Source organism: Ruminococcus albus 7 = DSM 20455, from assembly GCF_000179635.2.
Lineage (GTDB): Bacteria > Bacillota > Clostridia > Oscillospirales > Ruminococcaceae > Hominimerdicola > Hominimerdicola alba.
Window position 1 is genome coordinate 1,746,440 of the sequence record NC_014833.1, and the last position, 57,671, is coordinate 1,804,110.

Below are 57,671 nucleotides of genomic sequence, written 5' to 3' on the forward strand. Positions count from 1 at the left end.
ATAATATCAAGGATCGTATGATAAAATACGGATTCTGCTGGACCCGTTATTATTTATACGATCATTGTAAGTTTTGTATTTACAGGATAATATGCTGTAAATAACAGGAAAAAATGGAGTGGTTGTTCGGCAACTCGTACAGCATGGATCGGGAAGGTCTGCCGCTTTTTGGCAGACATTTTCTTTTGTGTTGTTTTTGTTAAAACTCCGTAAAAAGCATTGACAATCCAAATGTAATATTATATAATAATTACATATAACAAATTCGGGGAAACTATCCCCGTAAAGATGAAGGATATTATAGCAGTAAGAAACATTCTTTTGACAATTAATACGGAGGGTATATTTATGGCATTTGAGATAGAAAACGGTGTTCTTGTCGGCTATACTGAAGAAGAAGGCATATCGGATATCGTTGTGCCTGACGGCGTTACTGAGATAGGTGAGGCTGCCTTCGGAGGGTGCAGTACACTCAGACATGTTACTCTGCCCGAAGGACTTCAGATCATTGGTGATTATGCATTTGGCTGCTGCCGCCACCTCAGGACTGTTAATATCCCAGACACTGTCAGGATGATCGGAGCAACTGCTTTTTTCAGCGATAAAAAAATGCATCCTGTGCCAATACCCGATAGTGTTGCTGTCATAGGCGAACACGCGTTTACGGATACGGCTGTGCTCGCAGGCAAAAAGAGGTATGCTGTATATGCATATCAGCTTCTTGCCGATAAGGATATGTTCTTTGAACGTGCGATAATGGAGTCTGAGACCAGCGGAGAGGTTGAGTTTGCGGCGCAGAAAATGGCACATCATCTGATGGGTACAGGTGTAGTAGGTGATACAGTAAACAAGCTTGCTCTTGACGGTCACAGACCAAAGGAGCTTACAGATGATGAGTATGACTATAATGTTGCATCTATCCATGCTTCAAATGAAGCTTACAAGATATGGCTTATAGATGAAGAGAAGTGTGCTGACTATACTTCCGATACACTGAAGAGAATGTTCGATGAGAACATGGATCATTTTATAAGACACTACTGTCACAAGTTTGTTATTGATTCCAGAAAGTGACACTTTCAACAACTTTAAGACTTTTAAAGACACTTCTGCTTTTGTGCGGAAGTGTCTTTTTGCTGAAAATTTTTGAGCCGCACTTGCATTTATTGCCATACCATGGTATAATATATGAGTATATATAAATTTCAGAGAGGTGTAATCAATGATAGAATTAAAAGAATACAGAGGTCATATCCGCAACTGGCGTCAGCTTTGCGAAGAACTCGGCATTGACAGCAGTCTGCCCCGAGCAGAAAGAGAAAAGGCTATCATAGTCAAGGCTTGCGAAAAGTGGGGCACTGCTGTGGCAGACCATCTTTATGGTATGTTCGCGTTTGCTGTTGAGAATGACGGCGAGATATTCTGCGTGCGTGACCATTTCGGCACAAAGCCTTTTTATTACTACGAGACCGCAGACGGCAGACTCCTTTACGGCACAACTATCCGCCGCATAATAGAGCAGGAAGGCTTTGTAAAGGAGCTTAATGAGAAAATGCTCCAGATATATATGACACTCACCTATGTTGCAGGCGAGGACACTTTCTTCAAAGGCGTAAAGAAGCTCATGCCCGGACATTATCTTGTACATAAAAACGGACAGACAAAGATAACCCGCTACTGGCACCCCGAGTTCCATCCCGATGAGAGCAAGTCTCTTGAAGACTGGGCAGATGAGATACACACAACGATCAAGAATATCTTCCCCGAGGTAAAGGAAGATAACGAAACTGCCGAGAGCTTCCTTTCGGGCGGCGTAGATTCTTCCTACGTGCTGGCTATGTCCGATGCTCAGGTGACAGATTCCTGCGGCTACGATGATGAGCGTTTCGATGAGAGCGGACTTGCAAAGCAGACAGCAGATATCCTCGGCAGAAAGAACAACCGCTGCAAGATCACTCCCGAGCAATATTTCGATATCGTTCCCTACGTTATGTACAATATGGAGCAGCCCCTGGGTGACGCTTCTGCGATAGTATTCGCAATTGCCTGCAAGGCAACTGCCGAGCATACAAAGCTCTGCTATTCGGGCGAGGGTGCAGATGAATTCTTCGGCGGATACAATATGTACCGCAACGCCGAAAGATACGGCGATAACCTCAAGACCTTCTACGTTGGCAATACCAATATCATGAAGGAGGAGGAAAAGCAGCGCATACTCAAGCACTACGACCCGAATTATCTTCCCATCGACCTTGTGAAGTATATCTACGACGAGACCGAGGGTCTTGACCCGCTTTCAAAAATGTCCGATGTTGATATACAGATCTGGCTGGAGGGCGACATCTACCTCAACGTTGACAAGATGAGCGAAGCCGCAGGTCTGGAGATAAGAATGCCCCTGACCGACAGGAGAGTATTCGATATCGCGTCACGTATGCCCTCACGCTTCAAGGTTAACGAGGAACAGAACAAGGTTGCATTCCGTACCGCAGCATCAAAGGTACTGCCCGATGAGATAGCATTTCGCAAGAAGCTGGGCTTCATCGTGCCTATCCGTATATGGCTGGCTGACGAGCGCTACAATGCCGATGTCAGGGCGAAGTTCAACAGCGATATGGCAGCTAAGTTCTTTGACCTCGATGAGATCAACGCTATATTTGCAGATTACATCGGCGGAAATTCCGATAACTGGCGTAAGATCTGGACAATCTACACATTCCTTGTATGGTATGAGGAGTATTTCGTAAAAAGATAAATGTAAATAGTTTGTAAACGGAGTATTATTAAATGCTCCGTTTACTTGTTTTTCTCGGAAATAAAGCCGTTTCAGCATTCTGAGATCTCTCAAAAAAAATCTGAAAAAAGTGCTTGACAAATCGGTGCTGATATGCTATAATAATTAAGTCGTCGGGGTGTGGCGCAGGTGGTAGCGCGCTACCTTGGGGTGGTAGAGGCCGTGGGTTCAAGTCCCGTCACTCCGACCAGACTAAAAAACAGACCGCTCATTTTGGGCGGTCTTGTTATATCGAGGTGTGGCTCAGTTTGGTAGAGCGCTACGTTCGGGACGTAGAAGTCGCGTGTTCAAATCACGTCACCTCGATTCAACTACTTTAATATAAACGATTCGTCGGGGTGTGGCGCAGGTGGTAGCGCGCTACCTTGGGGTGGTAGAGGCCGTGGGTTCAAGTCCCGTCACTCCGACCAGTTAAAGACCGTCCATAGTGGGCGGTCTTTTTGTATATGGATCAATTCAGTATCACAAAGGGGTAATTCTTTGATAAACAGGAGAAATAAAGATGATATTAAATAATAACTATTCGTACAGACCCGATGAAGAAAGATTAAGTAAAATTGAAAAAATATGGGGTGTTAGATTACCTGAGGAAATCCGTATATTATTAATGGAGAATAATGGTGGCGTTCCTGATAAAAGAAACTTTCAGTGTGGCACAAGAACACGTATGATCGTGAGATTCCTCTGTATAAAAGAAAAGGGTACTGATGAGGATTATTCTTGGTATGATATTAATGTAGTTCTTACACAATTGGAAGAAAGAATAATATCTGATCCCGATTTAGTAGGATATGAGATCATTCCAATTGCTGAGCTGTTTGCTGGCGATTATTTATGCCTTGATTATAGAGAATCTGATACTCCTACTGTATGTGTATGGCTTCACGAAGAGTCTGAGGAATGGAATCCTGTGACTGAAAAAGTCTCAGATAGTTTTTCAGAATTTATGGATATGCTTTTTGAATAAGCATAAAACATGAAAGAAAATTGACTATGAACAAAAATAACCTAATATTTAAATCCCTCACTTGACAAAACCTGTTTTTCTGTTATAATATACCCATATAACTCAGCAAAAACCTGTCCACAGGAGGTCACTATGAAAATAATCTGCAAAAAATGTCTGCTGGCTGATATCGACCGCGATGCTTATACCGAAAAACTCATGGAGTATATCGCCGCCGTTCCCGAGGATAAGCGCGTGGACGAGGAAGAATATCAGCGTCGCTTGTCACTGTGCAAACAGTGCGAACAGCTTTCAAACGGTATGTGCGCTGTCTGCGGCTGTTATGTGGAACTCCGTGCGCTGAAACCCGAACAAAGCTGTCCCGGTGAAGGCAAATACTGGTAAATAAATATTTTTTTTACTGTTCTCTGTTTTTGCGGAGAGCAGTTTTTTATTGACGCGAACATTTCTTTTTAGTACAGAAAAATGTACTGCATTTCATTTTTTATAAAAATCTGTTGTAATCTGAAAATAAATATGTTATAATCAATACATGGATAATTCGTGAACGAATAAGGAGGAGCACCCCTATGGAACAGAACTTCATAAAACCACCCGTGGAGATCAGATATGCCGACCAGCTGAAAGTACTGCGGGAAAACGATAATGGCAAAAAGCCCGAAAACTGGCTGCTTTCACCGAAGGCAGTCCGCACTTTCATACTCGGCGGTGAGGTGGATTCCCCCGAGGGCAAAGTAAAGATACCCCGAAAGTTCTACGGCAACGACGCACTCGTTGAAAGATGCATTATCACCCTTGCGGGCAGCCGCGGACTTATGCTTGTGGGCGAACCGGGCACAGCAAAGACCATGCTTTCCGAGCTTCTGTCAGCCGCCTGCTGTGGTGTCAGCACCAACACAGTTCAGGGTACGGCGGGCACCACCGAGGATATGATAAAATACAGCTGGAACTATGCCCTGCTGCTTGCAAAGGGTCCCTGCCGTGAAGCCCTCGTCCCCTCGCCCCTGCTTGTTGGAATGGAGAAAGGCATATTCGCCCGCTTTGAGGAGATAACCCGTACTCCTGCCGAGATACAGGACAGCCTTATATCCGTGATGAGTGACCAGATACTCAATATACCCGAATTGGGTGATGAGGGTCTTGTTCAGGCAAAACGCGGCTTCAATATAATCGGCACCGCCAACACCCGCGATAAGGGCGTAAACGAGATGTCGGGCGCTCTTAAAAGACGTTTCAACTTTGAGACCGTTGAACCTGTCAGCGATGTAAGTCTTGAAAAGGAGATAATAATCCGTGAAGCCGAAAACATGGCTAAGGCAGGTCATATCGATTGCCCGATAGATACCGATGTGGCAGAACTTCTGGCAGTAACTTACCACGAACTCCGCGAGGGCAAAACAGCCGAGGGCACCGTGGTTGAAAAGCCTGCCGCTGTCATGAGTACCGCGGAAGCTGTATCCGTCTATTATCAGACTATCAGCCACGCATGGTATTACGGCGACGGCACAGCGGATATGGGCATACTGACAGAGAATCTTCTCGGCGCGGTGTGCAAGGAGAACAAGGACGACCTTGAAAAGCTGAAAGCATATTTCAGAACAGCAGTCAAGGAGAAAGCGAAAAAGGTGGGCGGCGTATGGACGGAATATTCAAAGACAGCCTCTTTGCTGAGATAACTGGTGAAGCAGGTGAACTTCTAAAATACGATACTTCACGCAGACTTCTGTTCTTTCCCGTAAGGCATCACAGCCCTGTTTGTTCTTATCAGCTTCTTCGTGCGATAGAGGAATTTTCACCCACAGCGGTACTGGTGGAAGGTCCCGAAAATGCCAATGACCTAATACCCGTGCTGACCGATGAACGCACCGAACTTCCTGCGGCATTTTACTACTTTTACAAGGATAAGAAAAAGCTGGTCAGCGAAGATGCCGAGGATTACAAGTGCTACTATCCATTCCTCTATTCCTCACCAGAATTCAACGCACTGGCAGCCGCTGCGGCAAAGGGTATCACAGCCGCATTCATCGACCTGCCTTACAGCGAGATACTCATACACACCGCAAAGGGCAAGGGTCTGCGCAAAGATACTGAAAAGCACAGCTATACCGATGACACCCGCCTTATACGGTCACAGTTCTACAAAAGGCTCTGTGAGAAAACAGGCATACGCAATTTTGAAGAATTTTGGGAGAAGAATTTTGAGATAGAGGGTCTTAAACTCACACCCGCCGAATTCTGCAAAAATATGCACACCTACTGCGTGCTGACACGCTCTCAGGAAAAGGATGCCGAGCTTGAAGCAGAGGGCACTCTCGCCCGCGAAAGGCATATGGCTCTGCGTATAAAAGAAGCCCTTGACAAGGGCGAAAAAGTTCTTGTGGTAACAGGAGGACTTCACAGCCTCGGGCTTGCGAAGCTGATGCATAATGGTAATTTCAAGGCTGAAAAGCTACACAAGATGACACCTGATATTCAGGGCTCTTTCCCCACGGCTTATTCCTACGAAGCTGCAGATGCACTCCACGGCTACGCATCGGGCATGAGATGTCCTGCTTTCTATGACAGCATAATGAAGCGCATCGTAAACGGCGCAGATACGGCGAATGTCTATAATGATGCCACCCTTGAACTGCTTATAAAGACAGCCAAGGAAAGTTCCAAAAAGGATATCCCCATATCAATAGCCGATATCACTTCCGCAGAGACCGTTATGTCAGGTCTTGCCGCTCTCAGGAACGTGAGCCAGTGCGGTCTTTCGGAACTTGCCGACGGTATCACCTCGGCGTTCATCAAGGGTGAAAAGACCATATCATCCGCAATGCCCCTTGATATAATGAAACGCCTTGCAACAGGGGATAGTATCGGCCGTATCGGCGATAAGACCCATGTACCGCCCCTTGTGGCAGACTTTGAAAAACAGTGTGATATTTTCAAACTGAAATACGCCAGCGTTATTCCGCAGGAGGCTGATGTACCTCTGTTCCTCGGTGAAAGAGGTCTTGCCCTCAGCCGATTACTGCACAGGCTGACTTATCTTGATACAGGCTTTGCTACCCTAACAAAAGGTCCCGACCTGAAACGCGGCAGGGACAGGAGCCGTGTGCGCGAGCTATGGAAATACCGCCGCACACCGCAGGTGGACGCTTCTCTCATCGACCATACCACCGACGGTTTCACCATTGAAGAAGCCTGCACCAATCTTGCGGCACGAGCCCTCAACGAGAACCGCCGCTGTCAGGACGCGGCACAGACCGCAATAGACTGCTTCCTCATGGGTATACCCCTCACCGACCATCAGAAAGAACTGATCGATGATATAGTTTCCGAAGACGGCGATTTCTTTTCTATCGGTGAGGGTCTGCGCTGTTTCGCCAGACTCTGCGATCTGCAAAAGCTGTACGAATTTGAGGACAGTTCTTCTTTTGCCTGCCTTGAAAAATGTATGTCAAGACTTATCCCGGCACTGCCTACAATGGCGAATTCTCCCGAAGATAAAGCAGGTGACGTGGTGGATATCATGCGCCTGATGTACAGCCTGACTGGCAGTATGCTTGAAAGCTGGCGGGGTACTTTTGAAGAAGCACTCCTTACTCTTGCTGGATCAAAGGACAAGACCCCCGAGATATACGGCGCGGCTATGGGTCTGCTTTATTCCCTCGACCCTACCCGCAGATATGCCGCAGAAGAAGCCATGCGCGGATTCCTGCAAGGCCCCGAAAAGGTGCGTATGCAGGGGGCAGACTACCTTAAAGGTCTGTTCTGCACCGCAGGTGATATCGTTCTTGCTGATGATTCGTTCCTATATATGACGGACGACCTGATAACAGGCTTTGATAGGGAAGACTACCTTGAGATACTGCCCTCAATGCGTCTTGCTTTCTCCCATTTCACACCCTCGGAGATACAGTCGATCGCAAAGGCGGTAGCGTGTATACATGGTGTTAAGGATAACGATATAATGTACGGCGATATCATAGACGAAGGCTTGTCCGAATTCGGAAGAAAGCTGGACAGTCTGATAATAGCAAAACTGAACGGAGGTGAGGGGCAGTGACGGAAGAAGAACGCAAAGAATTATCGGTGAACCGCTGGCGTCTGATACTGGGAAGTCAGTCCGACAGAGATCTGGAATTTTCGGGCAGTGCCTCCGAACTTCATGCACTTGCCGATATGGAAGACCTCCTTGATTACCTCTACAGCCGTTCTTCGGGTGACGATGTCCGCGACGAGGGCGGAAGATCCGGGGGCAGGGGAGATTCTAATCTCAGCGCCGCCAAGTGGATAACCAAAGTCCGTGAGCTTTTCCCGAACAAGACAGCAGACGTACTTGAAAAGCACGCCCTTGACGAATTCCACCTGACCGAACTTCTCACCGATAAAGAAGTACTTGAAAAGATGACCCCGAATATGGATCTTCTGAAGACCATAATGCAGCTGCGCCACCTGATGAAAGGCGAGGTGCTGGAGACCGCAAAGCGCATAGCCGCCAGGGTGGCAGATGAACTCCGCGAAAAGCTGGAAAACAGCGTCAGACAGTCCATACTCGGCAGGATAGACCGCAACAGCTCCAGCCCTGTGCATACGGCGAGAAATCTCGATATCAAAAAGACCATACGCCGCAACCTGAAAAACTACGACAGCGAGAGCGGACAGCTGATGCTGAAAGAGATATATTTCTCAAACCGCGTAAAGCGTTACAATAATAAGACCGTTATTATCGCAGTTGATGAAAGCGGTTCGATGGTGGGGTCGGTGATATACAGCGCTGTAATGGCGCAGATAATCTCAAAACTGCCATTTGCCGAAGTCAAGCTTGTGATATTCGATACCAATATAGTCGATCTCACAGGGCAGGCAGAAGAACCTGCCGAAGTCCTTATGAGCGTACAGCTCGGGGGCGGTACTGATATAGGCAAGGCGATGTGTTACTGTGAACAGCTTATATCCTCACCCTCACAGACAGTTGTGATATGCGTCACAGACCTCTACGAGGGAGGAGCCGTCAACAGGCTGATGAACGTCAGCAGGAATATCATCACAAGCGGCGCAAAGCTAAGCTACCTCACCGCACTTGATGAAGATGCCAAAGCCGCATTTGACAGAAATCTCGGTCAGCAGCTGGCAGATATAGGCGCATTCGTGGGCGCACTTACCCCCGACCAGCTTGGGGATTACATAGGCAGGATATTCAGCGGGGGGTGAGCACTTGACAGATGCAGTTAAAGAAATACGAAAACTCATAGCCTCTGCTGATGAGGATACTCTTATCGCACTGGCTAACAAAGGCACATACAAGCGTGCCTGCAAAGATGCCGAAGGCGCACCTTCCGATTTTACCGAGACCGATGAGGGCATTGTTTTAGACTTTGGCGGCGAGACCGTCACGATAAAAGCACCCCTTGATAAAAGCATCTGCACCTGCCCGTCACGGGCGATATGCAGACATATCGTCGGAGCTCTTGTGGTGATGAAAGGGGTTATCCCCGCCGATGAAGCACCCGCCCCCGAACCTGTTCAGGAAACTCCCGCGGCTGAAAACAAAGCGGAGGACACTCCCGCTGTACCCGCAGAGATACCCGCACCCGAGCCGGAAGAAACCGAACCGGAAACCATTTATCTCTCGGAAAAGGACAGGGCTAAAGTGCGTGCCTGTGCAGAATTGTGCAGAGGTCTTCTCGCTGAGATAATAGCAGAGGGACTTGTGCGCACCCCTGCGGATATGCCTGCAAGGATAGAAGCCGCCGCCGTGAAGTGCCACAGCGTAAAAGCCGCCGCAGCAGAAAAGATCATGCGTGAGATAGGCGGCAGGCTCTCGGACCATATCGAGCGCCGTGCAGCATTTGACCTTGATAAATTTACTGAAAGGCTGTTAAAATGCGATGAGCTTCTCCGCGAACTTGAAGAAAAAGATCTTACCGAAGACGACCTCGGTGAGTTCAAAAGAAAGTATACCACCCTTGACGGCGATCTTTCTCTTATCCCCGTAGGTGCCCGTGATGTTGATATCGGAGATTACGTGGGTGAGATATTCTACTTTCTCGATGAGAACAGAACATCGGGCAGAAACTTCCTGACCGTATCCGACCTCAGACCCGTGTTCTATGAAAGCGGAAAAAAACGCCGCAGAGCCCCCGCTGTATGCCCGTGGGATCTTGCTGTGCCGCTGAGATCTTTCATGAAGAATTCTCTCGTTCTCCACAACGCGAAAATAAGCGATGATAAATTATCCACATCGTCCGAAACAAGGGTAGTGAGCCAGTCAAAGGTCAGCCTTAATTCTCCTGTGGTATACGACCTTATAAAGGACGATTTCAGGGAGATAGCCATAGCCCTTGATACAGCGGGCGACCTTGAGACCGACAGGCTTTTCTTTGTAAGACCCACCGCCTGCCTTAGTCAGCGCTATGATAAGTACGACCAGCAGTTCATCATGGAGATAGAAGATGTCAACGGCTGTCATATAAACATAAAGGCGAAATTCCGCGCAGAGACCAAGGCTTTCATTGATACCCTTGAAAGGATAGGCAAGCGTATGCTGGCAGATAAGGACACCTGCTTCACTCTGCTTGCGGTGGCAAATATTGATGATGGCGAGCTGACACTTTTTCCCATTGAGATATACGATTTCATCGTACCCTTTGAATGCAGCGGCTATACTCTACCCGAAAAATATGAGGACGCAGCAGCCTATGCAGGCTACGCCGAAACTTTGCTTGACCTGTTTTCAAAACTCAGGGAGACGATGAGTTCAGTCGTCCACTGCGGACTTCGCTCCGAGATACGCGATGATGAAAAGCTGGTAAAATATGCAGGAAACTGCGGCATGAAAGGTCTTGCTGAACTGGCAGAAAAAGTGATCGATACCGCATCATCATTCCGTCACAGCACGGGCGGTGATGCCCGTGAAATGCTGGAGAGCATGGAAAAGCTCTCGGCATACATCAGAACAGGTGAACAAAAACTTCAGACCATCAGCGCACTGTCGCAGATGCAGCCTGGTGATATTCGTGAATTATACCCATAAACGAAAGGAGTAATCAAAATGATATACGGTGATGTTTCTGAAAGCATGGCAAAGCTCGGCAAACTGCTGACGGGCATAGGAATGATATACACCAACGAGGATATATTCGTAAAATATATGGATATGGACTCGCCCCGTGATGACAGCCTGCTGAAAGAAGTAAAAATGACTTCCGCCTACGGCAAGTCGAAAAGCAATTTAATTGATTTTGAAAAGACAGTAAAAACCACCATTTTACGCCCGCGTGACCCCGAACTGATCAGCAGGTTCGTATGCTTTCTGTGGGCAGCCTTCGGCGCAAGCTGCACTTCGGACATGATGGTGATAGTCAACGACTACGAATGTGAAAAATTCTACGATGTCCTTTATGAAAATCTTACTCCGTGGCTGGGCGAAAAAACGGCAAAGCTGTATGCTGAGGCTGGTTCAGCTATGATCGGTGTCGTTACAACGAGCGATCAGGAATTTATATATGACAAATACTCCGCAGGCGAACTGGCAGCTTTGGCAGATATTATCCTTGAAACCAATAGCTGGGCTGCAAGTATACTGTACTCAATGGCACTTGATAAAGCAGATGAGAAAAAGGATGCTGTCATCATAAATAAGATAGTCGATCACGCGGTATCACTTAATATACCAAAGCCAAGCCGCTATTACGATAACTGGGACTACACCTTGCTGCTGGCTGAGTGTTTGAGATACACAGACAAAGTCAAGGATAAATTCACGGAAAGATGTAAGACCGATATGTCAAAGACACCTGAAATCGTCCTGCGCAATAAGTGTTACAAAGCTCTTGATTCCTTCGATAAAGAAAGTACAGCACGCAAGAACGGCTATGTAAAATTTCTGGTAGATCAATACTGTGAAGATGAAGCGCTTCTGCCTCACCTTGAGTATATGGCTAAGGAACACACCGAAGTGTACACCTATTATATGACAAAAGAGACCGATGTAAGCGCAATAAAGTATATGGGTGATATACTCAAAAAGCTGGGTCTGCCCTGTCCCGATATTGACGCCGCTATCCTTGAAAAGGCGCTCAACATCGTAAGCAATACCCACCTAGATGATGCAACCGATATCATCGAATATGTCAAGGGCAGCAAGCCCATAGAGGAAGTTCTTGATAAAATGGTGGATGCACCGATGAACAGTAGAATGAGTGTTAATTTTGATTATTATCACGAGATAGGTGCGGATAAATTCTTCTGCCGTTTCTTTGCGGCAGAGATGACAATAAACGGAGGATACAGCAAGACATGGCTGGTGAGAGATGCAACAGGTCTTGATTTCGGCAAACACCCAAAAGAGGGCGTTGAGTGCCTTGTTACAGCAGGTCTGCCAATGAATGTTATACTCAGCTGTACCGCCGATTACATCGATAATCTCTACGACAGCAAAAATGATACCATCCTAAAAACAGCCGATGCGGCCGGAAAGTACAAAGACCTTCTGCTGAAAGCCGAGCTTTCAAAGCTTTCCGCTACTGCAAGACAGATAGGCGTTATGGCATACGGCACTGACCCCGATACATTCAAGGAAAAGATATTTGCTTCTACCGACGACAGCAGTAAGGCAGTTAAAACAGCTCTAGCCAAGATACTCGGCAGCAAGCCCGAATGGAAAGATGATATCATCGCTCTTCTTTCAAAGAAAAAAGCTTCTTCCCGTGAGATAGCACTTGCAGCCATTGAAAGACAGGGAAGTGCCGAGTATAAGGAAGTTCTGGAAGCGGCTTTTGAAAGCGAAAAATCCGCTAAGATAAAGGATAAGATAGCTGTACTGATAGGTGCGGCAGTATCTTCCGACGGTGCATCAGCGGCAGCACCCCTTTCAGCTGTCGATATGGTGGAAGAACTTACCAAGGGCGGAAAGGCTAAGAAAGTCGCATGGGCATTTGAGGGCAGTAACTACACCGTCCACAATACAGAGGGCGTTGAAGTTGAACAGAAGTACCTTGAAGCATTGATACTGTGCTACGCGAATATGAGCGAACTTGGTGTAAGCACAGCTGCCAAAAACCTAGCGGAGAACCTGAACACCCGTGAACTCAACACCTTTGTGCAGAATGTTTTCGGCAAATGGGTTGACCTGGGCGCACAGGCTAAGACCAAGTATGTGCTGTATTTTGCTGCTATCCACGGCGGTGAGGCTATGGTGGATATCCTTATGCAGTACATCAAGCAGTGTGGTGAAAATTCAAGAGGTGCGATAGCCTCTGAAGCTGTACGCGCAATGGCACTCAGCGGAAGCACCACCGCACTCATGAATGTTGACGGTATGTCACGCAAGTTCAAAAACAAGATGGTGCGTTCTGCAGCCGCTGATGCACTCAGCAACGCCGCAAAGGAACTGGGTCTTACCACCGAGGAACTTGCGGACAAGATAGTGCCCGACCTCGGCTTTGATGAGAATATGTGCCGCGAGTTCGATTTCGGTCCCCGTCAGTTCAAGGTGTACCTCGGAACAGGTAATACCCTTGAGATATTCTGCGGAGATAAGCAGGTGAAGAATCTGCCCAAGCCCGGTGCTAATGATGATGCCGAGAAAGCTGCCGCCGCATCAGCAGACTTCAAGGAGATGAAGAAGCAGCTGAAAACAGTTGCTACAAACCAGAAATCCCGCCTTGAAAGCGTACTTATGAACGACAGAAAGTGGACGGTCGAAGGTTGGAAGGCTTTGTTTGTTAAGAACGCGGTTATGCACGGATTCGCAACAGGTCTTATATGGGGACTTTACGATGCCGATGGCAAGCTGACGCAGTCTTTCCGTTACACAGAGGAGGGAAGCTTCAACACAGTTGATGACGATGAAACAGAACTTCCTGCAGAGGGTTCCATAGGTCTTGTTCACCCTCTTGAACTCACCAAAGAAGATATAGACGCATGGAAAGAACAGCTCTCCGATTATGAGATAGAGCAGCCTTTCCCTCAGCTGGACAGAAAGGTATACACCATGACCGACGAGGAAAGAGAGTCCACCGAAATACTACGCTTTGAGAATATCGAACTCAACAGTCTGTCCCTCATAGGCAAGCTGACAAAGACAGGCTGGTATAAGGGCTACGCAGAGGATGCAGGATTCTTCAACTACTTCTGGCGAGAGGATATCAGCAGCCGCGAGAACCTCCCAGACGGTACGACAGTTAGCAAGGGCGTTCATGCCGAACTGGAATTCTCTGGAGCAAGTATCGTAAATTACGATTTCGAGGGTGAAGATGTCACCGTCGGAAAGCTTGAACTCCACCGTCCCGGTGCTGACCACTACCGTTCAACTCCAATCAGGGTCGGTGAGGTAGGCGACAGATACTTCAGCGAGCTTATAATGCAGCTTACAGCCGTTCTCGGTGAAAAGGAATAATACTCAGTCCGACAACTTATGTATGTTGTCGGACTATTTGCATATAATTTACTAAACGTTCATAAATGAAAACGTTTGCGATGTTGACAAATCAACTTGTTTGTGGTATACTTCATCTCGTTAGGTTGATTAATCAACTTATTTATATCTTTTAACAGAAAGGGGCGATAGATTGGAAAGATCGCTATTGGAACAACTGGCAGCACTGATGATACAGAAATCTCATTCGTTTGCAAGGATATATAGCTGTATCCCTGCATCAAAGGAACTCAATATCTCATCGGCAGTATGTCTTGGTATCATAAACGGTATCGAAGGCGGATGCTCGGCAACTGAACTGAAAGAGATGTCCTGCTACGATAAGGCTTTGATTTCCAGAATGCTGACGGATATGCAGAATGACGGATATATAATCCGTAATCCCGAAGATAAGGATAAGCAGAGAGGAATGCGGTATATCCCCAGTGAAAAAGGCAGGATCCTCGGTGATATGCTTTCAGCCGAATTCCTGAAAATATCTTCTGAGGTATCTGCGAATATTCCGAAGGAGGATCTCGTAAAATTCTATGAAGTCAGCTGTAAACTGATAAGCAATCTCGGTGAATACGCCAGAAATCTTGAAAGTGTTAGATTAGAGAAGGGAAAGTAATTTATGTTAAGTTTGAATAACATAACCAAGGACTACGTCGTAGGCGATACTACCGTGCAGGCGCTGCGTGGTGTAAGTATCGATTTCCGTGAGAGCGAGTTCGTTTCGATACTCGGACAGTCGGGCTGCGGAAAAACAACTCTGCTGAACATTATCGGCGGACTTGACAGGTATACCAGTGGTGACCTTAACATCAACGGAAAGTCCACAAAGGATTTTAAGGATGCTGACTGGGACAGCTACCGCAATCATTCAATAGGCTTTGTATTTCAGAGCTACAACCTTATACCACACCAGACGGTGCTTGCCAATGTTGAGCTTGCACTCACTCTTTCAGGTGTACCTAAGTCAGAAAGAAGAAAGCGTGCTGTTGAAGCACTCCAGCAGGTGGGTCTGGGCGATCAGCTGAACAAAAAGCCAAACCAGATGTCAGGCGGACAGATGCAGCGTGTGGCTATTGCACGAGCACTGGTAAATGATCCTGATATACTCCTGGCAGATGAGCCCACAGGTGCTCTTGATACGGAAACAAGCGTACAGATAATGGAGATACTTAAAAAGATCTCCAAAAATAAGCTTATAATAATGGTCACCCATAACCCCGAGCTTGCCGAGCAATATTCATCACGTATAATAAAGCTGCTTGACGGTAAGGTAATAGATGACTCCGATCCGTACAATGCTATGGCTGTAAAGGAAGAAAAGTCTGCGGCTGAGAAAAAGAAAGAGCGCAAGAAGCTGAAGACATCCATGAGTTTCCTGACAGCGCTGAGCCTCAGCCGGAACAACCTGCTCACCAAAAAGGCAAGAACTCTGCTGACCTCCTTTGCAGGCTCCATAGGTATTATAGGTATCGCACTTATACTTTCGATATCCAACGGTGTACAGATATATATCGACCAGGTGCAGTCGGATACACTTTCGACCTACCCACTGACCATCGAGCAGACCACTGCAAGCATAGGTGAGATAATGAACATGATGGCGGAGGACAAAGAGGCATCCCGCGATCATGATATGGATAAAGTCTACTCCCAGAACCAGATGGCGCGAATGATAAATACCATGATGCAGGAGACCAAGGTCAACAATCTTGAAAAGTTCAAGACATTCCTTGATAATAATGATGAGATCAAGAAGCTTACCAGCGATATAAAGTACGGTTACGCTACTACCCTCAACGTGTTCAAGGCTGATACATCCGATGGCGCATATCAGGTAAACCCATCTCAGGTGCTTATGGATATGGGTTATCTCAGCGAAACACAGATGATGGGTATGTCTATGGGCAGCTCAATGGGCGGCATGGATGTTTGGACAGAAATGATCGACAACGATGAACTGCTCAAGTCCCAATATGATATCATCGCAGGACGTATGCCTGAGAAGTACAGCGAAGCTGTGCTGATAGTTGATAAGCACAACGAGATAAATGACTATATCCTTTACTCGCTTGGTCTGCTGGACTCAACTGAACTGAACGGTATCGTCAGAAGAGCCATAACCGGCGAGGAAGTAAAGCTGAGCAACGAACAGCACAGCTATACCTATGATGAACTTCTGAAATTGAAATTCAAGGTAGTTCCCACTACTGATTTCTACCGCAAGAAAGACGGTGTGTGGGAGGATATGAAGAACGACTACGATTATATGACAGATGTAGTCAATAATGGTCTTGAGGTAAACATTGTCGGAATTATAAGACCTAACGAGGATGCAGCAGCTACCTCCCTCAACGGCGGTATCGCCTATAAGCATGAGCTTATGGAGTATCTTGTCAATGAAGTCAAGAACAGTGATATCATCAAGGAGCAGCAGGCAAATCCAGATATCGACGTTTTTACAGGTCTGAAATTCAAGACAGATGATACTGAGCCTGATGAGGATAAAAACAGCGATCAGGAGCCTACCCCTGCTGAAACTGTTGAAAAGACTCAGGATAACGACAGCGGAGCACCTCAGCTGACAGAAGAGCAGAAGGCTGCACTTATGGCAGGTCAGAAGCCCGAAGGCATGACCGACGAAGAATTCGCAGCGCTGATGTCACAGATGTCTTCCGAGGTACCCGCAGCTTCTGAACAGCAGCCCAAGCTTACCGACGAACAGCTCGCCGCACTTATGGCAGGACAGATCCCCGAGGGTATGACCGAGGAGGAGGTAGCCGCATATATGGCACAGGGCGGTGATCAGCAGCAGGTACAAGACCTAACAAATATGGGCATGGATGCTATGTCAGGTCTTGATATGGGTGCTCTTATGAACGGCGGAGGAGATCTTATGAAAGGTCTTACTGACGCACAGAAGGAATTTCTTGCAAGCCTTTCCGAAGAACAGCTTGCTATGATGCAGGGAATGATATCAGAAACTACTCAGCAGAACCTTGATCAGCTGGCTAACAGCGGCAAGTACTCTAATACTACCTATGATGCGAATCTGGTGGTACTCGGCTATGCAACACTGGAAAATCCCAGCAGTATAAACATCTATCCAAAGGATTTTGCTTCTAAAGAGCGCATAATCGATCTTATAGATGATTACAACGATCAGGCTGAGGACGCTGACAAGATAGAGTATACCGATATAGTTGGTGTTATGATGTCCTCGGTTACCTCAATAATCAATGCTATAAGCTATGTGCTGATAGCGTTTGTTGCGATATCACTTATAGTATCATCTATAATGATAGGCATCATCACCTATATCTCCGTACTTGAAAGAACGAAGGAGATCGGTATACTGCGTTCGATCGGTGCTTCCAAGCGCGATATCTCCCGTGTATTCAATGCTGAAACAGTCATTGTCGGATTTATCGCAGGTGCGCTGGGTGTAGGTATCTCTTATCTGCTCACCATACCGATAAATATGATAATCGCACACCTTACAACTGTTCCTATGAGAGCTTCAATACCTTATGCAGCAGCCATTATACTTGTTGTTATAAGCGTACTGCTCACATTGATAGCAGGTCTGTTCCCGTCACGTATCGCGGCGAAGAAAGATCCTGTCATCGCACTCAGAACAGAGTAAGCCTTCAGAATAAAACTATCATATAAAAGTAAAGGTTGCGTGACCGTAAAAACGGCTGCGCAGCTTTTCTTATCCTGCTTGTAAAAAACCATCGCCTGAGCATATTTATCTGCAGCTCAGGCGATGGTTTTCACAATTTTCAAGTAGGTATAAACATAACTTTTTTAGCACCTGCCAACAAAACAGCGGGATAGCATTATGAAGCTGCCCGCTGTTTTAAATGACAGATCTTGCTAATGGGGTTATGGGGAAATCAAAAATAGTATAATGTTATTTGCTGAATTTACTGATACCATCCGGCTCCTTTGGTTGATGATACCAGAATATGCAGGCTTTCTTGCTGTTTGATACGCCAAGTGATAAAGCTAGTGTTGCCAGTGCCGAACCGGAACTTACCATGATCTTTTTCCAAATTTTCATGTTCTTTCACTCCTTCTGAAATTATATATCTATCCTCATATCACGCGATCATGAGGATCACCGACGTATTTTATATCAACCTGATTTCAGCGAATCTTTGTTTTTCTTTTTTTATTTTTGGAGCTTTCGGCAATCATAGCTGCAGCAACGGTGAATACTCCCGATGCCGCATAAAAGCAGAGCCTCACGTTCACTGTTATTGTAACTATGCAGAACAGTGTCCATATCCCTGCCCATATCACCGAACTGTTTCTCAGCTTTCTGCACTTTTCAGCACTCAGTGGTTTGTTGGGATGCTCGACCGGTGAAAGCAGAATGATAATGATGTTTGACAGTATAAGCATGAGCATTGAATCGATCATCATTGAAGCTTCAGGAATATATTTAACTGTAAATACGAATATCAGCATAACAGTCATCAGCAGAATTGAACATCTCAGATGAGTATCCGCGTGATAACCTCCTGCGTTTACTCTTAGTGTCATGAATGAAGCCAGATTTATCAGACATGGCAGGAATGATCTTGTGAGCAACGCTATCGTTAATGATATGATCAGATTAAGTACAGTCGAAAGCAGAAGTTCCATGCCGTATGAATAAACATCCTCGTCCTCTGCCTTGATTATATTATTGTCAATAAAAAAACACGCTGATCTTTTTGCAAGCCTGGAGATCATTTATTTTCACCGCCTGACATAAGTATAGCGTGTTTGATAAAATTTTTCAATTCCTTTTGCATGAAGTGTGTCCTTTAGTGCGTGAAGTGACATGGCGTTAATACTTTATTATTATGTCCACACAGAAGATTTCACATTCGCATTTGAATTTTATGATACCGTTCAATTCCTCGACCGCTTTCCTGATACTGCCTATACCAAGACCATGAGAGGACAGATCGCTTTTTTCTGTGCGCAGATCATTTACATCTACAGGGTTGGATGAGTTTGAGATGCTTATATGCAGGTTGCCGTTTATCTGACTTATCCTTATGCTTATGAATTTATCCTCGCCGTGATACCTCTCACAGCCCTCTATCGCATTGTCAAGAAGATTTGCAAATATCCTGCACAGCTGAAGATCATCAAGTTCGATCTTATCAGTAACTGTTATCTGTGTAACATAATCAATACCGCGTTTCAAAGCCTCCTGCCATTTCAGATTAACGATGGAGTCTACGGAGGATATGCCGGTATAGCATACACCACTTGATTCGGAAAGCCTGTCCTGAAGATCGTTCAGATGTTTTATTGCCTCAATGGTCCTGCCTTTTTCAAACATATCGTTTGCAACGGCGATCTGATTTTTGAAATCATGTCTCAGTGTGCGTATCTCATTGTACTTATTTTCTATCAGTTTGTAGTTTTCTTCATCGTTTTTCAGCTGCTGCTCCATCAGTGCCATTTTCAACTGATTTGCGTATACATCAAAGAAATCAAATACAAAAAGATTCAGGGTTAGCAGCCCCACAGCAGATACGATAAATATTATTGAGTCTTTTGCACCTTCGCGATTCGGGTCAAACATACTATACAGGATAAGTATGCTGAACAGTGGCGTAAGCACTATCGCAAACCAGTTCCTGAGAGGTATGCTGCGGGTCTTGTTTTTCAGGAATTCTATGACATACACCGAAAGCCAGAACATGAGTATTTTTGATATTATCATACCGATATACCGTCCCTTGCCCGAAGAAAGCTGATCCATCGGCGTACCCAGGTCAAGCATATGAAGTACGGCTATGGGTATAAATTCTGATACCAGCGCTATCACGATAAACATCACCGAATAAAATACCCGTTCTATAAGGTTTACGTTGAACCATATCCGTGTGGTCATAACAAGCAGGAGCAGAGTGGCTCCAAGATTCAGCAACGGTACAGGCATCAAAAAGGATATGGCTGAAAATGCAGATATTGATATCAACATCATTAAAGCGATCCCTTTTGAACCATGATAGTATTTCCCTTTGAATATGTTGAATAAAAAGAATACTATTATCACAGATTCAGCAGTATTGTTTAGCAGCTCAGCTATGATCTCATTACCTGTCATTATATGCACCTGCTTTTCGTGTATTCAATAAAAGCTTCGACTATATCCTTGTAGTGCCTGCGGCTTATATAAAGATGCTCACCGTTTTTAAGGAGCAGTCTGTCCTTTTCTACAAAATCTATATTCGCTGCATTTACAAGGTGACTTCTGTCAGGCTTTGCAAAATACATACCTTTGAAAGTGTCTTCATAATCCTTGAGCTTGCCTGTTGTCCTGTGGCATTTATCTGCAAGGTGTATGATTATTTCACGTGAGTATACCTCGATGTAGTAGATATCATCTATCATAAGCTTTTGAAGAACATCATTACTGTATATGGTGATATACTTCAGTTTTCTGTTGTATTCATTTATTGTATCCTTTATCTGCTTTATGTATATGGGTCGCGGCTGATCTTTAAGAATATAGCGGAAAGCGTTTACCTCATATCCTGAATAAACGAATTTTTCATAATTGGTAAGAAATGCAAGGATAACGTTGCGGTCAAGTGAGCGGATGTATTCGGCTGTTTTAAGACCATCCATCTCAGCCATTTCAATGTCCATAAAAATAATATCGAACTGACCTCTGGTAAAATTTGAAATTATATCCTCACCACTGTTGAATGACCTGAAATGAAAGCGAGTTGTATCTCCGTAGATCTCAGTAATATCATTAAGCAGTGTATCTATACATATCTTTTCATCATCACATATTGCTATATTGATCAAGGCTTCCACCTTCCTTGTAAATAATTTACTTATATAAGTATAACATTTGTTTTAAAATTAATCAAGTGTTGATTTAATATTATTTGTTGATTTTCTGATCTGATATGTTTGTTCATATCTTTGCATACAGTTCATTTTTTTGTGAGATCTTTATAGCAAAAATATCCCGTAAGCGATGAGAAAAACGCTTACGGGAGTATGTTATGATCTTATATACTGCTGTACAGCTTTTTCATAGTTATACAGTGCTCTCACAGTACTGCAAAGCTGTGAATAGGTACTGTCTTTCTCATAACGAAGCAGAGTTTCATAAACATATGTCATGGGACTTACAGTAACTTTACCGCCGTCAGCCTGCGTAACAGTGTATTTTGTTTCCAGTTTGTTAGCTGTGATATTGGGGATCTCCACGTAATTCATACCCTGTGCTGTGCCTGTAACAAATTCGACGTTTCTGTTACCGTTTTCTTTTACAGTGCAAGAGGAAACATCGCCTTTGTAGTAAAGCCTTAATGCTGTTTCTGAACGAAGCAGCAGCGACTGACCGTAGTACGTTGTTTTATTGCCGTTGCTCACACTTGAAGCAAAGTCTCTTACATCGTAAGATGTAAGCCCTGTAACAGTTTCAGCGGATGTGGTGCCGTCGAAGAAGGCTTTGGCATTGTTGCCGTATACCTTTAAAGCGTCAGCCAGTGCAGCGAGTTTTTCGTTGCTGTTTTCGCTCAGCTTGTCAAGATATTCAACAGGGGAGTAATCAAAGCTTCTTACATAGGGGGTGTAGTTCAGCAGCGAGAACTCGGTGGTATTACCGTTGCCGTAGCAGAAGCTTATGTTTACCTTTTCGTTGATATCCTTAGGCGGCAGCAGGTAAGTGACTCTGTATCTGTATTTCTCATCGTGTGAAAGTTTTGATAATGGGATCTTTTCCACGCCGCTGCTTCCGTTTATAATAATATACCCGTCATCGATGATGTCATATTCGGGTTGGAAGTATACGTTCAATCCCAGCTGGCTTCCAAGTGAAACACTGAATCCGTTAATAACTGTTGTGACTATTTTATAATCTGTATCGATGACAGCATCACCCATCGAAATGGTCACTACAAGGTCATTGTCATCAGTCCATTCGTAATTGGATATATTTATAAAGGAGATCTTTGTTACTTCGTATTCATCACGCACCCTTATCGTGACCTTTGTTCCCTCATAATATTTGCCGTTTACTGCAGGCTTATCTGAACTTACAACCTCCATTGATTCAGGCAGAGTAAGGGAGCACAGATAAACGGTCTTGCTGGTTTTGTATACCTTTCTGCCGAATTCCACAGAGGCAGTATAGTGCGTATTTCCAAAACTGTCACTATATGACTCTATGCTTGCTTCAACGGTATGGTTCTCTGTGCAGTCTTTACATCTGAATGTGGCTGTTGCACTTGTCATATCATCAGACCATGTCCATGAAGGATCTCCGTAGCTGTGTTCATGTGAAGGAGAAGTATATGGTTCATCACCGAAGTCGTATACTGCTGTATAAATTGTTCCGCTGCTGTCGTTGGGAGATGACTTGTATACGGCGTATGCAATCCCGTCCTTGATATAACAGCCGTAGATACTTTTGCCGGAGGGCTTTTCAGGGGTGACCAGCACGCCTGTTTCAGAGGTCGCAGGGTCGATCCAGCATATTGAATCTGGGGTATTGTAATACAGCTTGTCACCATGCTTGAAAAGAGCTGTAAATATACCTATCCAGTAACTGTAGCCGCCGGCAGACCATCTCATGTTTTTCAGCTCGGCAACGGTCGTTTTCTTCAGAGTGCCGCTGTTTTCGCCAAGCTGGATGTCGAGCCTGACCAGCTTCTTGTTTTCATCTATGGCATATAGTCCTCCGTTCAGACCGACTATAGCGGTATTCAGATCAGTTATTCCTGAGTTATCGAAATAGGTGTCATCGGGATAGATCGTATCATAGTCAGAGTGTTTGCCGTCGTTTTTCAATGCTGTATCACTTAGGGCATAAAATGTATGGAATACCTGACCGTTGATATTGGGAGTGGGGTCATTCCAGGTTATGTCTATATTGAAGTATCTGCCCGGTATAAGCTCGGCTTTAAGCCACTGATGGTTCATACTGTCGGAGAATATTATCTCTGACCGTATACCGCACTGAGAAAGCAGATATGCATACACTTTTGAATAAAGGTCGCAGTAGCCTATCTTCTCTATCATGAAGCTGTAGGTCTGCTTGTTGGCAACATCGGGATACTCATAAGCCACATCGCTGACGAGGGCATCGTGGAGCACCAGTGCCTTTTCAAAGTTTGACATATCATCGTTGACAAGAGCCAGATACTTATCAGCCTCATTGTAGAACTCATCGAGCATACTCATGCTCGTATCTTTATCGTAGGAGTAGATAGGGATTATAGAAGTAACGTATGAACCGTTTGTATAGTATTGCAATTTCTTCCAGTAGAAAAGTTCAGGGTAATTTGCAAGGACAGCCTGCTGAAAGTCACCTATCTTGCTTGTACTGAGTCTGAGTCCGCTTATATCAATCGGGGAGGTCTGATAGGCAAGTGCAGCTTTGCCTACGGTTTTTATGTAGTCCTCCCAGTTTGCCTGTACGCGTTGGTCATAGTCTATCATGGTCGGGTCGGTCTGAGTTGCTGCCCATGTGGGTATGGAAGTAAATGCCATGCAAAGAGCAGCAATAACAGCAGTGATCCTTTTTATATTGTTTTTGTTCACGATATAGGCCTCCTCGTGTATTGTTTATAGTGTATTAAAATAATCCAAATTCTAATTTTATTTTATCACAATTAATGAGTGAAGTCAATGGACTAAATGAAAACAAATATTACATTCTCGGCCCTCGCGCGGGTACGCATCACGTCACGTACAAGGTGATTGAGGGAAGAATGTTTCTCGGTAACCATTGTCAGCTGTAGCGGAGAGTTTGTTTCCCCTCGCGCGGGTACGCATCACGTCACGTACAAGGTGATTGAGGGAAGAATGTTTCTCGGTAACCATTGTCAGCTGTAGCGGAGAGTTTGTTTCCCCTCGCGCGGGTACGCATCACGTCACGTACAAGGTGATTGAGGGAAGAATGTTTCTCGGTAACCATTGTCAGCTGTAGCGGAGAGTTTGTTTCCCCTCGCGCGGGTACGCGTCACGTCACGTACAAGGTGATTGAGGGAAGCGTGTTTCACGGTAAACATTGTCAGCTGTAAAGAAAAATGGCTATACCGTACGTATTTGTAAACGGTATTATCAAAAATGTTCTGAACGGATATGAGCAAATATATCTCACAGTGTCTTTACATTTTAAGAAATTTATGCTATAATCTAAAAGATGATCCGAACGGGGTACACCCCCATTTGCAAATCTATAACGGAGGTAATTACAATGGCTGAAAATACAGGAAACAACGAGAAAAAAGAGGGAAATGTTCTTGCAGGATTTGTCCTCTATAAAGATGCCAACATGGATTGGGCAAGGTTCAGAAAATCTTTGAAAGAGGATTGGGGCATAGAAGCCGAGGGCGAAGACGAGGTCAAGGATAACGCCATAGTATTCCACACCGAAGGTATGGTAGTTGCTTGTTCGCTTATGCCGAACCCTGTACCCAACAATGAGGCAGAGGAATGTGCTAAGAATAATATTCTCTGGAAAGACGGTGCCGCTGAAGTTGCAAAGCATCAGGCTCACGTCATGGTAGCGGTAATGAACAAGTTCGATGCTATGGAACAGGCTATCCTTTTTGCGAAGATAGCTTACAGCCTGCTAAAACTTGACAACGCAATTGGTATATACAAGAATCCCACAGTATACGAGAAGAAGTTCTATATTGATTTTGCAGAAACGATAAAAAACGGTGAGCTTCCGGTACCTATACTTCTTTATACAGGTATGTATCTTGCTAAAGACGGTCTTTGTGCATTCACACAGGGAATGACCTTCTTTGGTAAGAACGAGATGGAGATCATCGATAGTAAGCAGCAGCCTGATCAGGTGGTCGGATTTATGTTCTCCATCGAGGAATATGTTCTGAGTGAGGATGTTGAACTGAAAGACGGCGAGACCATCGGTTTTTCAGAGGAGCAGAAGCTGCCCATAAGTGTGGGTGAAGGTGTCAGCGTAAAGGGCATCACCGCAAAGATAGGTTTCTGATATGGATATCACAGGATTCAAGGCTGCAGTATTTGATCTTGACGGAACGCTCATACGCTCAAAAGGAGTATGGAGCGAGATAGACAGGCAGTTTTTCAGAAAGCGGGGGCTTGAAGTCCCCGATGATTACTGCCGTGCTGTATCCACTAAAAATTTCAGGTCTGCAGCTGTGTACACCAAAGAACTTCTCGGGCTGGAAGACAGTGTTGAGAGCATAATGCAGGAATGGCATGAAATGGCAGTATACGAATATACACATATCATCGGTGAGGTTGACGGTGCGGCTGATTTTCTCAGGTATCTTTCCGAAAAGGGGATAAAGCTGGGGCTTGCCACAGCAAACTCAGCGTCGCTTTATGAGCCTGTGCTGAAAAGGCTTGGGGTCTACTCTTTGTTTGACAGCTTTGCCACTACCGAGGAAGTTGAGCACGGCAAGGGCTTTCCTGATGTGTATGAGCTTGCTTGCGAAAGGCTTGGAGAGAGCTCTGATGATACCATAGTGTTTGAAGATCTGCCAGAGGGTATACACGGTGCAAAGCTTGGCGGATTTACTGCAGCAGCTTGTCTTGATGACCTTAGCGATGAAAGCAGGGAGATCATGCAGCAGGATGCAGACATCTGTTTTGAAAGCTACAAAGAACTTTATGAATGAAAAGTAAATGAATATATAATAATTTGTAAAACTGCATTTTGCCTATTGACAACACGCCTATATAATGCTATAATATTAGAGTTGATTGAGCGCCAGTAGCTCAGCTGGATAGAGTGACTGGCTACGAACCAGTAGGTCGGGGGTTCGAGTCCCTCCTGGCGCACCAACTAAAAATTCCCGTTAATATAGCGGAAACGCTGTATTAACGGGTTTTCTTTTGTTCATTAACGATGGAGAGTATTATAATTGCTCCTGATTTATAGCTTGATGTTTCACATATCCATCACAAAAACATACAATAATTCCACGAACTATGTCCGCTATTCCACATTGATTCTATTATCCTTTCAGATTTGTGCTGTACTATATAGCTACGGAAACAAATTCCGGACACAAAACAGAAAGGAACGTGAACACTATGAGATCATTTTCAAAATCCGCTGCCTGCATTTGTGCTTTGGTAATGGCAGCATCGACCATGACTGCTGTCAGCGTAAGTGCAGAGCAGAACAAAGGTTCAGCTGCAGCTGTTACACAGGAGAACAGCAAGTCAGAAAATACTGACGTTAAGTTCGGAAAGGTAACTGCGGTGAATGGCAGCGAAATAACTGTTGCCCTCGGAGATTTTACCAAAACGGAAAAATCTTCGGAAACTTCGGATGTGAAGGAAAAGAAAAAGCAGTCCGATGAAACATCTTCCACAGATGAACAGCAGACCGAGAAGATCAAAACAAAAGTCAAAGGTCATAAAGGCAAAGGCGGACATCGCGACAGTTTTACTGAAGACGGCACTACCGTTACGGTGACTGTCACTGATAACATTACCGTCAGCAGAAAGGGTGCAGAGGCTTCAGTATCAGACATCAGTGAGGGCGATATAATAAAGCTTGGATACAATGAAAATGCTGAACTTGAAATCGTAAAACTGATGAAAGGCCATAAACACAGCGGATCAGGTACGGAAGGCAGTTCAAAAACCCGTCCCGCAAAGAAAGCAGGCAAGTCTTCGGAACAAAGTACCGAAGCATAAATGACCCCGAATATTTTTGAACCGTGTTCCCGACAGTCATTATTGATTGTCGGGACTTTTTTCACAATACTATCACAAAGTACGACTATGATTCCACATTAAAAGCCCGACTTTCCACTTTCACTCCTTTATCTTCTCATAGAGATCATGTATCATTAGATCATAGAAACAAACAACAAGTTTCAATAACCGAAAGGAAGTGCTTTTATGAAAAAGACTTATTTAACATCAATTATAGTGTCAGCTGTTATCGTTGCTTCTATGGCAGGCTGTGGAAATATCACATCTACGGACAAAACAAACGCTGAAACATCAAAAGAGATCATCACCGAAAAGATCGCAGAGCTTTCATACAATACATCATCTGATGAGATCTTCACCGAGCGTGACCTTGAGCAGACCGCAGATACAAGCGAGTCGCAGAGTATTGCCGTTGCCGATAACAAGACGATAGATATCACCGAGGAAGGTGTGTATGTCATCAGCGGCACAGCGGAAAACTGCACCATAAATATCAATGCAGACGAAAATGCTAAGGTACAGCTCGTACTTGACGGAGTAAGCATTACCAATAACGACTTCCCTGCAATATACGTTGTTTCAGCAGACAAGGTATTTGTTACCACTACAGAAAGCGAAAATACACTTAAAGTCAGCGGAGAGTTTACAGCAGACGGTGAAACCAATACCGATGCAGTTATCTTCTCGAAAGAAGATCTTGTCCTCAACGGTACGGGTACGCTGAATGTTACTTCTGATTACGGAAACGGTATTACCTGCAAGGACGAAATGAAGATCACAGGCGGAACATACAATGTAAGTTCGGCACTTGATGCATTTGAAGCGAATGATTCTATCTCCATAAGTGATGGAAAATTCAATATCACCTCAAATAAGGACGGTATCCACTGTGAAAATGATGAACTTGAAGGTACGATAACTATCACAGGAGGATCATTTGAAATAAACGCTGTCAGCGATGGTATCCAGGCTAGTGCACTGCTGCAGATAGACAGCGGAGATCTCAATATAACAGCCGCTGAGGGACTTGAAGCTACATATATACTTATCAATGACGGCAATATCACAATAGATGCCAGCGATGACGGTATCAACGCTTCAGCGAATTCCGGCAGTTATGAAGCAGCTATAGTAATAAACGGCGGAGATATTAATGTGGCAGTAGGTCAGGGCGATACTGATGCTATCGACTCAAACGGTTCGATCTTTGTTAACGGCGGAACTATAAATGTCACCGCACAGATGTCCTCTTTCGATTACGATAAAACTGCTGAATTCAACGGTGGAACTATCATCGTCAACGGACAGGAAGTCTCGGAGATACCACAAAGCATGATGGGCGGCGGTATGAGAGGCGGAATGGGCGGCGGAAAACACAGGGGTTTCTGATACCCATAGCTGAGGCTTCCCACGATTCAAATATCCCGAGCCTGTGGCTGACATATCGGAAAAATGCTCCCTTGAAGCTTTACAAAGGGGCATTTTTCGTGTATAATGATTACAATACTATTTCAGGAGGTGCACTGTGTCAAGAATACTTATCGTTGATGATGAGCCTGATATAATCACACTGATAAGCCGTTATGCAGAACGTGAAGGCTATGAAGTCGTTACTGCTGAAGACGGCAGTCAGGCTATAGATATCTGTCGGAAAGAAGATTTCGACCTTATAGTTATGGATATCATGATGCCCGATACCGACGGTTTTACAGCCTGTAAGAAAATAAAGGAGTTCAAGGATATTCCGGTTATCATGCTGTCTGCACGCGGAACAGAGTTTGATAAGCTGTTCGGCTTTGAGGTAGGTGTTGACGATTATGTTACAAAGCCTTTCTCACCCAGGGAACTTATGGCTCGTATCAAAGCTGTGATAAATCGGAGCAAGACCGATGTTTCAGAAAATGACAGCGGTATCGTAAATATTGGAGGTATGGAGATAGATACCTTCGGGCTTACTGTGACAGTTGACGGAACAAGAAACGAATTAACAGCTAAGGAATACGCTCTGCTGATGTTTTTTGTGAATAATCGCGGCATAGTACTCACCCGCGATCAGATACTAAACGAAGTTTGGGGATATGACAGCTTCGGAGTTGACCGCACAGTTGACTGGCAGATCAAATTGCTGAGAAGTAAACTCGGTTCTTGCCGTGACTGCATTAAAACAGTTCGAGGGGTGGGATATAAATTTGAAGTATAAAGCCAGGACATTCCGCAAAAAGCTGCTGGGATATTTCATGCTGTTCACCGCGGTTATTTTTACTGTTCTATGGCTTTTGCAGACAGTATTTCTGCAAAGCTTTTACAATGGTATGATAATCAGGAACACCATATCCGCAGCTAATAAGATAATCGCATTTGACAGCGATATTACCGAAAAGCTTGATGAAATATCAAGGGACAATTCATTACTGGTATATGTCACTGATACAGACGGAAATATACTTTATTCTGCCGATGAATATAAAAAGGGACACCATGGATCTGATGAAAATGACGGCTTCGCTCAGATGAAGGGTCATAAATATGGTCGATTTCATTACAGAGAACTTCCCGATAATTTTGATGAGTTCCGCAAAGACCTTTACGATTCGGAAAACGGAGAAGCAGAATTAAAGACCGAGCAGATGTATTTCTATGGCAAGTACATAGACTATAACGGTGATAAGGCGATACTCTACCTTGGAACAAATCTGAATCCGATAGGCTCGGCTGCCCGTATAATCCGCATACAGCTTCTTATCGTAACATTTCTCTCTGTAGCCGTAGGTTTTGTGCTTGCATTGTTCATTTCAAAGAGCTTTTCACGCCCGATATCTCAGCTCAATGATAAAGCGCATACATTGGGAGAAAACTCAGATAATACAGAATTTCACAAGGGTTTCTGCTTCGAGCTTGACGAGTTGAACGAAACTCTCGACAAGACAGACGGCAAGCTGAAACAGAACAAGGAATTTCAGAACGAACTGCTTGCAAATGTATCACATGATCTGCGCACACCCCTAACTATGATAAAAGGCTATGCCGAGATGATACGTGATATATCTCATGAGGACGAACAGCAGTGTGCCGAGGACGTTGCAGTCATCGTCAGAGAAGCAGACAGGCTGACCGCTCTTGTGGGTGAGATACTTGAATATTCCGAACTGCAGATGAAGGAGTCAGAAGATATCCTTACCGACTGCGATCTTAGTGAAGTTGTAAATTCTGTCACGGAAAACTTTGAGAGCCTTTTCTCAAAAGACGGATATATCTTTGAACGCAGTGTTGCAGAGAATATCCATGTCCGCGGGAATTCATCAAGACTTACAAGAGCAGTATATAATCTCATTGATAATGCAGTGCGTCATATTGGCGATGATAAGTGGATAGGCGTTACTCTGAAAGCTGAAAACAACAAAGCAGTCATCGAGATAGCCGACCACGGGGAGGGAATTCCAGCAGATGAGCTTGAACGGATATGGGATAAATACTATACTAACCGACAGCGTGGCGGTAAAGGTGTTTCGGGACTGGGTCTTGCTATTGTGAAACAGACTGTCACTCAGCACGGCGGATTGTGCAGTGCTGTGTCGGAGGTCGGAGCAGGCAGTGTATTTCGCATTGAACTTGCTAAGCTATGATCAAACAGATAACGTAAACGGCATTCTCAGGATCGAGAGTGCCGCTTTTTGATATCGCAACATAAATTTAAGGTTCATTTAAGCATGGTCGGATATAATGGATACTGTCAATATTATAATTGACAAGAATGAGCGATATAAAAGGAGAATGATGTTTATGAAAAACAATGGTTTACGTAGGTTTTTGGCAGGAATTTCAGCTGTTTGCCTGGCTTTAACAGCAACTCCTGTTATGAGCTTTGAAGCAGAAAATGCATCATCGGGATTACCGGGAGATGCAAATTGCGATGGCACTGTGGATATTTCAGATGCAGTACTTATCATGAAAGCACTGAAAGATCCCGATAGGTTCGGCTTAGGCGGAACAAGTGCGCTGGCATTGACTAAGCAGGGCTGGATAAATGCAGACTGTGACGGCAAAGCAGACGGTGTTACTGCTGATGATGCACAGGCACTGAAAATGTACCTCATGCATAATGGAGATCTCAGCACCGGAAAGACCGGGACTGCACAGCCATCTGTAACTGAGGACCTTATGATAACTTTGTCAGACTCAGGCATGACCACGAATGCAGTTAACGAAGCTAAGATAGAAAACAATATCTGCACTATTACTCAGCCCGGAGTTTTCACAGTTAAAGGTGAAATGACAGGCGGTCAGATAGTTGTTGATGTTGACAAGACAAAATATCCCGAAGGCGTAGTTGAACTGGAACTCAGTGGAATGAGCCTTACCAATACCAGCGATTCACCGATCTATGTATCATCTATAGGAGATGAGGTCGTTATCAGCGTTAAAAAAGGAACTGATAATTACATTTCAGACGGAACAGACTATCAGAATGCTGACGGCGATACAGGAGCAATATATTCCAAAGACGATTTAAAATTCAAGGGTAAGGGAAAGCTAACTGTAAATGGAAACTCATCTGACGGAATAGTTGGCAAGGATGATATCAAGATATATAACGGAACCCTTACAATAAACGCAGTTGACGATGGAATACGCGGCAAGGACAGCGTAACTATCGGAAATGCATCAGATGACGGCAATGAACAAGATTATTCAAATCTTGATGTTACTGTTAAAACTAAGTCGGGAGACGGCATTAAAGCAACTTCTGATGAAACTTCAGCATCGAAGCAGCTGGGTATCGTCACCGTAAATGGCGGCACGATAAATATAGAATCATATGCAGACGGCATATCGGGCGAACAGTATGTCGTTATTAATGGAGGAAATCTGAACATCCGTACTTATGAAGGAAGCAGCTTTACAGGTACATCAGCCGGCAGTCAGCAGGTCAGCACAGGCGGAAGACCCGGCGGCGGTTTCGGTATGGACGGAAATCCAAATAAGACAGATATTTCTGCAAAGGGAATAAAGGCTGTAGGTCTTTTTGACGAAGCAGGTACTACATGGCAGAGTGCTGGCGATATTGTTGTAAACGGTGGTAAAATAACGATTGATTCTTCAGATGACTGCATTCACTGCGGCGGAAGTATGTACCTTTCAGGCGGAGAACTCATTCTTTCCTCTGCTGATGATGCCGCCCATGCAGATCACGATCTCACGATCGGTAACAAGAACGGAAGCTATGATGATATTGTTATATATGCCGAGAAATGTTATGAGGGTATAGAGGCTGAGAAAATATATCAGAACAGTGGTTCGGTCATCGTGAACTCAACTGATGACGGCTACAACGCAGCAGGCGGAAACGATGCATCAGGCGTAAACACAGGTATGCCATGGGGACAGGGAAGAGGAAACTTCGGCAGCAGCAGTTCTGGAGATTATGTAATTCAGTTTAATGGGGGATTTGCTATAGTAAATGCCGCAAACGGTGACCATGATGGCTATGATTCCAACGGTAATATCGAGATAAACGGCGGTTATATAATATCAAACGGAAATGAGCCGTTTGACTGCGGAGATCAAGGCAACTCTATAATCGTAAATGGCGGAACATGGATATCGAATTGTCCTTCGGGAGGAATGAGCATGGGCGGCAGTAATATGACCGCTTCGGTCACAGCTTCTTCCAATATAAGCTCTAATACCAGACTTTCGCTTGTAGGCAACGATGGTAAGGTAATAGTATCATTTATAGTTGACAAGGCAGTAAGTCAGCTTAAAGCAGGTGGCAGTGAAACCATTGGTGCATCATTCTTTACAGGCGGAACACTCAGTAACACCACATATTTCCAGCAGCTTGACCAGACACAGCCTGCTGCATACGGCGGTACGCTGACAGGTGGTACAGCTATTAAATGATTTGATCGTTTCCTGTAATTTATAAGTTTGGTTTTTATCTGATACATATAATAAACCCCTTAGAGGTCACATCTTTTATGTGACTGTTCTGAGGGGTTTATCTCATTTATTTTTTTGATTACCGAATGCTAGATCATTCCTTTGTCAGGTTAAGGGTTTTTACGAGCATATCTTCAAAAGCTATAAATTTATCCTGGTAATCTTTCTTGACAGCTTCTTTGTCCGTATTTGAAAGGAAACTGTAGTCAATGCTGTTTTCCGTAAGCTTCTTGACGAAGGTATAGTCAAGGTCATATCGCTGTACAGCGAGTGTGAATTCTTCTGTCAGAGATGTACGCAGTATACCTGGATCATCTGTGCTGATTACCATCGGAACTTCATTATCCTTGTAGAGCATAAACGGATGTGTGTCATCTTTAACACCGAGTATAAACTCGTTGCTTGTAAGGTTGATCTCGACAGCGATATTCTTTTCTTTCAGCAGCTTGATGATATTGAAGCTGTTATGTTCAAATGCAATATCCACACCGTGACCGATCCTGTCTGCAAGGGAAATATAAGTAGTTGCGTTGCTTTGATAGTTGACTGCAGCGCCTATATGATAGGTCAGATGCTCAGGGCGTATCAGTCCCATTGTAAGTTCACCTGCATGGAGAGCAGTATTCGGAGCTTTGGTATACATAGTACGCATCAGATAAAACATAGCCATATGTGCTCTGTAGAAACGCATTGAGTTCTCAGAATTCTCTGCGGCAACAAAATTGCAGCCTACGAGTATATCAGGGATTTTAGTCATTGCTTCATAAACGATATACAGCTGAGCCAGTACCATTACAGGATCACCTGTGCGTGATGCATAGCCCTGGAATCTGAACACTACGTCATCTGCAGTGACCTGTGCGGTATCAAATCTGCTGGTAAGGAATTTGCTGCAGCCATCTGCATTACGTCCTGCATCTGCCAGTGCCACATTTCTTGCAACATAATTATCTATGCTGGTGTTCAGGCAACCTGTAGATTTAAAGATATCAACGACCCTTCTGGAAAGATCTTCTAACGCTACTTGCATATTCGGTGGATAATCATTATAACGATCGCAGAGATCTATGAATTTGCTGTTAAAGTCATTATAGTCCGCTTCACTTAGTCCTGCATAGTCAGGTGCTTTCGGAGAAATACCAATGATCTCAAGATACTGAACGTTCTCTTCCTTTGCTCTTAACATTGCCTCGTGAAGAAGATCAGGCAGATCATCATCTGACGCTGCAGCACCGAACATACCAAACTCGGAGAAGAAATACTCATCAGGACCCAGCGAGTACTTATAGGGCTGATAATTGCGGATGCTCCACTTGTCGATAAGTTTCATGCGTGATTCGTGCAGATCTTTAGGGTCAGGCGGAAGCTGTTTGACTTTGGAGATGTCACTAACTGTGCTCGGATCAGGCATTGAAGTGTATAATTTTCCTGTAGAATAGTCAACATATAATTTTTTCTTGCAGGCGATCTCGAAGTACAGTTCTGCATAAGCAGCACCGGTCAGATGGTTGTGAAGATCACCGCCCTTGGGCATTGCTGCTATAAACTGGCGTAGTTTTGCTTTGTTTGTTTTGATAGATTTGAAATATTCGTTGATTGTCATAGTTGTATCGAACCCGGATCAGTGTTTTGTTTAAAGTTATATTCCGTACTGATACGGGCTTTTGGCATTTACGGTATATAACTTATACTAATATTAAGAATGAATAAAAGACCTAATGCATTACTCAACAGAACTGCATTTGGTCAAAAATAATCAGAACTGTTCACCTCCCGGGAATTATGCGATAACATCAAATGATCTTTTTTACGTGTTTAAATATATCGCATTTATACTTTAAGTGTTTTTTCAATAATAGAATTGTAACACGTATTCCGGAAAATGTCAATATTTAATTATGAAAAACAACTACAATTTTAACATATAAACAAAATCTAATTATATGTATTGTACAATTCGATAAATATTTCTGTTTTGCTGCTTTTCGAGCATCAAATACCGATGACACTGCAGAAACTGTGGCTTGTGAAAAAATGATCTATCTTGATAATGATACGATCGTATGCTATAATAAATACTGATGAAGCATTTTGCAGATACCATTCTTATTTATTTGAGATGGTCGCTGAAAATTTTTTTATAAAAATGCAATCAAACTGTTATGACATTCGTTTTATAAGTGAAAGCTTTCAAAATTATCCGCGGGGAGGTGAAAAGATGACGATGAGCATAGAAGAAGTGGTTGATAATTATGCCGACCATATCTATCGTGCTGCTTACGCATATCTTTGTGATGCGCATGAAGCCGAAGACGTAGTCAGCGATGTGCTGATGAAGTATTTCTCCATGTGCGAAACACTTGATATCGAAACAGCGGAACATCTTAAAGCGTGGCTGCTTCGTACGGCTATAAACCGATGCAAGGACATTCGCAAGTCATTCCGCTGGAAGCACACTTCCACTCTGGAAGATGTACATAAAACAGAATTCGGGTGGACTGAAGCCGAACTTGATGTGAAACGGGCGGTAGATAAGCTTCCCGAAAAATACAGAGCCATCGTTTATCTTTACTATTATGAGGAGTACAAAACAGAGGAGATAGCACGTATACTCAGCCTGCCGAAAGGAACTGTGGTCTCGCGGCTGAAAAGGGCGCGGGACAGGCTGAAAGATGTGCTTTCGGATTACAGAGAGGAGTGAGCTTATGAGCGCGATAAAAGATATGTACGGCAAAGCAAAGCTTTCCGATGAGAAAAAAGCCGAACTGAAAAATGAGCTCGGTCAGCGATTTCCTCGATATGCGGACAGCATGGAAGATAAAACGGAGGTCATTGGAATGAATGATAATAAAGTACATGAAAGCAACGGACATATAAAGGTACACAGCAAGCTGAGAACAGGTGCAGTAATTGCAGCGGCAGCTGTTGTGGCTGTGATAGGCGGAATGAAACTGGCGAGAGATCAGTACACCGAAAAAGCGTTGATCCAGCCCGCAGGTCAGGGAGAGGATAATTATACAACAGACAGAGAAGATTCTGTAAAAGAAGATTATTCACCTCAAGAGGGTTATATCGAAATAGCAGATAAGACAATTCTCAGAAATATAAAAATTATATATAACTCAGCGCTTGAAGCATATGCGGATCTTATCGATAGCACAGGTGATGAGTTTGTTCTTGGTGAAGAAAAGATCATAACCGCTGAAATGGTCAGACAGTCAAGCAAAAACAATATAGTTCATGAGGATGGCAAATGTTCTGCAATGGAATTTGCAGCAGCACTCAACAAGTCTTTAGCTGATTTAGATGGATTTAATGCAGAACAGTATGATTTTGCTGTTGACTTCATGTTCAATGAGAGTGGTACTAAAACAGTAAGTGTAAACTATGTATACATATTTCTTGATGATGAACACAAATACTTTAACACTTATCCGTCGTATGGATCGAATGGCGGTGTAAGGGAAAATGGTATCACCAAAAGATTAAGTTATGATAGTTCTTGCGCAAAGAAGGTGTATGAAGAATTAGAGGCAGCTATCATAAAATATAACGAAAGCGGTAAGCCCTTAAATATAGATAGTATTCAAGCAGATACTTCAAAAGAATACCTATATTTGATCTGTGATTACGAGCGTGAGGGCTTAGAAGTAAATGATAAAATGAAATTTGCGCGTGAACTTATGAAGGATGGCAGCATAACTAGACAGTTTATTGAAGACGGCAATAATTTCGATGCGGATTTCAAACGTGACGAAAACGGTAATATCATTGGAGTCGAAAGGGTATATGTTGAGATATTCGATGATGAAAGTGCTGAATATGATGAAAACGGCAACCGAAAGTGTGAACGCTTTGATTATCCCGATGAGAATAAAACTGAAAAATGACCGTGACCATTCCCGATGTTGCAGGCAAAAACAAAACCGAAGCTATATCAGAGTTAGAATCGCTGGGATTCAAAATAGACGTGCATCCGATAGAATATGAAGACGTTCCTGAGGATACTGTATTAATAACTAAACCTGAAGCAGGCAATGAAATTGAGTTTGGAAGTCAAGTGAAAATATATTTCAGTGGCACGGCTTCTAAAGAACAGCTTGTTTCAATTCCTGATGTAGTTGGCAAAGATAAAAATGATGCTGTATCAGAGATACAATCTCAGGGATTTAATACTACTATATATTGGATGTACTCCGATACAGTTCCAGAGGGGACTGTTATATTCACCGAACCTAGCTCAGCCAGATCTGTCAGACCTAATGAACGAGTTATGTTGGTTGTCAGCAAAGGGCACTTTGATCCGGCTGAAAAGAAATCAACAAAAGATACATTAGAAAAATAAGCTATCGACTTAATAATAATATCAGGAGCCGCGATCCAGCATCGCGGCTCCTGATCGTTTTTTATAACACACTAGCTATGGCTGAACGCAAAGCTACAAGTCTTACAGTTGATCTCCTTGACAGATTGTTGGAGGTGCTTTGTATTTTCCTGCTGTGGATAAGGGATATGTAAGAAACGTTATTCCAGCGTAAAAGTGATCTCCCAATCTCCGGAAGTATAATCCTGTGCAGTTACAAATTCACCTTGCAGAGTGCATTTGCACAGCTCATCATAAGAAACAGGTATGATCTGTTCCGTATAATTGTCCTTGTTAGTATCATCAGAATAATCAAATCCAAATTCTGTGGTTTCACCTATTTGGACACCATTGGTGTTGCAAAGCTTGATAAAGCCGTGACTGTCGGTATGCGAATTGTCTTCATATCGTGTCAGGATATGAAGCGCACCGTCAATGTATCCGATATTCATTACAGAGACATTTGGTGCGGGAGTGCAAAGCGTTTGTTCGGAAGGAATCAAAAAACGATACTCATGGGGATCGGGAAGCTCGTCATAGGAAAATCCGCCACTGATTTCATTTCGTGTCATGGTCTGTGGTTCATAAGGGATACTGCTCATATCAATAGCTTCAAGTGCCGTCTTCGTTTTAATTTTGCCCGTCATCATCTCATGAACGGAGAAAGTGACCTTACCATTTGGCATAGCGCTGCCGTCCATCGTTTCCAAATGCACCACAAAATAGGCAGTATGGGAATCAGCATCATATTCCGAGAAGCTGCAATGACCTGTCATATCATGGGGAACATTGATGTGATAGCTGTCATACAGATCCCAATCACCGTCAGGACAAGTACCTGTTGTATCGTGCATTGCAAGATATACGCTCGCTTCACTTCCATTACGTTCAGCGGAGATGACCGTCATTTCAATTCCATTATCTTCACACGTTTTCTGTACCGGTTTGAATGTCTGTGCAACAGAAGGAGCAATATGGTATAGGATATTGTACGCAGGATCGACACCAAATGCTGTCAGTGTCGGGAGCGGACAAGTTATCAATGCTGCAGCAGCTGCAACTGAAACTATCCTTTTTGTCCACTTTCGATGTGTGATCGTTCTTTTCGGTATATCAACATCAAGATAACGGTCTTCTATCATTCCGACCGCATTCATAAATGTATCAGCATTCATAGATAATTCTCCTTTTTTAGTTTGGCATAGAGTTTTTTTCGTGTCCTGAACAGCATGGATTTTACCTTGCTTTCAGAAAAACCGTGATTCTCAGCAATCTCGGAAATTGACTGCATATACCAATAACGACGGACAAATAAATTACGTTCTGTATCAGATATGTTTTCAAGAAAATGCTCAATTTCTTCCGCAAGGGCTTGCTCGGATACCTGTTGTTCAACATTCTGATCAGATCTCAGCCACTCAGCAACTTCATCATATATGACTCTGACTTCATCTGCACCGCGTTTTATAGCTTTGTCAGAACGAACACGTTTCAAGCTGATGTTTCGTGTCAGTTTGCCAAGAAATGTTTGCAGACATTCGGGTATGTGTGGTGGAATACTGTTCCATGCTGCAAGCCAGGTCTCGTTAATTGCTTCATCCGCATCTTCGGGGATATGCAGGATATGTTTTGCGATCGTCCGACAATATTTTGTGTATTTCCGTTCGGTATGTACAACGGCATTTTCATTTCGCTGTAAATACATTTCAATGATCTGCTGATCTTCCACTATGTATCTCCTCTCATATTTTATCAGAAGCTTCTACTATAATACTACCCAAACAGAGTGCATTGGTTGCATATATTTCAAAATCTTTTTAAATTATATCACATGAAAGCAGGAAAGACAATACAATGCAGCGCATCAAAAAAATCATTGTCCTTCTCTTAACTTTGATAATAAACTCAAAACCTAAATATATCAGCACTTTGATCCCGGCAAGATCAGAGTGCTGATTTTCATAGGTACATCAGGCACACCGCTACGGATGTTATACGTCATAAGCTCCTATGTTTATGAGTATGGTTATCTGGTGCGCGATCTGTATGTAAAATACAAGACCTGCTATGTTTTATATTCTCCCACAGCAGGTCTTTTTGGTCATTGATAAATAATTACATATATATGATTCTATTTTATTATTCCATCAGGTTTTAATTCATATCTGCAAGTGCTCTGATATCCATATCCGACGGATTGACTTTGCCCTCAACGATCTCGGCATTCGGTGCGCTGTTTTTCAGATTTTCAACAGTCTTTCCGAAACCGCTGCCTCCCGATGTTGCAAAGAGAATGATCTTTTTACCAGAAAAATCACAGCTTTCAAGAAATGAATTGATGATCGTAGGGGCAATATACCACCATACGGGGAATCCTACATAGACGGTGTCATAAGCTGCAATATCAGCACTTTTGTCAGCAAGTTCGGGTCTTGAGCTGTGATCGCTCATCTCAATACTGCTGCGAGACTGCTTGTTCTGCCAGTTGAGATCTGCACTTGTGTAGGGAATAGCAGGCTTTATCTCGTAGAGATCTGCTTCTGCTGCTTCCGCCAGTTTCTTTGCAAGTCTGGCTGTGTTGCCGCTTGCTGAAAAAAACGCAACTAATTTTTTGCTCATAGTTTATTACCTCCGTTATAATGATCTTCCTAATTTGTATGCTTGTTTGGGATAAATGCTCGACGCTGTCATAGACGGACTTCCGCAGCCGTATCCCAGAACCATACCTTTATCCTCAAAATTTATATAGCGCACAAGTGTTTTGTAGTGTGCTGTCAGTGCATCAAATGTCCAGTCATCGGAATTCCAGGCAACTGTCAGAAGTGCCGATCTCAAATGTCTGCTGTTAAGACTGCTGTTGTATGCACAGAAACGGTCAAGCACTATTTTGAGCTGTGCGCTCATGCCGTAGTAATAAAGCGGTGTTGCAAACACCACCATATCACAGGAAAGCAGTGCTTTGCGGATACCCTCATTATCATCACGCTGAACACAGTCGCCTTCGTAACCACAGGCAATACAACCGGTACATGGGTGGATATCTGCATGACAGACATCTACCACTTCGATATTGTGTCCGCTTTCCTCTGCACCTCTTCTGAAATTTTCGACAAGAATGCTCGTTGAGCCTTTTCGGTTAGGACTCCCCATCAGTATTACTATCTTCATTCTGTACCTCACTTTTCTTTGAACTGTAAACATTGTTCTTTTTGCGTGATCTCAGACAGCACATACCCCACAAGCACAAAGAACATCAGTATTGCAAGGTCTTGCAGGATCATCTCCTTTAAACTCATGGTCTGATAAAGCTTTTCACAGGCATTAACGATCTCTTCTCTGCGTGAAGCGGTAAGTTCGGGTGAACCCTTTGGCATTGTACATTCTCTTTTTATAGTGCGGATTGAATTTACAATCGTAAATGCTGTTTATTGTGAATCAGCAATATTATTCTGACATTGTGTCACTATAGATATTATAACACTATTCTGACACTGTGTCAATATATTGCGATGAATTTTTCTATTTTCGGCAATACATACAAAACGTTAATATTATTCTGATACATATCACACAAAGGTATTCTGTAACAAGAATACTATCCCAAAAGGAAAACGGCACATAGAGTGTTCTACGTGCCGCTTTATCGTATTTGCTGATATCATTCTGTCCATAGTAATTGATCATATATAACCGATCGTGCAAATAACTGGACAAAGTAATTTATCCGTGATATAATATGGAAATGAATATCCGATCAACCGAGTACTTTTTGTGAAGTATGGCTGATATAAAGGAGGAGAAAACATTAATGGGAAACTTTTCAAATACAGTGCATTTTAAAATCAAGGACAAAGAAAAATTTATCAAAGGTATCAACGCATATATGAAAAAGAAAGGCTTCGTGCCATGTGATGACGATGAAGCCGTGAAAACTTATATCATTGCGTTATCTGTTGATCAGCAGTGGGCAACTCTTGCTGATATGGACAGCAGTGATGATTCAAGAGCGCTTTTTAATGATGCCAAAGCTATTTCAAAAAGCATGAAACTTCCGTGTATTACCGAGGAAGTAACAGACAGCGATATCGCAGTACTTGAACTCTTTGACAAAACAGGAGAGAGTGCAGATAGGATCGTTGTGGGCGATGGTGAGATCTACGGCATGGGAAATAATGAAATAAAGCCCGAATGCTGGAAACTATTGCTGAATAACAAAGCAGACATCGAAAAACTCATTGAGTTGACCGGTGAAAGTGATCTTTTGGCTGATGAAAGACTTAGCAAAATATCATCGCTATTTGGCGTGGATATGCTTGCTGATAGTGATGAACTCGGCATAAGAAATGACGAAAGTATATTAAGACTCAGTTTTAAAAAGGCTGAAGAAAAAAAGCCAACATTAAACACTTTGTTTACTCAGATCTATGGTGAGGCACTTGAACCATTAGGCTTTAAAAAGCCAAAAGTTCGTATGCCGCTATACGTTCGTGTTATCAACGATGAGATCATACATATTGTCGGTATCCATGATATGAAATCGCATCTGGTGCCTTTTGGAGCGATCGCTACTGTTTACCGCGAAGATCTTTGTATTGACCGTACATTCAGGCAAAACGAAATATGGTATAAAGATCTATGGGATTTCTATCATGAGTGGCATATAACAGACAAGCCATTTGATAAGGGCGGATTTAAATACTATGCTGATTTTATGCCTTTATCAGACGCTGTTCAGAATTCATTGAATGAAACAATGACATGGATACTTCCTGTTCTGGATAATGTTAAAACGCTTAAAGATGTAGTAGATTATGATGCACGAACATTTAAAGAACATATTGCTATTATTTCATTGCCAATAAATGAATCTCTTGCTGCGCCATTCAGTGATACGGTTATCAGGTATATTTTAGATAATCCGCTAGCTGATCTTGAAAAGCGATACTCAGCTGAATTGAAACGTCGAAATGAAGCGAGCATACGAGCTTCACGTTCGCAGGAGAAAATATCACAAAATCTTTTAGAATTTGAACATCGATATAATGAAGCCCGCAAAAGAGTGCAGACATTTCTTGAAGATGAAGAAATACACAAGCAGACAATGGAAGAACTTGAAAGGAGAAAAGAGCATAACCTTGAATTACTCAGGAAATACAAGGTTTTATGATCTCCTGAACGGATGCAGAACTTGTTTTATTCGGCTCACAGCGAAGTTTTTTCCGCTTTTCGATCGATACTTCTTTTGAACTGAACATATACTGCGAAACACATAATTATCTGCAATACTGTAGAACACGGAGTTGCAAGTCCGATCAGGAACAATGAACCGCCTCCGAAGTGCTGCATCACGAATGCAACAGGTATCCTTACAAGAAATGCACCTGCTATACCCTGTATCATTACGAAGCCGGTTTTGGCTATACCATTATAAAAGCCGATAAAGCAGAACAGGAAACAGGTCAGCAGACAGTCGATAGCGTATGCTTTCAGATAGTCATAGGCAGCAGCAACTGTTCCGGGCTTGTTTGAGAATATACCTGCAAGCAGGTCTCCGCGGAAGAATGTCACAAAAAACATAACTACGCCAAAGAATACTGATACAGCTATTCCTGTTCTGAGTGTTTTTACAGCACGGTCATTGTGACCTGCACCATAATTCTGAGCAACAAATGCTGACATCGATTGCATAAATGCAGCAGGGACGAGCATTATAAATCCACATACTTTCTGAGCAACACCTACTCCTGCTGATTCTGTCACGCCGATATTGTTGACTATAGCAAGCATTACAAGAAAGGATATACCGACCAGAAAATCCTGCAAAGCGATCGGTGAACCTATACGGATAATATTCATAGCATAGTGATTTTCTATTTTCAGGTAAGTTCTGTTCAGCTCAAACGGCAATTCTTTCATTTTTATTATAAAAAACGAGATCACTACGCTGATAAGCTGTGCGATAACAGTAGCTATTGCAGCACCCGATGCTCCGAGATGCATTACCGATACAAAGAACAGATCTCCTATGATATTGAATACGCAGGCAATACCGACAGCTATCAAAGGTGTTTTGGAATCTCCGAGTCCTCGGAATATACTTCCGAGAAGATTATAGGCTGTTATGATAAGAAAACCACCGCCGCAGATACGTATATAGCTTTTGGTAAGGTCAAAGGCTTCTTTTGGTGCCTGCATAACAAAGGCAAGTCCGCCTGCACCGATTATGCTTATCAGAGTGAATAATACACCTGTCAAAGCAAAAATAATTAGTCCTGTACCAATTATCTTAGAGGCTTCTTTAGGTCGGCCTTGTCCGATCTTCTGCCCGACAGCTACAGTGATGCCCATTGAAAAGCTGACTATCAGGTTTGTAAGGGTTTGTACTATCTGTGAACCTGTAGATACAGCTGAAACATCTGCGTCTGTGCCGAATCGTCCCACGACCAGCAGATCGACTGCTCCGTATAGCGACTGCAGGAACATAGCAAATAACACAGGCAGCATAAATCTCAACAGCTTCGGCAGTATCGCGCCCTCAGTAAAGTTATTGTTTTTCATTTATATACCTCCATAAAAAAGCCGGATAAAACCGCAGGCATTTCAGCCTGCGGTCTTATCCGGCATTACATTTCCATCGAATGTTTTGCCCTCCGAACCGGCAGAACTTATTATATCACAACAGTTGCTGAAAGTCAAGTCTTTGACCGGCTGAGATGTGCTTCATCATAAGCAAACATCTGCTTTTTAATTTTTTTACAAATACCTCTTGACAAAGTGTAACACAGCTGCTATAATTGTATACATAGTAGTTATACAATTTAGACTTTGATGTTACAATCCGGAGTGTGCATCAAAGTGATATGACCACAAGGAGTGCACGAGTATTATGAATATAAACATCAGCAACTCATCAGGTGAACCTATCTATTTGCAGATAGCGAACCAGATAAAGACGCTGATACTTGAAGGGAAGCTGGGAGAGGGTGAAGCGTTGCCATCAATGCGGCTCCTCGCTACGGAACTTCGTATCAGCTTCATGACGACAAAGCGAGCCTACGAGGAGCTTGAACGAGACGGCTTTATCGAGTCGTATACGGGCAGAGGCTCTTTTGTAAAAGCGCAGAATTTAGAGATATATCGTGAGGAGCAGATCAAACGTGTAGAATCACTGCTTATGGAGGCAGGAGATACAGCTCGTAAGGCAGGTATCACTATGGAGGAGCTACACGAGCTTCTTGACCTAGTAAATGGAGGAGAATAAAATGAATGAATATGAAAACGCCATAGAGTTACGCGGCGTAAGCAAGACTTATAAGGACTTTGGTCTGGAAAATGTCAGCTTTAAAGTTCCCAAAGGCTGCATCATGGGCTTTATAGGACAGAACGGAGCAGGCAAGACCACTACTATACGCAGTATGCTGAATATCACTAAGATAAACAGCGGAGAGATAAGTCTGCTGGGGCTTGACCATGTACAGAACGAAGCAGAGATCAAAAAGCGTATCGCTGTTGTATTTGACGATCTGCCATTTCATGATATGTTTACAGTAAAGGATATAGCAAAGATATTTGAGGGTCTGTATCCTGAATGGGACAATAATGTATATCTGTATTATTTAGATCTTTTTCAACTGCCTTACAAGAAGAAGATAGGAAAGTTTTCCAAGGGTATGAAAATGAAACTGCAGATAGCCTGTGCGCTGTCACATAATGCGGAGCTGCTTATAATGGACGAGGCAACAGCAGGTCTTGACCCTGTAGTTCGTGATGAGATACTTCACATTTTTATGGAATATCTTCAGGACGGTGAGCGTTCTATCCTTATGTCATCGCATATCACTTCTGATCTTGAAAAGATAGCTGATATGGTCACATTCATAGATAAGGGCAGGATACTGCTAACAGGCTACAAGGATGAACTGATCGAGCGACATGGTATCATAAAGTGCGGCTACGATAAACTGACAAAGATAGATCCTGATGATATCGTCAGCATCCGTACCAATAACTTTGGCGCGGAGGTAATGGTGAATAATAAAGAGCAGGCTCTCAGCAAGTACAGTGACTGCATTATAGATCCTGCTAACATTGATGATATAATGCTGTTCTATGTTCATCGTTATGATGAGGAGTGGTTAAGATGAAAATGTACCGTTCTTTGATATACAGAAGTTTAAGGTTAAAGCGTACCAGAGACAGATTGTTTTTATTTTTGATACTGTTATTGGATGCTTTCTTTTCAGTGTTGTTTTTAGTGCCTGTTTCTGATCCGGCTAAAATGAAAGATCATATGCTGGTGTTCTGCGTCTTTTCTTTTATGCTTGCGATGCTTTGCGGTATGTTTGCGGGTGCAAATAACGGCGTTTACAGAATGGATGCTAATACCGGCTGGAACCATTATATCCGCGTTCTTCCCCCGACACCTATGCAGCAGGCAGTAGCAGATCTTCTGATAAAGCTGATCTACATACTGATCTACGGTACTATTATAATAGTATACTCACTCTTTATAGAAAATAATTTAGGTCAGCATCTGACGTGCTATGCGGTGAATATATTCCTGTTTTTCGCAACGCTCTTTGTGATCATTGATATTGTATACAGCTTTGTTGTCAGGTTCGCCCAAACCAGAGCACAGCTGGAGTTAATGGGTCTTGCTGCTATAGTATGCGCTGTGATCATAATAATCAAAGTTTGCACCATGGATTTTACTATACAAATGGATTCTCCTGTACCTTTCGGACATCCTTTATATGGTGACAGCTCGTACTTATTTGCATCATTTATTGCATCAGGCAAGGTAACTGCCGTTGCAGTATCATCCTTTGTGATCTCCCTTGGATCGTATTTTCTTACAATGTGGCGTTTGCACGAAAGGAGAGAACCATAGTGAAAGGACTTGTATATAAGGAATGGAAACAGAACCATCGTTCCATTCTTTCAATGATACTTTGTGCGTTTGCCCCTTTTGCCCTGATCACGCTCCTGGAAGGTGAAGATTCTGCTATGGTTTGCATAATAGCACTTATCATAGGCTTTGTTGTGGCTGGTGCTTTGCAGGTCAGTGTGCTTGACGGTGATGACAAAAAACTCTGGAGTTACTGGGTATCATCCACAGCTGACGGTCACAAGGGCTTTTTGAGGAACAAATATATAATGATATTTGGTATGATAGCGCTGTTTTTGCTTTCTCTGCTGATTTTTGATACAGGTTATCGCAAATATCTCTCTTATGCAGAGCAAACAGATTTTTACAAGATCATGGCTGTCGCACTTCCGCTGAGCATTCTGCAGTTATTCCTTCGTGCGATAGATATTCCGTTTTATTATTTATTCGGCAAAAAGATCGGCAGTGTCATAAAAGTTATAATAATGTCAATAGGTGCTTTTATATTAATATTATATCTTATTGTGTATTCAGACAGCATGGATAAATTATTTGATTTTGGTAAGAGTCTGATAGATTCTAAATACATAACGCTGTCTGTGGTGGTTTTGATAAACCTTGTGATGTACTATCTGTCCTACCGATTGTCCTGCCTGGTGTATCATAAAGGTGCAGAGCATTATGACCACTAGATCAGATATAAAAAATTAATTACAATATAAAGATAGAAAAAATAAAACCATAATGCCGGTCATCAGCCGACATTAGCTATGTGTTAAAAACAAAATGTATATAAATATAATATTACTGAAGGCAGTCTGTGCGATGTGTGCAGGCTGCCTTTTATATGTAGTTAATGCGTGCTGGATGGTTATATTCGGATAATTTATTGTTAGGTTATAGATTTTCAAATTGCTTAATCAAACGTTAATAAATTCGCTAATTAAGTGGTAGCAAAGTCTTTTGAAAGTAAAAAATCTTATCATATACTTAACAGTTTGGAAATTTTCATATAGAATCGACATTCACGTTGTATGATATTTACAAAGATACAGATTAATTAATCAGAAACTATTGACAATGCTGTGAAAGTGTGATATAACTATTAATATGAAATACATAATCTGTCAAAATTATTAAGATTCATTAAAAAGGAGAGTGCGTAAATATGATGTTAAAGTTCTGCTATGCGAACGGTGATTCATATGCTGATGCGTGCTTTTCGCGATATCTATTGATAGATGCGCTCTTTGGATGATTTATCTTTCAGAGCGTTTTGTTTATTCATAAAAAGGAGGACGATTGAATGACAGAGATCGAACATTCAAATGTAGCGGTGCGTACCGCGAACGTACGCAAAATGAGTTAGTCAAAAATTTGAAAGGACAGGTGAATTTAATTATGGCACGTAATTTGTCAAAAGATCTTAAGAGAATGGTAGCAGGACTGTGTGCAGTTCTTATCGTAGGCGGAGCAGTTCCACTGCAGCCACTGGTTAATTTCGGCGGCACTATCAAAGCGGCGGCTACTGATATTGAAGCTACCTACACCAAGGACAGCCCCGAACTTGTTGATGGCGTAATACTAAAAAAAGGTGAGTCGATCGATTTAACAGGTACGAACAATCGATGCCACTTCTATACTGATACAAAAGTCGACATGTATTCTGACGGGTCTTTTACTAGTCATACGAACTGGTGGAATGGTGTTACCAGAATATATGTCGATGATCAGGGTAATGTCAAGGCTTATGTTGGTACTGGTAGTAATCCATATACAACTACTTTCATTCCAAATGACGGCTACACTTTCAAGTTTAGGTATGACAAAATTGAAGAAATTATCGAAGCTTATCAGGTGCCCAATTATGTCAAGGCAGAATCTATTTCTGATCTTAATAAAATGATTGAATGCCCAAATGAAAATGAAGCATATGAATGGGCATTTAGTCACTTAAATGAGGTCGGTCACGATTCAGACTTCCTGGTAATAGTAAGAAAATTAGAGGATGACTACGATGTTTATTGGTATGATCCCTCATTAGAATCTATATATCACTGCAGTAAAACTGAAACAGAAATTTCCGAATATATGGAAGTAGGCAACACTGTCTATTATATCCCCGATGTTGTAAAAACAGCCACTTTATCACCCGGTGGTTTTGTAGAAGGTGATGACTATGCGGTTGTAGGTAATGTTACTGAAGTATCCCCCGGAGATGTTGTAACTATCTATTCCAATAAGAAGTTCAAAACCGACAAGGACTATACTACTCTTGATTTTGAAAAGAATCCTGATACAGAGGGTGATTATGAAGATTTCAAGTACAAGTGCACAATGACCGTTAACGATCAGGCAACTTTCGGTGAAAACGAAGTCATTTCCTTTATCGAAGAATATAAGGTAACTCTGAACTTCCAGGATCTGACAGAAACAGATTATGCTGTAGATTATGACAGCAACGATGTATATGTTACCGACTATGTTGATATATACACCAACAAGCGTTTCTACCTTAATGATACAAATAAGGATTATATCCATTATGACTGGGGAACACAGGACGGTGGTTTTATATTTAATGGAAACACATATCTGTACAAATATCATGTAACATTCCCTAATTATCCTCTTGAAGAAAATGGCACTGCTACTTTCATAGCTGAGAAGAACGTTGATCTGGAATTCAACGATATGGTTGAGGGCATGGATTATGTAGTTGAGGGCGGACTTGATTATGCTTATGTCAAGGACGGTTCTGTTATCTACTCCAACCAGAGCATCACAACAGATATCAGCAAGGCACAGCTTGTGGAGAGCATAAGAAAAGACGGCTTTACTTATAATGAGAAGAATTATAAGTTTAAATACGATGTTACTTATCCGGAAACACTGAATACCGGTGATACGGTTACTTTCACCCACGTTCACGAATATGGCAATCCTCATGTTGATACCGTTAACAAGCCCGATACTATCCTTGCTGAATGCATAGGTGAGAACGGCGAGAATGTCGGCACAGTAGAGCTTGCACTGCTCCAGCCCAAGGAGGTTTACCACTACGGTGATCTGCCTGTAGTTGAAGATGTAGTTATCAAGCCCGAGCAGGTTCCTAATGGTATAACCAAGATCGAACCTTTGAGCCTTTCTATAAGAAAAGCTGACAAGGCAACAACTCAGGAGACCTTTACCGATTTCGGTGAATATGAGCTCTCAGCTGTAGTAAATGTTGGATACGACGGAAAGGATGTACCTTGTACTATCACAAAGACCGTTATGTACGCACCTCGTTCACTGACAGGCGATGAGAACAGTTCTTCAACCGATCCTGGTTACACAGGTTGTCAGTTCTTCCTGAAAACAAAAGTTACATCCGAAGAACAGCAGACACCTAAGTATGATGAAACTCTTCTGAAAGTTGAGAACGGCGTTGTAACTATCCCCGAAAATACCTTTACATATAACGGTGAAGAGCAGAAGCCCACTATCGTTGTAAAGAACACCATAAACGGCACAGTTACCGAACTTACTCAGAAATATATCACCAGCACAGTTGAAGCTAAGGAGGGTGCTACTCCTGATAATGAGTTCTATGAGTTCAAGATCTCCGCAGTAGAGTCTGCAGATCCTGAGACCGACCCTGAAAAATACACAGGCGAAGCTACTATTAAGTGGAGAATTGAAAAGGCTGAGAACACCCTGGAACTGACTCCTAAGGATGATATCGTTTATGACGGTGAGAAGCTGGATATAAACGACTTCAACGCTGATGACAAGGATGATATCCTTAATGATGATAATATCAAGCTTGAATTTGAAGGCAGTAAGGGTTATGAGTATATTGCACCCGATGATGCAGAAACTCCTTACCAGTTGACCGAGGCTGATAACGGCAAGCTGCTGACACCAACTGTTGGATTTACGTATAACGTGCCAACGGGTGAGAATGTAACTTATCAAGCAATTGAATATAGTGTTGAAAATAATGAAGTTAAATCAGAAGTAATTCCTAGTAATGAAGTAATTTCGAGAATTTCGATTGAAAATATAGAGGATCATGACTTTTTGGTAATCTATGGACTTGGTGAATCACCTCTGGATGGATTCTATATTAAAGAAAATGTAAGGGATAGAGCATCTGTAACATTTGAAGATAACGTAGTTACTTTACACATATTCAACGATGAAGTTTACGAGCTGAAGACCGGATCCTCAGGCGATGATGATTACGACATCACCAGCGCAGGCGAGCAGAAGGGTAAGGTTACTATAACTTCCGATAACTATAAGACTAAGGTCATCGACTTTAATACTGCGATCGCCAAGAAGGAAGTAACCGTAGCACCCAACGGCATCAAGGACAATGAGAAGAACACCATAACATGGGGCGAACTCATCAAGGACAGCGATGTTCTGTATACCCAGGACGGCGTAGTAGAAAAGGATAAGCCCAATGGTGGCGAGTATAACTTCGGTCTGATTTTCACACCTGAGGGTTATAACTTTGAAGATGCAAAAGAAAACGATGCAGGCGAGTACAAACTGGTTCCCAGCCAAATATTCGCAGAGTATAACGAGGCTGCTAACAACTACCTGCTGGTACTGCCCAAGAATAATAACGATGAGCAGAACAATGACGGCGATGCTGAGGAAGATGTAAAGCTTGATACCCTGACAATAGTTCCTTATGAGCTGACAAAGGATGATATCACTATCGTAGAAACCGAGTATCAGTATGACTCCAAGACTAAGGAACCTAAGGTAACAGCAACTGCACCTTACAGCGTTAAGAATTCCGATGATACCAAGTACTATACTCTGACCCTTGGTAATGTTGAAAGCCATGACGGCAAGGATGCGTTCATCGAAGGTGTTAGATACGATAATACTGTAAGTGAAAAGAATATATCTGTCAAGACCGACGATACAACCAGCGGTAACTTCACCGCAGGCGAAAAGGGTGTGGAGTTCAAGTGGTACATTAAGAATGGTACACTTGACGTTACTGTCGGTAATATCATTGACAAGGTCTACAACAGCAAACCAGTTCCCAATCCTACCATTACTGTAGTAAACCAGAACGAAGAATCTGTAAAGGGAGTTACCACTAAGTTACAGTATCAGAAGAAGGATGAGGAAACAGGCGAGTTCGGTGAAGCATTTGACGATGCACCCAAGGATGCAGGCACATACAGAGCAGTTGTAACAGCAAACGCAAACAGCTACGATGAGGGTGTCGGATACTCCAACGAATTTACTATCAGCAAGAGAACTGTAAAGGTAACTCTGACCGGACTGCCTGAAGTAGTTGGCTATAAGGATACAGAAGTAAGCTATACACTTAACAGGTATTCAAGTCATAATACTTCTTCTGGTATAATGAACGCAGATATAACAAGCGGTGAAGTTTCTGTTAACGGTAAAGTGATCATAGAAGCAGGCAAGCAGAACGGTGATCATATCACAAATGAAGATCTGCCCGAGATCACAGAAGCACTGGGCAATAACTACACATTTGAATATGATGTAGTACTCAATCTGGCAAATGCTAAGCTTGCAAGGATCGAAGTATCCACAGCTTACATCGATAAGGACGAAACGATCGATCCTGAGGATTACTTCAAGGCTTACGATGAGAACGATCTTGAGATCACCGATAGGTGCAAGGTCATCAACATTGATAATATCAACCAGGTTGGTGAGTACACCATCGAGGTAAAAGACGATTCAGTTGATACTGCTCTCACTGGTACCCTGATCGTTAAGGAGAAGTATGAAGAGATCAAGGATCTGCTGGATACTCTGTCTCCCTCTGAAGATATAGCTCTTGTAGATAAGAAGGTAATAGAAAAGGCACGCGAATCTCTGGATAATATGTCAGATGAGCAGGCTGCTAAGGTTGATCCCGAAGATATCCAGAAGCTGGAAGATCTCGAAGAAGCACTGAAGAAGTATTCAGAAGATATTGCAGCAGTAGAAGCAGTTGAAAAAACCATAGATGAACTTCCTGCAGCAGAAGAAGTTACCAAGGACGATGCTGAGGCAATAGCAGCAGCACGCGAAGCTTATGATGCACTGACAGAAGATCAGAAGTCCGCAGTTAAGGATGACTTGGTCAATAAGCTGGCAGCTGACGAAAAGGCACTGCAGGATATAGCTGACAACGAAGCAGCTGATGCAGTTGAAAATCTGATCGATGAGATAGGCGAAGTTGCTTTCGATGAAACAAGCAAGGCTAAGATCGACGCAGCAGATGAAGCTTATAATGCACTGACCGATGATCAGAAGGCACTTGTTGAGAACAAGCAGACACTTGATGATGCTAAGACAACATACGATAATCTGATCGCTGCTGATAACAATACTAAGGCAGGCGCAGTTGATGAGCTTATCAATGATATAGGCGAAGTTGCTTTCGATGAAGCAAGCAAGGCTAAGATCGACGCAGCCGATGAAGCTTATAATGCACTGACCGACGAACAGAAAGCACTTGTTCAGAACAAGCAGACACTTGATGATGCTAAGACAACATACGATAATCTGATCGCTGCTGATAACAATACTAAGGCAGGCGCAGTTGATGAGCTTATCAATGGTATAGGCGAAGTTGCTTTCGATGAAGCAAGCAAGGCTAAGATCGACGCAGCAGATGAAGCTTATAATGCACTGACTGACGATCAGAAAGAACTTGTTCAGAACAAGCAGACACTTGATGATGCTAAGACAACATACGATAATCTGAAGGCTGCAGATGATAAGAATAAGGCAGATACTGTAAAGAACGCAATAAGTGCTCTCCCTGCAGCAGAAGATGTTACTAAGGATAACGCTGAAGCTATAGCAGCAGCACAGAAGGCTTATGACGAACTTACCGACGAACAGAAGGCTCTGATCGATCCTGAAGTAGTTAAGAAGCTTACTGATGCAGCAGCAGCTGTGGCAGCTCTTGAAGATGATGACTTTGTCAAGGGTGATGTAAGCGGCGATGGTAAGATAACTGTAACTGATGTTTCTAAGGTATCAGCTTACGTAAAGGGCAAGAGCTCACTGACAGATGAAGAGATCAAGCGCGCTGACGTTAACGGCGACGGTATGGTCAACATTTCTGATGTATCTCTCCTGTCTGCTCACGTTAAAGGACGCAAGGCCATTAAATAATGATTTCTAGATTTACCATAAATTTCACGTCCTTCTAAAGATGTTCCCCCGTGTATGTTCACGGGGGAATGTCTTTTTGTAAGAAAAAAATATTGACGTTTTATATTTAGTGTGATATAATATATATGTAGTTAGTCAATACTAATCAACAAAAGGAAAGTGTTTATGAAATCAGCAATAAAAATACTTGATTCCAAAAAGGAGTTCAGAGAAGAGATCGAAAAGATCCTTGAAAAGAAACAATGTGAAGAATTATGGCACAGGGCTGCATCAAGGCTTAACAGCTATCTTGAAAGATATAAGGATCTCCCTGAGGGTGTCCGATCACATACAGATGAAAAGATATTCCCTGCGGCTGCGATGTACCTTAGCGCTAAAGAATTCATGACTGATGAACAGGCTTATTCGGTCATTGAGAATTCATCCATTAAGATATGTAATAAGATAGGTCCGCTTAAAGCTTTAATGAAGATACCCTTTATGCCAGGATTATTCATAAAGATGTGGGACATTGTGACTAAGAAAAGCTTTGGGTCTGCCTGTGGATTTGAAAACAGATTTTACCCTAAAGAAAAAGGTGCTTACCGTATGGATATCCTTGAATGCCCGTACTGCAGATACTTTACTGAACTTGGGTGCCCCGAGCTTACAAAGATATTCTGTGAGAATGATGAGCGAGTTTACGGGGATCTGCCCGGTATCGTATTTGAACGTAAAGGAACGCTGGGCAAGGGTGCAGACAGGTGCGATTTTTACATAAGAAAGACGTGATCGTTTACCGATAATAATAAAAAGAAGTCTGTGAGTTCATGCTCGCAGACTTCTTTCCGTATTATCAAATTTATAATGTGTTCAGGCTTTCTTTACCTTTTTCACAAGCACAACAATCTCGTGTGCCAAAAGCGGCATTATGGAGAGCACAAGTACCAGTCCCCACATAGGAAGTGTCATCTGAACTGTATCGAATATATTTCTGAAAAACGGTATCTCGGTAACTGCAAGCTGACCAAGAAGACCTACTGCAAAAGCAAGTATCATTATCTTGTTATCCAGATGATTGAATTTGAACAGTGAAGTCTCTGTATCACGCATACCTATCGCATGGAAAAGTTCGGATACGGCAAGAGTGCAGAATGCAAGTGTCTGTGACTGCATGAGTATCTGCTTATCGGAAAAACGATCAATGATATTTTTAAGAGTGTATGCTGTTCCCGAAGCTGAAAGATCCCTGATAGGAGCGTACAGGAAAGCGATGAGAGTTACCACAGCAATTATCACGCTGTAAAGACCTACCTTGAAATATCCGCCGTCAGCGAAGATTGATTCGCCGTTCTTACGGGGTCTCTTGTTCATAACGTCAGATGACGAGTTGGGGTCAACACCCAGGGCAAAGCAAGGGAGGGAGTCGGTTAGAAGGTTTACCCACAGTATGTGTACAGCTTTCAGCGGTGCTGCAAAGCCTGCAGCGATAGCCGCAAACATCACAACTACCTCGCTGATATTAGATGAAAGGGCAAAGAGGATAGACTTCTTTACGTTCTCATAGATGTTTCTGCCTTCCTTGACAGCCTTTTCTATGGTGGTGAATTTATCGTCCTGAAGCACGATATCTGCGGCACCCTTGGCAACATCGGTACCTGTTATACCCATTGCAACGCCGACATCAGCTGCTTTCAGCGAGGGTGCATCGTTAACGCCGTCACCTGTCATAGAAGCGATATTGTTGTTAGCCTGTATCGCCTTGACTATCTTTACCTTATGTTCGGGTGAAACTCTTGCAAATATGGAGAGACCAGAAACTCTGTTACGGAGTTCTTCATCGCTCATCTCGTCAAGCTCGTGACCCATTACACACTCATCGGGTCTTTCTGCTATGCCCAGCTTTTTGGCGATAGCAAGGGCGGTATCCTTGTGGTCGCCAGTTATCATTACAGTCTTGATACCTGCACGCTTGAAGGTCTTGATAGATTCCACTACCTCGGGTCTTTCGGGGTCTATCATACCTATCATGCCGATGTAGGTGAGTCCCTGCTCAACAGCGTCCCTGTTATCCTCACGTACAGCAAGTGAAAGCACTCTCAGCGCTTCAAAGGACATTTCAGACATAGCGTTTGATATAAGAGCCATATCCTCATTTGTTATCTCACGCACAGTGCCGTTTACCCTGATGTGGGTACAGCGCATGAGCAGTTCATCGGTGGAGCCTTTGGTGTAGGATATTATCTTTCCGTCCTCGGTGGTGTGGACGGTGGTCATAAGCTTTCTTTCCGAGTCGAAAGCCTTCTCGTTGATACGTGGTACAGACTTTTCTGTAACGGACTTTTCTATACCGTATCTCTTGGCAAAGGCTACGAGAGCAGTCTCGGTAGGGTCGCCTACCTCGGTGCCGTCGGATGCTATCGAAGCATCGTTGCAAAGCATAAGACCCTTGATGAGGGTATCATGCTTATCCTTGTCAAGTGTATCAAGGTCGATGTACTCACCGTTCTCGAATGCCTTTACAACGGTCATCCTGTTCTGTGTAAGTGTGCCTGTCTTATCGGAACAAACATAGCTTACAGCACCAAGAGTCTCAACGGCGGGCATATTCTTTACAATGGCGTTTATCTTAGCCATTCTCTGCATACCCAGAGCCAGCACTATGGTAACGATAGTGGGTATACCCTCGGGTATAGCTGCAACAGCAAGTGAAACGGCTGTCATCAGGAGTTCAAGCACCTCTCTGCCCTGTACGATGCCTATAAGGAACACTATGGCGCATATAACGATAACTGCTATGCCGAGGGTACGGCTGAGTTCGTTCATGCCCTTCTGCAGGGGTGAGGGCTTTTCCTTCTCCTGTCCAACCATATCGGCTATCTTTCCTATCTGTGTATCCATACCCGTATGTACTACCTCGCCTATACCTCTTCCGTAGGTAACGACAGTGGTCATATATGCAAGGTCAAGGCGGTCGCCTATACCTGTCTTTTCATCAGCTACGAACTTCTCATCCTTCTCGACAGGAACAGATTCGCCTGTGAGCGCCTTTTCGTCCATCATCAGGCGTGCTGTTTCAAGCAGTTTCAGGTCGGCAGGGACTTGCTTTCCGGCTTCCAGTACAACGATATCGCCTACAACAAGTTCCTCCGAGGATATTTCCTTGGTCTCGCCGTCACGTATAACAGTGGCTTTCAGCACAGACATTTTCTTCAGTGCATCAAGTGCCTTCTGTGCTTTGCCTTCCTGTACTACGCCTATCACCGCATTGGCTATGACGATAACGAGCATGATTATCGCTTCGCCGTAGTCATGCAGTATTATGGATATGATGATAGCCGCACCCAGTATCGCATTAGTGAAATTAAGTATCTGTGCGAGGAACATCTGCAATACTGTTTTTTGCTTTTCCTCTTTCAGGCAGTTTCGTCCGTTTTCGAGCAGACGTTTTTCGGCTTCAGCCTGAGAAAGCCCTGTGAATTTACTCATAGCAGTATTTACTCCTTTTCATCAAATGATGCATATCTGCACTAGTGATTACTATTATAACATTTTGTTCATTCTTTGTCAACGCTGAAAATGGTAATATGGTAAAGTTTGATATTATATATCAATTCATAAATATATATTGAACTGTTCAAGAAAATTATGATATAATATATCGGAGTAAATAGATTCAAAACTAATGCTTTATCAGTCGAAGTGGAGAGCGATCTTGCTGCCCGTATATCGAATGATGAAGAAAAGATCCTTACTGCCCATAACGAATTTTCGGAAAGGCATTGTTTATAAGGAAGTTAACGATATGAAGAGATTAAGGCTATAGAAAAACTTAGCCGGTTTTTGATCGAGGTGAAATTATGGCTACCATAACATTGAGAAAAAGTAAATTTGACGGATTGGGAAGCGTACTTGACAAGCTTTGCTCGAGCTTTGGAAATTATGACGCTACTATGAAGGAACTCAAGCGTTCTGCGGGTGGTGTTGACAGCTCTACCTGCAATCTGGAAGACGTTATTGATGATATTTCCAATTCTGAAGAAAGCAAAGAAGAAAAGGTCAAGAGGGCGAAAGAACTTAAATCCAAGCTGGATACCTTTGTTAAATCTGCAGTTCAGCGTGAAAAAGATGCGGCAGATGAGATAGTAAAGAAGAAAAAAGAATTCTATAAGAAATACGATTACCTCAAACCGGACTCTGAGAAGAGTTTCTGGGAGAGGATGGGAGATAAGATCTCAGGTGCTGCAAAAGCCATTGGAAAATGGATGCTGGATCATCTTGATGTGATCATTGCTGCAGTAATTATTATTGCGGCAATAGTCATATGTGTTTTCTGTCCTGCGACTGCGATCGCGATCATCGGAATAGTAGTGAGCGCTCTATCGGCAGTGATGGGAATTGCAGATCTTGTATGCATGGCTACTCACGGCGGCAAGGATATTGCTCCTGTTCTGGCTGATA

At 43.1% G+C, this 57,671-nt stretch carries 42 protein-coding genes and 4 tRNA genes (1 of these 46 cut by a window edge); 33 read left to right on the forward strand and 13 right to left on the reverse strand.

Annotated elements, in window-relative coordinates; genetic code table 11:
* Nucleotides 1-348 precede the first annotated feature (348 nt).
* The 14 genes from RUMAL_RS07740 (at nucleotide 349) to RUMAL_RS07805 (ending at nucleotide 17,827) form a co-directional block, all read left to right on the forward strand.
* A complete protein-coding gene (locus RUMAL_RS07740) occupies nucleotides 349-1,074 on the forward strand; it encodes a leucine-rich repeat domain-containing protein (RefSeq protein WP_013498185.1) in 726 nt (241 codons plus the stop codon).
* Nucleotides 1,075-1,222: 148 nt separating this feature from the next.
* Entirely contained in the window at nucleotides 1,223-2,755 is a 1,533-nt protein-coding gene (locus RUMAL_RS07745; RefSeq protein ID WP_013498186.1) for an asparagine synthetase B family protein, read from the forward strand.
* Nucleotides 2,756-2,908: 153 nt separating this feature from the next.
* Nucleotides 2,909-2,984, forward strand: a tRNA-Pro gene (locus RUMAL_RS07750).
* Nucleotides 2,985-3,026: 42 nt separating this feature from the next.
* A tRNA-Pro gene (locus RUMAL_RS07755) sits at nucleotides 3,027-3,100 on the forward strand.
* 28 nt (nucleotides 3,101-3,128) lie between these two features.
* Nucleotides 3,129-3,204 (forward strand) — tRNA-Pro (locus RUMAL_RS07760).
* Nucleotides 3,205-3,296: 92 nt separating this feature from the next.
* On the forward strand, nucleotides 3,297-3,761 hold the full coding sequence (locus RUMAL_RS07765) for an SMI1/KNR4 family protein (RefSeq protein WP_013498187.1): 465 nt from the start codon (nucleotides 3,297-3,299) through the stop codon (nucleotides 3,759-3,761).
* Between the two features lie 132 nt (nucleotides 3,762-3,893).
* Nucleotides 3,894-4,145, forward strand: a complete 252-nt coding sequence (locus tag RUMAL_RS07770) for a DUF6171 family protein (protein WP_013498188.1) — start codon at nucleotides 3,894-3,896, stop codon at nucleotides 4,143-4,145.
* 185 nt (nucleotides 4,146-4,330) lie between these two features.
* Nucleotides 4,331-5,437 (forward strand): ATP-binding protein, encoded by a 1,107-nt coding sequence (locus RUMAL_RS07775; RefSeq protein WP_013498189.1) that lies wholly within the window; start codon nucleotides 4,331-4,333, stop codon nucleotides 5,435-5,437.
* Nucleotides 5,398-7,815, forward strand: a complete 2,418-nt coding sequence (locus RUMAL_RS07780) for a DUF5682 family protein (RefSeq protein ID WP_013498190.1) — start codon at nucleotides 5,398-5,400, stop codon at nucleotides 7,813-7,815. Before RUMAL_RS07775 ends, RUMAL_RS07780 begins: the two co-directional genes overlap by 40 nt.
* Nucleotides 7,812-8,963: a VWA domain-containing protein gene (locus RUMAL_RS07785; RefSeq protein WP_013498191.1), complete on the forward strand. Its 1,152-nt coding sequence runs from the start codon at nucleotides 7,812-7,814 to the stop codon at nucleotides 8,961-8,963. Before RUMAL_RS07780 ends, RUMAL_RS07785 begins: the two co-directional genes overlap by 4 nt.
* A gap of 4 nt (nucleotides 8,964-8,967) precedes the next feature.
* Complete coding sequence (locus RUMAL_RS07790) at nucleotides 8,968-10,785, forward strand: hypothetical protein (RefSeq protein WP_013498192.1); 1,818 nt, start codon at nucleotides 8,968-8,970, stop codon at nucleotides 10,783-10,785.
* A gap of 18 nt (nucleotides 10,786-10,803) precedes the next feature.
* Entirely contained in the window at nucleotides 10,804-14,151 is a 3,348-nt protein-coding gene (locus tag RUMAL_RS07795; RefSeq protein ID WP_013498193.1) for a DUF4132 domain-containing protein, read from the forward strand.
* A gap of 172 nt (nucleotides 14,152-14,323) precedes the next feature.
* Nucleotides 14,324-14,800 (forward strand): MarR family winged helix-turn-helix transcriptional regulator, encoded by a 477-nt coding sequence (locus RUMAL_RS07800; protein ID WP_013498194.1) that lies wholly within the window; start codon nucleotides 14,324-14,326, stop codon nucleotides 14,798-14,800.
* Between the two features lie 3 nt (nucleotides 14,801-14,803).
* Nucleotides 14,804-17,827: an ABC transporter ATP-binding protein/permease gene (locus tag RUMAL_RS07805; RefSeq protein WP_013498195.1), complete on the forward strand. Its 3,024-nt coding sequence runs from the start codon at nucleotides 14,804-14,806 to the stop codon at nucleotides 17,825-17,827.
* 270 nt (nucleotides 17,828-18,097) lie between these two features.
* On the opposite strand, the gene RUMAL_RS21310 is transcribed toward RUMAL_RS07805, so the two are convergent.
* From RUMAL_RS21310 to RUMAL_RS07825, 5 genes are all read right to left on the reverse strand, one after another.
* Nucleotides 18,098-18,247 (reverse strand): cyclic lactone autoinducer peptide, encoded by a 150-nt coding sequence (locus tag RUMAL_RS21310; RefSeq protein ID WP_013498196.1) that lies wholly within the window; start codon nucleotides 18,245-18,247, stop codon nucleotides 18,098-18,100.
* Between the two features lie 86 nt (nucleotides 18,248-18,333).
* Nucleotides 18,334-18,924: an accessory gene regulator ArgB-like protein gene (locus RUMAL_RS07810; protein WP_013498197.1), complete on the reverse strand. Its 591-nt coding sequence runs from the start codon at nucleotides 18,922-18,924 to the stop codon at nucleotides 18,334-18,336.
* 97 nt (nucleotides 18,925-19,021) lie between these two features.
* The gene (locus RUMAL_RS07815) at nucleotides 19,022-20,299 is read right to left on the reverse strand and encodes a sensor histidine kinase (RefSeq protein WP_013498198.1); all 1,278 of its coding nucleotides are present in this window, start codon (nucleotides 20,297-20,299) and stop codon (nucleotides 19,022-19,024) included.
* Entirely contained in the window at nucleotides 20,299-21,009 is a 711-nt protein-coding gene (locus RUMAL_RS07820) for a LytR/AlgR family response regulator transcription factor (protein ID WP_013498199.1), read from the reverse strand. The genes RUMAL_RS07815 and RUMAL_RS07820 overlap by 1 nt, the downstream gene beginning before the upstream one ends.
* A 201-nt stretch (nucleotides 21,010-21,210) precedes the next feature.
* Nucleotides 21,211-23,757: a transglutaminase domain-containing protein gene (locus tag RUMAL_RS07825; protein WP_013498200.1), complete on the reverse strand. Its 2,547-nt coding sequence runs from the start codon at nucleotides 23,755-23,757 to the stop codon at nucleotides 21,211-21,213.
* A gap of 658 nt (nucleotides 23,758-24,415) precedes the next feature.
* On the opposite strand from RUMAL_RS07825, the gene RUMAL_RS07830 reads away from it, so the two are divergent.
* The 8 genes from RUMAL_RS07830 (at nucleotide 24,416) to RUMAL_RS07865 (ending at nucleotide 32,784) form a co-directional block, all read left to right on the forward strand.
* Nucleotides 24,416-25,180, forward strand: a complete 765-nt coding sequence (locus RUMAL_RS07830) for a DUF4261 domain-containing protein (RefSeq protein ID WP_013498201.1) — start codon at nucleotides 24,416-24,418, stop codon at nucleotides 25,178-25,180.
* Nucleotide 25,181: 1 nt separating this feature from the next.
* The gene (locus RUMAL_RS07835; protein ID WP_013498202.1) at nucleotides 25,182-25,832 is read left to right on the forward strand and encodes an HAD family hydrolase; all 651 of its coding nucleotides are present in this window, start codon (nucleotides 25,182-25,184) and stop codon (nucleotides 25,830-25,832) included.
* Nucleotides 25,833-25,921: 89 nt separating this feature from the next.
* Nucleotides 25,922-25,998, forward strand: a tRNA-Arg gene (locus tag RUMAL_RS07840).
* A 252-nt stretch (nucleotides 25,999-26,250) separates the two neighbouring features.
* Nucleotides 26,251-26,862, forward strand: coding sequence for a hypothetical protein (locus tag RUMAL_RS07845; protein ID WP_013498203.1), 612 nt, complete (start codon nucleotides 26,251-26,253; stop codon nucleotides 26,860-26,862).
* A 207-nt stretch (nucleotides 26,863-27,069) separates the two neighbouring features.
* Nucleotides 27,070-28,272, forward strand: coding sequence for a carbohydrate-binding domain-containing protein (locus tag RUMAL_RS07850; RefSeq protein WP_013498204.1), 1,203 nt, complete (start codon nucleotides 27,070-27,072; stop codon nucleotides 28,270-28,272).
* 136 nt (nucleotides 28,273-28,408) lie between these two features.
* Complete coding sequence (locus tag RUMAL_RS07855; protein ID WP_013498205.1) at nucleotides 28,409-29,083, forward strand: response regulator transcription factor; 675 nt, start codon at nucleotides 28,409-28,411, stop codon at nucleotides 29,081-29,083.
* Nucleotides 29,073-30,506, forward strand: coding sequence for a HAMP domain-containing sensor histidine kinase (locus tag RUMAL_RS07860; protein WP_013498206.1), 1,434 nt, complete (start codon nucleotides 29,073-29,075; stop codon nucleotides 30,504-30,506). Before RUMAL_RS07855 ends, RUMAL_RS07860 begins: the two co-directional genes overlap by 11 nt.
* Before the next feature lie 157 nt (nucleotides 30,507-30,663).
* Nucleotides 30,664-32,784 carry a carbohydrate-binding domain-containing protein gene (locus RUMAL_RS07865; protein ID WP_013498207.1) on the forward strand — a complete coding sequence of 707 codons (2,121 nt, stop codon included), beginning with the start codon at nucleotides 30,664-30,666 and terminating at the stop codon, nucleotides 32,782-32,784.
* 133 nt (nucleotides 32,785-32,917) lie between these two features.
* Here the strand turns inward: RUMAL_RS07865 and RUMAL_RS07870 are convergent, their stop codons facing one another.
* Nucleotides 32,918-34,426 carry an amidohydrolase family protein gene (locus RUMAL_RS07870; protein WP_013498208.1) on the reverse strand — a complete coding sequence of 503 codons (1,509 nt, stop codon included), beginning with the start codon at nucleotides 34,424-34,426 and terminating at the stop codon, nucleotides 32,918-32,920.
* Nucleotides 34,427-35,041: 615 nt separating this feature from the next.
* Between RUMAL_RS07870 and RUMAL_RS07875 the strand changes: the two genes are divergently transcribed.
* From RUMAL_RS07875 to RUMAL_RS07885, 3 genes are read left to right on the forward strand one after another with little or no spacing between them, the layout of a single operon-like run.
* Complete coding sequence (locus RUMAL_RS07875; protein ID WP_013498209.1) at nucleotides 35,042-35,524, forward strand: RNA polymerase sigma factor; 483 nt, start codon at nucleotides 35,042-35,044, stop codon at nucleotides 35,522-35,524.
* Between the two features lie 4 nt (nucleotides 35,525-35,528).
* Nucleotides 35,529-36,713: a hypothetical protein gene (locus tag RUMAL_RS07880; protein ID WP_013498210.1), complete on the forward strand. Its 1,185-nt coding sequence runs from the start codon at nucleotides 35,529-35,531 to the stop codon at nucleotides 36,711-36,713.
* Nucleotides 36,710-37,168 carry a PASTA domain-containing protein gene (locus RUMAL_RS07885; RefSeq protein ID WP_013498211.1) on the forward strand — a complete coding sequence of 153 codons (459 nt, stop codon included), beginning with the start codon at nucleotides 36,710-36,712 and terminating at the stop codon, nucleotides 37,166-37,168. Before RUMAL_RS07880 ends, RUMAL_RS07885 begins: the two co-directional genes overlap by 4 nt.
* A gap of 179 nt (nucleotides 37,169-37,347) precedes the next feature.
* On the opposite strand, the gene RUMAL_RS07890 is transcribed toward RUMAL_RS07885, so the two are convergent.
* From RUMAL_RS07890 to RUMAL_RS07910, 5 genes are all read right to left on the reverse strand, one after another.
* Nucleotides 37,348-38,361: a DUF4179 domain-containing protein gene (locus RUMAL_RS07890; RefSeq protein WP_013498212.1), complete on the reverse strand. Its 1,014-nt coding sequence runs from the start codon at nucleotides 38,359-38,361 to the stop codon at nucleotides 37,348-37,350.
* On the reverse strand, nucleotides 38,358-38,915 hold the full coding sequence (locus RUMAL_RS07895) for an RNA polymerase sigma factor (protein WP_013498213.1): 558 nt from the start codon (nucleotides 38,913-38,915) through the stop codon (nucleotides 38,358-38,360). Before RUMAL_RS07895 ends, RUMAL_RS07890 begins: the two co-directional genes overlap by 4 nt.
* Before the next feature lie 425 nt (nucleotides 38,916-39,340).
* Nucleotides 39,341-39,805, reverse strand: coding sequence for a flavodoxin (locus RUMAL_RS07900; RefSeq protein WP_013498214.1), 465 nt, complete (start codon nucleotides 39,803-39,805; stop codon nucleotides 39,341-39,343).
* Between the two features lie 15 nt (nucleotides 39,806-39,820).
* Nucleotides 39,821-40,354 carry a flavodoxin family protein gene (locus RUMAL_RS07905; RefSeq protein WP_013498215.1) on the reverse strand — a complete coding sequence of 178 codons (534 nt, stop codon included), beginning with the start codon at nucleotides 40,352-40,354 and terminating at the stop codon, nucleotides 39,821-39,823.
* Nucleotides 40,355-40,362: 8 nt separating this feature from the next.
* Nucleotides 40,363-40,560 carry a hypothetical protein gene (locus RUMAL_RS07910; RefSeq protein WP_013498216.1) on the reverse strand — a complete coding sequence of 66 codons (198 nt, stop codon included), beginning with the start codon at nucleotides 40,558-40,560 and terminating at the stop codon, nucleotides 40,363-40,365.
* Nucleotides 40,561-40,994: 434 nt separating this feature from the next.
* On the opposite strand from RUMAL_RS07910, the gene RUMAL_RS07915 reads away from it, so the two are divergent.
* Nucleotides 40,995-42,353: a hypothetical protein gene (locus tag RUMAL_RS07915; RefSeq protein WP_013498217.1), complete on the forward strand. Its 1,359-nt coding sequence runs from the start codon at nucleotides 40,995-40,997 to the stop codon at nucleotides 42,351-42,353.
* A gap of 35 nt (nucleotides 42,354-42,388) precedes the next feature.
* Here RUMAL_RS07915 and RUMAL_RS07920 read toward each other — a convergent pair whose 3' ends face one another.
* Nucleotides 42,389-43,744 (reverse strand): MATE family efflux transporter, encoded by a 1,356-nt coding sequence (locus tag RUMAL_RS07920; RefSeq protein ID WP_013498218.1) that lies wholly within the window; start codon nucleotides 43,742-43,744, stop codon nucleotides 42,389-42,391.
* Nucleotides 43,745-44,072: 328 nt separating this feature from the next.
* On the opposite strand from RUMAL_RS07920, the gene RUMAL_RS07925 reads away from it, so the two are divergent.
* From RUMAL_RS07925 to RUMAL_RS07950, 6 genes are all read left to right on the forward strand, one after another.
* Complete coding sequence (locus RUMAL_RS07925; protein WP_013498219.1) at nucleotides 44,073-44,447, forward strand: GntR family transcriptional regulator; 375 nt, start codon at nucleotides 44,073-44,075, stop codon at nucleotides 44,445-44,447.
* Between the two features lies 1 nt (nucleotide 44,448).
* Nucleotides 44,449-45,330, forward strand: a complete 882-nt coding sequence (locus tag RUMAL_RS07930) for an ABC transporter ATP-binding protein (RefSeq protein WP_013498220.1) — start codon at nucleotides 44,449-44,451, stop codon at nucleotides 45,328-45,330.
* A 134-nt stretch (nucleotides 45,331-45,464) separates the two neighbouring features.
* Nucleotides 45,465-46,076 carry a hypothetical protein gene (locus tag RUMAL_RS21750; protein WP_154662768.1) on the forward strand — a complete coding sequence of 204 codons (612 nt, stop codon included), beginning with the start codon at nucleotides 45,465-45,467 and terminating at the stop codon, nucleotides 46,074-46,076.
* Nucleotides 46,076-46,765 carry an ABC-2 transporter permease gene (locus tag RUMAL_RS07940; protein WP_013498222.1) on the forward strand — a complete coding sequence of 230 codons (690 nt, stop codon included), beginning with the start codon at nucleotides 46,076-46,078 and terminating at the stop codon, nucleotides 46,763-46,765. The genes RUMAL_RS21750 and RUMAL_RS07940 overlap by 1 nt, the downstream gene beginning before the upstream one ends.
* A gap of 709 nt (nucleotides 46,766-47,474) precedes the next feature.
* The gene (locus RUMAL_RS22445; RefSeq protein ID WP_043550714.1) at nucleotides 47,475-53,231 is read left to right on the forward strand and encodes a dockerin type I domain-containing protein; all 5,757 of its coding nucleotides are present in this window, start codon (nucleotides 47,475-47,477) and stop codon (nucleotides 53,229-53,231) included.
* A 165-nt stretch (nucleotides 53,232-53,396) separates the two neighbouring features.
* Entirely contained in the window at nucleotides 53,397-54,002 is a 606-nt protein-coding gene (locus RUMAL_RS07950) for an L-2-amino-thiazoline-4-carboxylic acid hydrolase (RefSeq protein ID WP_013498224.1), read from the forward strand.
* An 81-nt stretch (nucleotides 54,003-54,083) separates the two neighbouring features.
* Here the strand turns inward: RUMAL_RS07950 and RUMAL_RS07955 are convergent, their stop codons facing one another.
* Complete coding sequence (locus RUMAL_RS07955) at nucleotides 54,084-56,699, reverse strand: cation-translocating P-type ATPase (RefSeq protein WP_013498225.1); 2,616 nt, start codon at nucleotides 56,697-56,699, stop codon at nucleotides 54,084-54,086.
* A 371-nt stretch (nucleotides 56,700-57,070) separates the two neighbouring features.
* Here RUMAL_RS07955 and RUMAL_RS07960 point away from each other — a divergent pair, with 371 nt between their 5' ends.
* Nucleotides 57,071-57,671: the 5' portion of a hypothetical protein gene (locus tag RUMAL_RS07960; protein ID WP_013498226.1), read on the forward strand. The gene runs 1,007 nt beyond the window's last position; 601 of the gene's 1,608 nt are visible here — the first part of the coding sequence; it begins with the start codon at nucleotides 57,071-57,073; its stop codon lies off the right edge, out of view.

What these genes read in the sequence shown, in the direction of transcription:
- RUMAL_RS07740 (WP_013498185.1), top strand. Translation starts at nt 349, where the DNA reads ATGGCATTTGAGATAGAAAACGGTGTTCTTGTCGGCTATACTGAAGAA.
- RUMAL_RS07745 (WP_013498186.1), top strand. Translation starts at nt 1,223, where the DNA reads ATGATAGAATTAAAAGAATACAGAGGTCATATCCGCAACTGGCGTCAG.
- RUMAL_RS07765 (WP_013498187.1), top strand. Translation starts at nt 3,297, where the DNA reads ATGATATTAAATAATAACTATTCGTACAGACCCGATGAAGAAAGATTA.
- RUMAL_RS07770 (WP_013498188.1), top strand. Translation starts at nt 3,894, where the DNA reads ATGAAAATAATCTGCAAAAAATGTCTGCTGGCTGATATCGACCGCGAT.
- RUMAL_RS07775 (WP_013498189.1), top strand. Translation starts at nt 4,331, where the DNA reads ATGGAACAGAACTTCATAAAACCACCCGTGGAGATCAGATATGCCGAC.
- RUMAL_RS07780 (WP_013498190.1), top strand. Translation starts at nt 5,398, where the DNA reads ATGGACGGAATATTCAAAGACAGCCTCTTTGCTGAGATAACTGGTGAA.
- RUMAL_RS07795 (WP_013498193.1), top strand. Translation starts at nt 10,804, where the DNA reads ATGATATACGGTGATGTTTCTGAAAGCATGGCAAAGCTCGGCAAACTG.
- RUMAL_RS07805 (WP_013498195.1), top strand. Translation starts at nt 14,804, where the DNA reads ATGTTAAGTTTGAATAACATAACCAAGGACTACGTCGTAGGCGATACT.
- RUMAL_RS21310 (WP_013498196.1), bottom strand. Translation starts at nt 18,247, where the DNA reads ATGAAAATTTGGAAAAAGATCATGGTAAGTTCCGGTTCGGCACTGGCA.
- RUMAL_RS07810 (WP_013498197.1), bottom strand. Translation starts at nt 18,924, where the DNA reads ATGATCTCCAGGCTTGCAAAAAGATCAGCGTGTTTTTTTATTGACAAT.
- RUMAL_RS07815 (WP_013498198.1), bottom strand. Translation starts at nt 20,299, where the DNA reads ATGACAGGTAATGAGATCATAGCTGAGCTGCTAAACAATACTGCTGAA.
- RUMAL_RS07830 (WP_013498201.1), top strand. Translation starts at nt 24,416, where the DNA reads ATGGCTGAAAATACAGGAAACAACGAGAAAAAAGAGGGAAATGTTCTT.
- RUMAL_RS07835 (WP_013498202.1), top strand. Translation starts at nt 25,182, where the DNA reads ATGGATATCACAGGATTCAAGGCTGCAGTATTTGATCTTGACGGAACG.
- RUMAL_RS07845 (WP_013498203.1), top strand. Translation starts at nt 26,251, where the DNA reads ATGAGATCATTTTCAAAATCCGCTGCCTGCATTTGTGCTTTGGTAATG.
- RUMAL_RS07850 (WP_013498204.1), top strand. Translation starts at nt 27,070, where the DNA reads ATGAAAAAGACTTATTTAACATCAATTATAGTGTCAGCTGTTATCGTT.
- RUMAL_RS07865 (WP_013498207.1), top strand. Translation starts at nt 30,664, where the DNA reads ATGAAAAACAATGGTTTACGTAGGTTTTTGGCAGGAATTTCAGCTGTT.
- RUMAL_RS07870 (WP_013498208.1), bottom strand. Translation starts at nt 34,426, where the DNA reads ATGACAATCAACGAATATTTCAAATCTATCAAAACAAACAAAGCAAAA.
- RUMAL_RS07875 (WP_013498209.1), top strand. Translation starts at nt 35,042, where the DNA reads ATGACGATGAGCATAGAAGAAGTGGTTGATAATTATGCCGACCATATC.
- RUMAL_RS07880 (WP_013498210.1), top strand. Translation starts at nt 35,529, where the DNA reads ATGAGCGCGATAAAAGATATGTACGGCAAAGCAAAGCTTTCCGATGAG.
- RUMAL_RS07885 (WP_013498211.1), top strand. Translation starts at nt 36,710, where the DNA reads ATGACCGTGACCATTCCCGATGTTGCAGGCAAAAACAAAACCGAAGCT.
- RUMAL_RS07890 (WP_013498212.1), bottom strand. Translation starts at nt 38,361, where the DNA reads ATGAATGCTGATACATTTATGAATGCGGTCGGAATGATAGAAGACCGT.
- RUMAL_RS07900 (WP_013498214.1), bottom strand. Translation starts at nt 39,805, where the DNA reads ATGAGCAAAAAATTAGTTGCGTTTTTTTCAGCAAGCGGCAACACAGCC.
- RUMAL_RS07905 (WP_013498215.1), bottom strand. Translation starts at nt 40,354, where the DNA reads ATGAAGATAGTAATACTGATGGGGAGTCCTAACCGAAAAGGCTCAACG.
- RUMAL_RS07910 (WP_013498216.1), bottom strand. Translation starts at nt 40,560, where the DNA reads ATGCCAAAGGGTTCACCCGAACTTACCGCTTCACGCAGAGAAGAGATC.
- RUMAL_RS07915 (WP_013498217.1), top strand. Translation starts at nt 40,995, where the DNA reads ATGGGAAACTTTTCAAATACAGTGCATTTTAAAATCAAGGACAAAGAA.
- RUMAL_RS07920 (WP_013498218.1), bottom strand. Translation starts at nt 43,744, where the DNA reads ATGAAAAACAATAACTTTACTGAGGGCGCGATACTGCCGAAGCTGTTG.
- RUMAL_RS07925 (WP_013498219.1), top strand. Translation starts at nt 44,073, where the DNA reads ATGAATATAAACATCAGCAACTCATCAGGTGAACCTATCTATTTGCAG.
- RUMAL_RS07930 (WP_013498220.1), top strand. Translation starts at nt 44,449, where the DNA reads ATGAATGAATATGAAAACGCCATAGAGTTACGCGGCGTAAGCAAGACT.
- RUMAL_RS21750 (WP_154662768.1), top strand. Translation starts at nt 45,465, where the DNA reads ATGAAAGATCATATGCTGGTGTTCTGCGTCTTTTCTTTTATGCTTGCG.
- RUMAL_RS22445 (WP_043550714.1), top strand. Translation starts at nt 47,475, where the DNA reads ATGGCACGTAATTTGTCAAAAGATCTTAAGAGAATGGTAGCAGGACTG.
- RUMAL_RS07950 (WP_013498224.1), top strand. Translation starts at nt 53,397, where the DNA reads ATGAAATCAGCAATAAAAATACTTGATTCCAAAAAGGAGTTCAGAGAA.
- RUMAL_RS07955 (WP_013498225.1), bottom strand. Translation starts at nt 56,699, where the DNA reads ATGAGTAAATTCACAGGGCTTTCTCAGGCTGAAGCCGAAAAACGTCTG.